Here is a 54200-nt window from a genome sequence, read left to right on the forward strand (position 1 = left end):
TACTCATATTAAACCACATGGAGCATTAAATAATATGGCGTGTGAGGATATTGAGCTGGCAACAACTTTAGCGAAAGCGATCAATGAAATAAGTAAGGATTTAATCTATTTAGTTCCTACTGGCTCTAAAATGGAGCAAGCAGCTAAAAAATTAGATATGAAAATTGCCTGTGAAATTTTTGCAGATAGAACCTATGAAGATGATGGAAATTTAGTTTCAAGAAAAAAACCACACGCATTAATTACTGATCCTGAAGAAGCTAAAAAACATGTATTGAGCATGGTAAAAAATCAGGCACTGAATTGTCACAGTGGAAAGCAAATACCTTGTGAAATCGACTCTGTGTGCATACATGGTGATAATGAAAGTTCACTTGCTACTGCAAGATCAATTAGAGAAAATTTAATTGAAAATGGACTACATTTAAAACCTTTAAGCCAAATGGAGAAATTTTTATAATGATTAATAAAATATTTATTACTTTGATATTTGTTTTGTTTGCTTCCAATGCAATTTCAGCAGGTTCAGACTCAACACCAAAAAAGGTAAAGTCAGATTACGACAAAGCAGTACAATCAATCAAATTTGCAAAAAAATACGAAAAAAAAGGTAAATTAGAAAAAGCTAAAAAAAGATATTCAAAAGCACAGAAGCTTCTTCTTAAATCAAATAAAGAAAAACCTCTTCAAGCAGATACTTTAAACTATCTTGGTTTTACAACTAGAAAGCTTGGTGATTATGAAAATGGAGAAAAATATTATCTTTTAGGTCTAGAAATTGATCCAAATCACAAAGGTATCAATGAATATCTAGGAGAACTTTATGTTGCTACAAATAGAATGGATTTAGCTAAAGAAAGACTTAAAGTATTAGAAACTTGTAACTGTGAAGAATATAACGAGTTAAAAGAAATAATTGAAGGAACTAAGAAATCTAAATACTAATTTAATGCTAGATATTCAAGATCCATTAGAAGCAAGAAAAGTTATCAGAAAAAATAATTATAAAGAACAAACTGCAGGCGCTGCTAACAAGTATGTTCAAGGAAATCTTTGTATCTTACCAAGTAAATATGCAATGGACTTTGCTTCTTTCTGTCAAAAAAATCCAAAACCTTGTCCATTAATTGGATTTGGTACTAAAGGAGATCCTTCATTAAAAGATCTTGGTGATATTGATATTAGAACTGATGTTCCTCAATATAGAGTATGGGAAAAAGGCAAATTAGTTGACGAGCCATATGATATTAAAAAATATTGGAATGAAGATTTAACAACTTTTGTTCTAGGATGTTCAATGTCTTTTGAGCTGCCTTTAATTGAGGCTGGTATTCCAATTCAACATATAGAAAACAATACTATTGTTCCGATGTATAAAACTTCAATAGATTGTGAACCTGCAGGACAGTTTTCAGGAAAACTAGTTGTGTCTATGAGACCATTAAGTTCAAAAGATACGATTAGATCAATTCAAATTAGTTCAAGATTTCCTGCCGTACATGGTGCACCTGTGCATGTTGGTAATCCTGATGAAATTGGAATTAAAGATATAATGAAACCTGAATATGGTGATCCACCTAGAACAATAAAGAACAATGAAATTCCTGTATTTTGGGCATGTGGTGTTACTCCTCAATCTGTTTTAGAAAATTCAAAACCTGATTTTTGCATCACTCACAGTCCGGGTAAAATGCTTATTACTGATAAACTAAATAACGATCTTGCTGCTTTTTAATTAATTTCCTAAAAAAACTTTAGTTACTTTCTCATTATCAATTAAATCTTCTGATTTACCATCGATAACTAATCTTCCACTTTCTAAAACATAGCCTCTGTCCGCCATACTCAGAGCTAATCTTACATTTTGCTCTACAAACAAAATTGAAATACCTTCTGCAACAATATTTTTAAATATCTTAATTAAGTCTTTCATAACCATTGGTGATAGACCTAAAAAAGGTTCATCTACCATCAAAAGTTTAGGTAAACCCATCATGCCTCTAGCTATAGCTAACATTTGTTGCTCACCACCAGACATTGTTTTTGCTAACTGATCTGATCTGGTTTCTAACTTTGGAAATATCTTATAAACCTTATTTAATGAATTTGTTAACTCTTCTTTTGCTTTTGGATGCCAAGCACCCAATAAAAGATTTTGTTTAACTGTAAGATGAGGAAAAACTCTTCTTCTTTCAAGTACATGTGAAATTCCTAACTCGGTTCTCTTATAAGTTGGAATATTTGAAATTAAAGTATTATCAAAAGTAATAGAACCTTTTTTATGTTCAACAAGATTACTTATAGTATTTAAAACAGTACTTTTACCAGACCCATTTGGTCCTAAAAGTGCAACCATTTCAGCTTTATTTACATTAATAGAAACATCCCAGATAACTTGGAAATCATCATATAAAACATCAATATTTTTTACATCAAGCAGCATCAAATGTTCCTAAGTAAGCATCAATTACTTGTTTATTAATTTGAATTTCTTTTGGTTCACCAAATGCAATTCGTTTTCCTTGATCTAATGCAAGAACATTGTCAGAAATTTCCATAATTATATTTATATTATGTTCGATTGTAATAATTGTTACACCAGTCTTTTTTAATTTTTTAACAAGTTCAACAAGTCCAGGAATAGTTTTTTGGTCCACACCTCCTGTTACTTCATCCATCAAAAGTAATTTAGGATCAATAGCCATAGCTCTAGCCATTTCTAATCTTTTTCTTTGTCCGGTTGATAACTCTTTTGCAAAATGATGTCTTTTCTCAATCAAATCTACAAAGTCAATAATCTCTAAGGCTCTATCTCTTGCTTTTTTAATATCTTTTTCTTTTACAAATGCTCCTATCATTACATTCTCAAGTAATGTTTGATCTGCAAATGGTTTTAATTTTTGGAAGGTTCTACCTACGCCAAGGTTACTAATTTTATCAGGACTAATTCCAAAAATATTTTTATCAAAAAATTTTACTTTTCCAGTATCTGGTTTTGTAAAACCAGTAATCAAATCAAATAATGTAGATTTACCAGCACCATTAGGTCCTATAACTCCTAAAATAGATCCTTCTTCGACATCAAAAGAAATATCTCTATTTGCATGGATTCCACCAAAAGATTTACTTAGATTTTCAACTGTTAATATTTTCATCTTTGTTTTTTTCTTTCTAAAATATCTTTAGGAATAAATGAGATCAGACCATTTGGTCTAAAAATGCAAATAATCATTAAAATCAAACCATAAAAAATTAAGTCAACAGCGCCACCTGTGCCTCCTAAATAAATTCTTGAATATTCTGAAATTGGTACAAGTATTGCAGCTCCTATAATTGGGCCCCAAACATTTCCAATTCCACCTAGGACTGTGATTAATAAAACTATAATTGATATTTCAATATTGAAAACTCTATCTGGATCAATAATCAAAATATATTGAGCAAACAAACTACCCATTGGAGCCATGATCATTGCTGAAATCACATAAGCTATAATTTTATAGTTTGAAACATTTATACATAAACTTAATGCTGCTTGTGGATCATCTCTAACTGCTCTTAATCTGTAACCTAGTTTTGATCTACTTAGTAACCAAACTAAAAAGAATGTGATTAAAAAGAATATTAAAAAAACATAATAATATGGAGCTTTACTGCTATGAAACTGCAATGCAGACCATGAGTCTTCTGGTGTCATTGTCACCCACAATCCTGATGCAGCCCCTACTAAATCCCATCTTTGAAAAACTACTTGGAAACTTATCCCAATTAATAAAGTGGCAATTGCAAAATAGTGACCACTTAATCTTAGCATTGGTATACCAATTAAGACAGCAAAAATTCCTGAAACAAACATACCAAAAAATATACTGATCCATGGTGTTATTCCGTACTCCATATAAAAAAATGAAGTTGCATAAGCTCCTATTCCAAAAAATGCTCCATGACCCAAACTAATTTGACCAGAAAAACCTGCAATTACATTCCAAGACTGAGCCATAACTGCATGCATAAAAATCATAATAAATAAATGCAGATAAAATGAATTCATTCCAAAAAGCGGCAGTGCAAACAAAAGTATAACTAAGCCAGCAATAATTGATATTACTCTATTATTCGTATTCCAAATCGGTTCTGATTTTGCAATTTCTAACTTACTATCCATTAATATCTACCAAAGAGACCTTGAGGTTTATAAATCACAACTAAAAGATAAATTGCAAATACATATAAAAGTTTAAATGATGGGTCGATCAATAATCCGCCAAGAGATTCTACCAATCCTATGATTATACCAGCATACAAACATCCAATGATGCTTCCAAAACCTCCTAATGCTACTGCAACGAAAGCAAATAATGCAAAATTGATACCAACGTCAGTAAAAATAAAAAAATAGTTTGCCATCATTCCACCTGCTACTCCTACACAACCAAGTCCAATTGCCCAACCAATTGCAAACATTTTATTTGATGGAATTCCTAAAATTTCTGCAGCGTGTCTATCTTGTGCTGTTGCTTGAAGAGCTAATCCAGTTTCTGTTTTTGTTACAAACCAATACAATCCAAAAAATGCAACTAGACAAACAAGACTTGCATATAATTGGGGCTGACCAATAAACACAGATCCAATTTCAATACGTCCTTCTAGTAAAGGTTTATCAACATTTCTAAAGTCTGGTGTCCATAATAGTTGAGCGATCGATCTAATAAAAATAGATAATCCAAATGTTGCACAAATTTGGATAAGCATTTTTGCTTTTAAGATATAGCGAATTAAAAAATAATGAGTAACAATTCCACAAAATGCCAATAAAAGTATAGTAATTGGAATTGAAAACAGTGGATCTAAACCAAATAAAGACCAAAGCCAAAATGATGAAAACATAGACAACATCAAATGCTCTCCATGAGCAAAATTTACAATTTCCATTAATCCAAAAATTAAACTTAAGCCTGCTGCAATTAATGCATAGATTAATCCCATCATTAATCCTGTGACTATAGCTTGAATTATAATTTCAGAGGTCATTTGGTTTATTATTAAAGTATATATAAAGAATGTATATATTAAACAAATACTTCTTAAGCATTAGTAAAATAAAAAAACTAAATCATTGAATTGATGAATTGAATAGTATTAAGTTAGACATTTAAAAATTAAACAAGAGGGAAAAAAATGAGAAAATTAATTCTTACAATATTTACTTTTTTTTCATTAGTATCTGCGCCAGTAATTAGTTACGCAGAAGATGTTAAAATTGGAGTACTTTATCCACTTACAGGACCTGTTGCTCAGGTTGGTAAAGACGCTGTTGCAGCAGTTAAGACAGCTTTAGATATCATCAATAACAGTCACAACATTCCAGGTATGCCACTTGCAAAAGATGCCGGATTAAAAGGATTAGGCGGCGGTAAAATATCTATCGTTGTTGGAGACCATGGTGGAAAACCAGATATCGGTGTTGGTGAGACTGAGAAAATGTTAAATTCTGATAAAGTTCATGCAATGTTTGGAGCTTACTACTCATCAGTAACTGGTGCTGCTAGTCAAGTATCTGAGAGAGCAGGAATACCTTGGGTAAACGGCGAGTCTACTTCTCCAAAATTAACAACAAGAGGATTTAAATACTTCTTCAGAGTTACTCCACACGATGGTGAGTTTACTCAGCTTATGTTTGAATTCATGAACGACTTTAATAAAAAAAATAGCAACAAATTAAAGACACTAGGTATTATTCATGAAGATACATTGTGGGGTGCTGACAGTGGTGGAACTCAAGACAAAATGGCTAAAGAACAAGGTTATGATGTTGTAGAGAAAATTAGCTACAAAGCTAAAACAACAACTTTAAGTTCTGAAGTACAAAGATTGAAAGCAAAAAACCCAGATGTTTTATTGCCTTCATCTTATACAGCTGATGCATATTTGTTTTTAAATACTGCAAAAGAACTTGATTATAATCCTAAACTTTTAGTTGCTCAAAACGCTGGTTATACAGATCCTAAATTCATAGACACAATGGGAAGCAAAGCAGAAGGTGTAATTACAAGATCACCTTTTAACACTGACTTAGCAAAAACTATTCCTATGATTGGAACTGTAAACGACTTGTTTAAAACACACTCTGGTGGAAGAGATTTATCAGATGTACCTGCAAGAGCATTTACAGGTTTTATGGCTTTAGCTAATGCAATTAATAATGCTGGATCAACAGATCCTGAGAAAATCAGACAAGCTCTAGTAAATCTAGATATGTCATCTGAGTCTTTAATTGTTCCTTACAGAGGAATTAAGTTTGGAGCAGATGGTCAAAACGAAAAAACTAGAGGTATTTTAATGCAAGTTCAAAATGGAAAATACTGTACAGTATATCCATTTGAATTAGCAGCTTGTGAGTTAAAATATCCTATGCCTACTTGGTCTGAAAGATAATTTAATAAAAATACAATTATTAAGGCGGTCAAATTTTTTGACCGCCTTTTTTTTATTCTTTTGATTGCAATCTTGTTAAATTGAAATAATAATTAAACATCTTGATCGAAGAGCTTATAATTCTAACCCAAATTATTTTTATTACTATTATCTTAACTGCAGATAATGCAGTGATCGTTGGTTCTATTGCATCAAATTTTGTACCCAAAAATAGAAAACAAATTATTTTATGGGGTGTAATTGGAGCGTTTGTTTTTAAAATCTTTTTTGCAATCTTTGCTACTTTTTTATTTGAATTTTATTTTATAAAAATTTTAGGTGGATTATTGCTGGTATGGATAGTTAATGACTTAAGAAAAGATCTTGTTGATATAAAAAATATAAAACCTTCAGTTAAAAAAACAAAACAACCATCATACATAAATAGTATAGGTAAAGTGTTATTTGCTGATCTGATGATTAGTTTTGACAATGTTATAGGTATTGTTGCTGCAGCTCAAGGATATTTTGGCTATATGATTTTTGGTCTTGTCCTATCGGTCGTTCTTACTGGTGCATTAGCTACTTATATGGCTAATTATATTCAAAAACATATTTGGATAGCTTACATTGGTTTAATATTTATTTTAGTTGTTGGTCTACAATTAATTATAGGTGGTTTGGTAGATCTCGAGATACTCAATATTAACGAAGAATTTAAAAAATATTTTTAGTTAAAAGAGTATTTTTTTGAGGGAAATTTTCTTTTTTTAACCTCAGTTGCATACTTAGAGACTGCTTTTGATATTTCTGTTTTTATATTTGTATATTTCTTAACAAATCTAAATTTGATTGGATTTAAACCTATTAAATCATCGAATACCAAAATCTGTCCATCACAATTATTAGATGCTCCTATCCCAATTGTTGGAATACTAATACTTTTAGTTACTTGTTTTGCTAATGATGTTTGAACACACTCTAAAACCATACAAAATGAACCAGCTTCTTCAAGTAACTTTGCGTCTCTAATAATGTTTTCTTTTTCGCTTTGTTTCTTACCTTTAAATTTAAATGTTTTATCTGACTGAGGTAAAACTCCTATATGACCCATTACAGGTATATTATTTTTAACTAAAATTTTAACTGTATTTATAATTTTCTTTCCTCCCTCTAATTTGACCCCGTCACATTTGGTTTTTTTCATAATTAATTTTGCATTTTTCAATGCCTCTTTAGGATTACGATAAGTATTGTGGGGCATATCAACAATCATTAAACTTTTTTTAATGCCCATACGAACACTCTTAGAGTGTTCAATCATAGTATTTAAAGTTACTTCTCTAGTAGACTTATAATTATATAAAACTGACCCAAGGGAATCCCCTACTAAAATTAGATCACAATAATTATCTAAAACTGAAGCAATATTTTTTGAATAAGCAGTTAGACTAACTATTTTTGATTTATTTTTTTTTCTTACAAAATTTTTAATTTTATTCATTTCTTAATTCTTGATTTATATAAGTATTTAAGAGCTTTTTAGATATAGATAGTTTTTTTGCAACTGCAGTTTTTTCATCAATAATTCTCCAAAAAGGAAGGTTGGGTTTTTTTAATTTTCTTTTACTTTGTTCCTCTAATGATGCTTCTATAGCAATTCTCAAAAATATTCCTGTAGAAACAGGACATGTTTTGTTTGCTTTAGCTTTTTTTGCCAATGCATTTCTCATTTCAACAACTGTCTTTTTTTTTCCTTTAGGAATTTTTTTTATGAAATTAGCTATCGATGATGGTGACGACACTAGCATTGTTTCACCTTTTTTAATATCTGCAAAGTTAAAATTTAATTTTTTAATTTTTTCTTTATATGGTTTGTTAAACTTCTCAATCCACATTGAAAAATGTTACCAGGTACCTGTGTTCTCCATAGAAGACCAAGGTTCTTTTGGTTCTAAATTTCCTTCTTGTAGGATTTCTATTGAAATTTTGTCTGGTGATCTAACAAATGCCATATGACCATCTCTTGGTGGTCTATTTATAGTATAACCCATGTCCATTAATCTTTGACATGTCTCGTAAATATTATCTACTCTATATGCAAGATGACCAAAATTTCTAGAACCTTCGCCTAGCTCATCTCCATCCCAATTATAGGTTAACTCAATTTCTGCCTTTTCATCGTTAGGAGCTGCAAGAAAAATTAAAGTGAATCTTCCTTTTTCATTTTCCATTCTTCTTGTTTCTTTTAAACCTAGACCTTCGCAGAAAAATCTTAAAGATTCATCTACATCCTTTATTCTAATCATTGTATGTAAATATTTCATAATCTGTTTTTATAATTAAAATTACTCTAATTCAATAGTACTTGGAGGCTTAGAAGTAATATCATACACAACTCTATTAATTCCTCTTATGCTATTAACAATCTTATTGGAAATAGTTTGCATAAAAGATTTTTTAAATTCATAAAAATCTGCAGTCATTCCATCTTCAGAGGTAATTGCTCTTAGTAAACATAAATATTCATATGTTCGATTATCACCCATAACTCCAACTGTTTTTACCGGAAGTAGTGCTGCATATGCTTGCCAAATTTTGTGGTATAGCCCATGATCTCTTAAAGCCTGAATAAAATAATGATCAGCTTCTTTTAGAATTTTTATCTTTTCATTAGTAATAATACCTGGCATCCTGATTGCTAAACCAGGACCAGGAAATGGATGTCTTGAAATTATTTCATGACTTAAATTTAGCTCTAATCCTAATTTTCTTACTTCATCTTTAAATAAAAATTTTAAAGGCTCAACTAATTTTAAATTCATCTTTTTAGGTAATCCGCCCACATTGTGATGCGATTTTATTTTAGAAGTTTGACTTCCAGTAACAGACTTACTTTCAATTAAATCTGGATACAAAGTTCCTTGTGCCAAAAATTTTACATTTTTTATTTTCTTTGCATATCTCTCAAATATTTTAATGAATAGATTTCCTATAATTTTTCTTTTTTTTTCTGGATCAAATACATTTTTTAATTTACCTAAAAATTCCTTTTCAGCATTCACGTAGATTAAATTCATTTTTAATCTTTTTTTAAAAGTTTTAACAACCTGAACTTCTTCGTTTTTTCTAAGCAATCCAGTGTTTACAAAAATACAATATAGTTTTTTACCTATTGCTTTATTCAATAATTGAGCAACTACACTACTATCTACACCACCTGATAATGCACAAATTACTTTATTATCTCCTACTTGAGCTCTGACATCTTTAATTAATTGTCTCTTTTGATCTTTTGATGACCAATTTTTCTTAATTTTACAAATAAGAAAAATAAAATTACTAATCAGTTTTTTTCCGTTTTCCGTGTGAGTTACCTCTGGATGAAACTGAACACCATAATAATTTTTGATTTTATTTTCTACAATTGCAAATTTTGAATTTGAGCTTGAAGCAATTACTTTAAAATTTTTGGGTAATTTAGAAACTTGATCAGCATGACTCATCCAGACTACTTTAGATTTTTTTGTACCAAAAAAATTATTAGTTAAGAGACTATTATTTTTTTTAATTACATTTGCTAAACCAAATTCACGATGCTTTGATTTTTTAACTCTACCCCCATTAAGTTTAGATAATATTTGATGTCCAAAACAGATGCCAAGAATAGGAATATTTAATTCCAAAATTTTTTTATCAAATGAGTACTTATTAATTTGATAAACATTGAGAGGACCTCCTGATAAAATTATACCTTTTACACTTTGATTAATTTGATTAAGTTTAATTTTTTTATGACTTACAATGTCAGAGAAAACTCCAAGTTCTCTAATTCTTCTTGCAATTAATTGTGTAAATTGTGAACCAAAATCTACAATTAAGATTTTGTTAAGGCTATTATCAAGACTCATTACTTGGTTCTAGATTTTTTAAAGACTCTAAAATTTCATTATTTTCATCACATAATGATTTACAAACTTGTACAAATGTTTCAGATAATTCTTTAACTTTATCGTAATTAGATTTTTCAAGTGCAATTTTCATTAGCATTAAAATAGCTTCTTCATTTTGAGGATCAATTAATAAAGTGGTTTCTAAGTTGTATTCTTCTTTTCTTTGATCTTCCTCGTGATTATAAATTTTTGCTAAATACAAATATGAATTTGCATCCTTTGGATTAAATACAATATTTCTCTCAAATAAGAATCTCGCATCCTCATATTTTTCTTTTTCATATAATTTAATTGCTTCATTAAAAAAATTTTCCTTTGAAAAAGAATTAGATTGAAACGAAACAATTAAAACAACCAGTGAAATAAATTTCAAAATTTTATTCATTAATATTTACTATCATTTTTGATTACGTCTACATTATGAACCATACTTTCGTAAAATCCAGCTTTAGTGATTTTAACAAATTGTGGTTTATTTCTCAATTTGACAATTTCTTTTGAACCAAGATAACCCATAGATGATTTAAGGCCACCAATTAATTTAAATATAATGCTGCCAACATCTCCTTTGTATTTTACAAAACCTTCTACTCCTTCTGGAACATATTTTGATGTATCTTTTTGCTTAGTTTGAAAATATCTATCTGCTGAACCTTTGTTCATTGCACCTACTGATCCCATCCCTCTAAAACTTTTAAATAATTTTCCATTTTTTTTAATTAGTTTGCCTGGTGTTTCATCTGTTCCTGCAAATAAAGAACCTATCATTACAGCATCTGCACCTGCTGCAAAAGCTTTTGCCAAATCACCAGAATATTTTATTCCACCATCAGAAATTATTTTTACATTTTTGTTTTTAAGTCCATTTCTTACAGATAAAATTGCACTTAGTTGAGGAACACCAATTCCTGCTACTAACCTAGTTGTACAAATTGATCCTGGTCCGATCCCAACTTTAATAATATCTACCCCTAATTTAATCAAAAATTTTGCAGCTTCTGGTGTTGCAATATTTCCAGCGCATAAAGCAATATTCTTACCTTTAATTTTTTTTATATATTTAACTATTTCTCCTACTTTTTTGGTATGGCCATGAGCAGTATCCACTACTATTAAATCAACGCCCTCTTTAAGAATGGCTTTTGCTCTATCAAATTCAGCAATTGATGCTCCAACGGCTGCACCAACTAATAATTTTTGTTTTTTTACTTTTTTAATTTCAATTATTTGTTTTTGGATATCTAAATTTCTGTGAATAACTCCTATTCCTCCTGCCTTGCCAATTGCGATAGCCATATTACTTTCTGTAACAGTATCCATTGCAGAAGATAAAAGTGGGATTTTAAGTTTTAAGTTTTTTGTTAGATTTACTGAAGTATTGACTTCAGAAGGTAATATTTCTGAATACTTCGGAGCTAATGTAACATCATCAAAGGTAAGTGCTTCTTTTATAGGGACCATGATATTTTATATACGATTCCTTTTAAATTAAAAGTCTCTATCTAAGTTTTTTGCAAATTATAAAACTTTCCTTTGAATCTTTTCTACTAGATTTTGGTTTAAATACTTTCACCTCTTTAAAATATTTTTTACCTTCTGCGACTATTTCGTTAAATGTTCTTCCCATAAAAATCTTTGATATAAAATAACCATTTTCACTTAATAAGTCTTTTGCAAAAATCATTGCCTCTTTGCAAAGTTCACCTGTTTGAATAGAGTCAATATTCTTTATACCAGTAGTGTTTACTGCCATATCCGACATCACAACATCAACTTTGGAGTCAGTATTTTTTTTAATTTCTTGTTGAACACTTTCTTCAGTAAAGTCTCCTTGAATTTGAAGACTATTCCCAATTGGTTCCATTTTTTTTAAATCAATCGAGATTAATTTTCCATTTTTAGATACCTTTTCAGCATATTGCGACCAACTGCCAGGAGCTGCACCAATATCAATGACTGTTAATCCACCCTTAAATATTTTAAATTTTTCATTTATTTCAATAAGTTTATATGCAGATCTAGCTCTAAATCCGTCTACTTTTGATTGTCTTACGTAAATATCTCTACGCTGTTTATTTACCCAATTTTTTGATATTTTATTTTTTTTCAATTTATTAGTTTGTTTTTTTAAATTAAATTTAAATATTTAAAACACGCATTACATCATCTTCTGTAATTTTAGTTATATCATCTGATTGATAAAGATTTTTACTATCTAAAATTTCAATATTTTTTAATTTGGGAGAAAATTTTTTTGAATTTGTTGGTCCAAACAAAATAATCATAGGAATTTCAGCTAAAGACATCATGTGCATTACACCATTATCTATTGAAATGGCTTTCTCTAACCTTGATGAAAGAGCTGAAACCAATGGTGGTCCTGAAAATGTGCTTTCCATTTCAGGAAATAAAGCATTATTAATATTGCTTTTAATTTTATTAATTAATTCTTTATTACTTTTTTCAACAAAAAAAACTGGCTTTTTATTTTTTTTAGAAACGTGTTCTGCTATGTTTAAGAATTTATTTATTGGCCAACTTTTTTTCCTATAAACGTTTCCTTGTGTCATTGAAAACCCAATATAATTATTGTCAGGTAATAATCTTTTGGCTTCTTGAAAATACTTTAAATCAATTGTATTTAATTTAAATTTAGTTTGTGGAATTTCATCATTTATTAATAATTCAATATTTCTTAAAATATTAATGTTTTTAAATTTTGTAGATTTATAATCTTTTTTTTCAGAGCAAAATTTAAAATTAAATGTTGAGGAATAAAATTTATTAGACGGAAATTGTTTTAAAATTATAGTGTTTCTGAGTTTTGATTGTATATCAATAATTAAATCAAATTTTTGTAGAGAGTTCTCCCTTAAGATTTTTTTCTTTGATACTAATAAATGCCACCATCTAAAACCAAAATAAATTATGTTAGTTTTTAACTCCTTTGGCCTTAAATTGTAGTCTGATAAAGCATAATTAAAGTGATTTTTATGTGCTGATAAATAGTAAATATTATCTGATCCAAATTTTGTAATTAAACTATTGATTAAATCAAATATTTGGATGCTATCACCCAAACCCCCACCTGAATTATAAACTAAAATTTTCATTTATTAATTTAGAAAAAAAAGATTGAAAAAATACTAAAGTATATCTTCTAAATTTTCGTTTTCATCTTCGTTTTCAATAGTGTCATTTTTATCTTTTTTAATTTTTTGATAATTAAAAAAACTTATTGGAATCAACAAAAGATAAATAAAACTACTAACTGCTAATATTTCAAAAGTATAAATTAATAGTAATCCAAAAAATAAAACTATACCAAATAATAAAAATATAGTGGTGCTTCTTTTTATAACAATTTTTTTAAATGAGTATGTTGGAATTTTACTAATTAAAAGCAATGATGTTAAAATAAAAATACATGGAACTAATATAGTATAATTTATAGGAATTATATTAATCTCACTCATACTGAATATTAATGGAGATAATACTAATATTCCTCCTGCTGGAGATGGCACACCCTGAAAAAAATTATCTTTCCAAGATGGTTCTAGGGATGAATTAACATTAAATCTTGCTAATCTTAAGGCTACACAAATTACATAAACTAAACACAACAACCATCCAAATTTTCCTAATGTATTTAAATTCCAGAAATACATTATAAAAGCTGGAGCAACACCAAAGCTAATCATGTCAGTTAAAGAGTCTAATTCTTTCCCTACTTTTGATGTTCCTTTTATTAATCTTGCAATTCTACCATCTAGGCCATCAATGATTGCAGCAATTATGATTGCAACAATAGCTAATTCAAATCTTCCATCTAATGCAAACCTTATTGAAGTAAGTCCTATGCAAACACCAATTAATGTGAGCATGTTTGGCAATATAACTCTCGCATTACTTTTTTCAGGAACGATTTTGAAATGGTTTTTTGGTTGTTGCATATCTACCTTTTGGCTAATAGAGTTTCCCCTGAAATAACTGTTTGACCAATTTTTACTAATGGTTCATAATTTTCATAGTAAACATCAGCTCTACTTCCAAATCTTATCATTCCAATTCGATCACCTTGGTTTAAAGTTTGATCTTTATTGGTCTCACAAACAATTCTTCTTGCAACCAAACCTGCTATTTGAACTATGACAATATCATTTCCATGATTATCTTTTAACTTATAGTAATTCCTCTCGTTATCTTCGCTCGCCTTATCAAGTGAAGCATTTAAAAATTTTCCTGGCTTGTATAAAATATCTTCAACTTTCCCCGAACAAGGAGTTCTATTTACATGACAATCAAATACGTTCATGAAGATACTAATCTTTTTAAATTTCTTGTTTTCTAAATTTAATTCTTTTGGTCCATCTACCTCTTCAACTTTAATTATTTCTCCATCCGCTGGGCTTACTAGATAATTATCATCTCCTATAATTACTCTTTCAGGATCTCTAAAGAAATAATAAACCCATATAGTTAAAAGCAATCCAATTAATCCTAAAAATCCATTTACTAATAATAAGATGATTGTGATGAAGCCTGCGATTACAATAAACTTGTAACCCTCTGTGTGTATCTTTGGAAATATCTTGGTAAACATATTCTTCTATTTGCTAATTTTCGATTAATATGTATATAAACCAATCAAATTCAATTAATAAGATAAATTTAATTTAATGAGCAAAATCAAGGTAAATAACCCAGTTGTCGAGTTAGATGGCGATGAAATGACTCGAATTATTTGGGAGTTTATTAAAAACAAATTAATCCTTCCATATATCGATCTTGGAATTGAGTATTACGATCTGGGAATGAAAAGCAGAGATAATACAGATGACCAGATCACAATCGACTCAGCAAATGCTATCAAAAAAATAGGTGTTGGAATTAAATGTGCAACCATTACACCAGACGAAGCAAGAGTTGAGGAATTTGATTTAAAAAAAATGTGGAGATCTCCAAATGGAACAATAAGAAACATTATTGGAGGAACGGTATTCAGAGAGCCAATTATTTGTAAAAATATTCCAAAGTTGGTTCCTTCATGGACAGATCCTGTGATCATTGGCAGACATGCTTTCGGAGATCAATATAGAGCTACAGATTTTAAAGTGCCTGGTAAAGGTAAAATGGAAGTTAAATGGACATCAGAAGATGGAAAAGAAGAAATTAAATATGAGGTATTTAATTTCACTGGTCCTGGTGTAGCGCTATCAATGTATAATTTAGACAAATCAATACAAGATTTTGCAAGATCATGCTTTAGCTACGGTCTAATTAAAAAATGGCCTGTGTACATGTCTACAAAAAATACAATTTTAAAACAATACGATGGAAGATTTAAAGATATTTTTCAAGAAGTATTTGATAATGAATACAAAGAAGAATTTGAAAAACATAAATTAACTTACGAGCACAGATTAATTGACGACATGGTTGCATGTGCAATGAAATGGAGTGGAAAATATATCTGGGCTTGCAAAAATTATGATGGCGATGTTCAATCTGATACTATGGCTCAAGGTTATGGGTCATTAGGTTTAATGACAAGTACTCTGTTAACTCCTGATGGAAAAGTGATGGAAGCAGAAGCTGCTCACGGAACTGTTACAAGACATTATAGAATGCACCAACAAGGAAAAGAAACTTCTACAAATCCTATTGCATCTATATTTGCATGGACAAGAGGATTAGCTCACAGAGGAAAATTAGATAACAACCAAGAATTAATTAAATTTGCTCAAACATTAGAGGCTGTATGTATTGAGTGTGTTGAAAATGGATCTATGACAAAAGATTTAGCAATTCTTGTTGGACCAAACAGTAAGTTTTTAACTACTAATCAATTTTTAGACGAAATTGATGGTAATCTTAAAAAGAAATTAAATTAAAGATTTTATTTTTTCAAAAGCATCATTGATTTTGGATTGGTCTTGACCACCAGCTTGAGCAAAGTCTTTTCTTCCACCACCTCCTTTGCCTCCGATTACTTCTGAACCTGCTTTTACAAATTGTACTGCATCAAATTTTTCAGTTAGTTTTTCTGTGACACCTACAGCTATACCAACTTTGTCATCTTTGCTTGCAAAAACTATTACAATACCTTCACCTAATTCTTTTTTACCTTTGTCTACAAGTTTTCTTAATTCTTTAGGCGGAAGATCATCAACATTTTGAAATCTTACTTTCACCCCATTAACATCTTGATCATTAACTATATTTTTGGATTGATCTTGTAATATTGAATTAACAGATAATGTTTCTAACTGTTTGTTTAAATTTTTGATTAAAACTTTTTTATCACTTTCATCTAAATTAGGTTTTCCACCAAGATCTGAGATTTGCTTACTCAATTCATTGATTTGTTCATCATCTTTTTCAGATGATAAATTTAACATTTTCTCTTTATTTTTAAGGTAATCTTCCAGCTGCTTATCTCTTAAAGCCTCTACTCTTCTAACACCTGCAGCAATTGAAGATTGGCTGATAATTTTAAATTTACCTATATCACCAGTGTTTTTTACATGAGTTCCACCACATAATTCAGTTGAAAAGTATTTTTCTCCTTCATCACCCATTGATAACACTCTCACTTCATCTCCATATTTTTCACCGAATAGTGCTAAAGCTCCATTATCAACAGCTTCTTTAGGCGTCATTATTCTTGTAGTTACATCTGATTGTTTAGAAATCATATCATTTACATGACTTTCGATTTTAACCATCTCTTCCTCTGAAATTGGTTTCATATGACTAAAATCAAATCTTAATCTTTCTGGCTCAACAAGAGAACCTTTTTGTGTAACGTGTGGACCTAAAACTCGTCTTAAAGACTCGTGCAATAAATGAGTTGCTGAATGATATGCCCTTGTGTCATTTCTTTTTTCAATATTGATTTTCATTTCAACATCTTGCTCTAATTTTATTGAGCCTTTTTTCACTTTTCCATAATGAACAAATAGATCTCCCAATTTTTTTTGAACATCTGTTACTTCAAATTCAAATTCATCCTTAGAGATCAACCCTGTATCTCCTACTTGACCACCAGATTCAGCGTAAAATGGTGTTTGGTTAACAACAATGATACCTTCGTCTCCAGCATTTAAAGTATCAACTTCTTTATGATTTTTAAGGAGTGATTTTATAACTCCTTGTGCTTGATCATTTTCATATCCTAAAAATTCTGTTGCTCCATGTTTTTCTTTAACTCCATACCAAACTTGCTCAACTGCACTATCTCCAGATCCTTTCCAATTTTTTCTTGCAAGCTCAATACTTTCTCTCATCAGCTCACCAAATCTTTCTTTATCAAACTCTAAAGATTTTGATTTTAAAATATCTTCTGTAAGATCAATTGGAAATCCATAAGTTTCATAAAGTTTAAAAGCAATGTCACCTGGTAAAACTTTATCTATCTTTGAAATTTCATCATTTAAAATTTTAATTCCTCTATCGAGTAGAACTAAAAATTTCTCTTCTTCCATCTTTAAAGTTTCTTTAATTAAAGATTCAGCTCTTTTTAGTTCAGGATAATTTCCTGACATTTCATTTAACAATGTATCAAACAATTTTGAAAAAACTGGATCCTTAGCACCTAATAAATGGGAGTGTCTCATCCCTCTTCTCATAATTCTTCGAAGCACATACCCTCTTCCTTCATTAGATGGCAATACTCCTTCAGCAATTAAAAATGAGCTAGCTCTTAAGTGATCAGCTATAACTCTAAAGCTAGATAGATTTGATTTATCAGAATTTATTTTAATTATATCTGAGGCAGAATTAATTATTTTTTTAAAATGATCTGTTTCATAATTATCATGAGTGCCTTGAAGCAATGCAGCAATTCTTTCTAAACCCATTCCTGTGTCAACAGATGGCTTTGGAAGATTTATTCTTTTATCCTTTGTAACTTGTTCAAATTGCATAAAGACCAAGTTCCAAATTTCAATAAATCTGTCACCATCTTCATCTTTGGTACCAGGTAATCCACCATGTAAATGATCACCATGATCAAAAAAGATTTCTGAACAAGGTCCGCATGGACCTGTTTCTCCCATTGACCAAAAGTTATCTGATGTTGCTATTCTAATTATTCTATCATCACTAAAACCTGCTATTTTCTTCCAAAAATTGAAGGCTTCATCGTCTTCATGATAGACAGTTACATAAAGTCTATTCTTATCTATTCCAAAATCTTTGGTAATTAAATTCCAAGCATAATCAATTGCTTGTTCTTTAAAATAATCTCCAAATGAAAAGTTTCCTAACATCTCAAAGAAAGTATGGTGTCTAGGTGTGTAACCTACATTCTCTAAATCATTATGCTTTCCACCAGCTCTTACACATTTTTGTGAAGTAGTAGCTCTCACATAATCTCTTTTCTCTAAACCTGTGAACACGTTCTTAAATTGAACCATTCCAGAGTTTGCAAACATCAATGTTGGATCATTATTTGGAACCAAATTACTAGATTCCACAATCTGATGATCGTTTTTTTCAAAATACTTTAGAAAAGTATTTCTTATTTCATTGAGAGTTTTGTCTGCCATATTTTTAAAATACAGCTTTTTTATTTTATGTCTAGATGCAGTACGGGAAAAAAGGCGCTTAAATTAAGCGCCTTTTATTAATAAAGATGACCTATTAATTCTTTTTAGATGGAGGAGTAACTTCAGCTTTTGCTTCTTCTTCTTTTTCAGCTACTTTCTTTTCTTTCTCCAATTTTTCAGGATCTATCGGGTTTCCTTCTATTTTTTTAGAAATAACACCAGCTTTTTCCCTAATTGCCATTTCTATTTCTGCAGCAACTTTAGGATTTTGAGCTAGATAAGTCTTAGCATTCTCTCTACCTTGACCAATCTTCTCTCCTTTATAAGCATACCATGCTCCTGATTTTTCAATAATATCTGCTTTGGAACCAAGATCGACTAATTCACCCATCTTACTAATTCCTCTTCCGTACATCAAATCAAATTCAACTACTTTAAATGGTGGAGCTACTTTATTTTTTACTACCTTCACTCTTGTAGAGTTACCAATAATTTCATCTTTATCTTTGATGGCACCAATTCTTCTAATATCCATTCTAACTGATGAATAAAACTTAAGCGCATTTCCACCTGATGTAGTTTCAGGACTTCCAAACATAACTCCAATTTTCATTCTGATTTGGTTAATGAAAATCATCATTGTGTTTGTATTTGAAATTGAGCTTGTTAATTTTCTTAAAGCCTGACTCATTAATCTTGATTGAAGACCTACATGATGATCTCCCATCTCACCTTCGATCTCAGCTTTTGGTGTTAAAGCTGCAACAGAGTCGATTACGATAACTGAAATAGAGCCTGATTTTACTAGCGTATCAGCGATTTCTAATGCTTGCTCACCAGCATCCGGCTGTGAAATTAAAAGTTCTTCAGTATTTACACCTAATTTTTTTGCATAAACTGGATCTAAAGCGTGCTCTGCATCAACAAATGCACAAATTCCACCAGCTTTTTGAGCTTCAGCAACAACTTGTAATGCTAACGTTGTTTTTCCAGACGACTCTGGTCCATAAACTTCAATAATTCTTCCTTTTGGCAATCCGCCTATACCTAAAGCTAAATCAAGACTTAAAGAACCTGTTGAAACAGACTCAATATCCATAGCTCTCTTTTGGCCAAGCTTCATTACAGAGCCTTTTCCAAAATTATCTGTAATTTGAGCTATTGCAGCATCTAATGCTTTGTTCTTTTCTTTAATATCCATTTCTTGATCTTTAGTAGATTTAACTACTTTTAGGTTACTTTTCGTCATTTTTTGCCTCTTTTTTTTACGTTTTTTAACAGTCGAATCATGAATTAAATGTACACATTTTGTTCTCATTGGCAAGATCTTTGTTTTTAATGAGTAAAAAAGACTGAATTACTTAAGATTTAAATAGTCGCTATTTAAAAGTCCTACTGATTTTAAAACTCTGTATTGAGCTAACAAGTAGCTTCTTTCAGCTTCAGCAAGATTAATTTTTGCATTTATTAAATTTGATCTAGATTGAAGAACGTCAAAAGTAGATCTTCCAGATCCACTTTCATATTCAAAGCTAATTCCTTCAGTTGCAACTTCTGAAGCTTTAACTTGTGATTGCACAGCTTGCAAAAAACTTCTTGAAGACTGCAAAGTTGACCAAGATGAAGTCACAGATTGTGTATTATTTTTTTGTGCATTCTCTAATAACAATCTTTTCATTCCCTTAGCTTGAAGATTTTTACTTACATTAGATTTATTCTTTCCACCAAATTGGAAAGGCCATGAAACAGTTGCCTGTAAGACATCTTTTTCTCTTTCATCATAAGTTGCACTTAAATCATCAGTATAAGTTCTCTCTAATGAAATTTTTGCTGTTGGTGAAAGATCAGATCTTGCAATTTTTACATCTAGTTCTGATTGTCCATATTCTATTTCAGCAATAATTAATTCAGGACTTTTCTCTAAAGATATCTTTTTAGCTTCACTTAAATTTTTAGGGATTGTAACTTGTGCGTTATATATTTTTTTCAACTTAGCTTCTTCAGCAATAGCACCAATTACATTTTCATAATTTAATCTGCTAGTTACTATGTTGTTTTGAGCTTCAATATATCCTGCTTGTGCTCCAGCAAGAGAAGATTGTGATTGTGCTAAATCAGATGCTGTTATTTGTCCTCGACTTAATCTTGCATTATCTAATTCAAATTGTCTTTGAAGTAAGTTTACGTTTTCTTCATTAATATTTAATTTTTCATAAGCTAAAATTAATCCTGTGTATGCCTCAATTGCTCTTAAGAATATTTCTTGTTCTTTTTTAATTAATTTTGCTTCTGTTAAATTTAATCCCAACTTACTTTTTTCATATTCTGTTTTTCTTCCACTGCCATCAAGTAATGTTTGCTCAAGTTTAATTGAAGAAGTCATTGTATCAGTATCAGTAATTGATGCATCTCCACCACTTTGATTTGTAAGTTTATTAGTATCTTCAAAATTTTTTGTACCAGAAAGAGTTAATCTAGGTAACAAATCACTTCTAGACATGTTGATTACTTCTTGTTGAATTTCTAAATTTTTTCTTTCTGCTTGAAGCTCAAGATTATTATCAAATGTTTGTTTTAGCGCTTCCTTTAAAGTTGCTGAAAACGCACTTAACGGAAAAACTAGTGCACAAAAGATAATTATTAGAAACTTTTTCATTTATTATATTTTATTGTCTTAATTTGATGGTTGCTATTTAAATTTAAAATTATTGTAGAATATTTTGGAGCAAATTTAAACATGTTCTGTGTAATTCTTTGGTAAGTTTGCATAAAGTTTATAACATCTCCTTTGCTCATTATTTTGTGACTAGATTTATTTTTAGTATTTAACCACAACTTGTGTTCTTGTTTAAGTCTCCATTTCTGTAGCAAACTGAAGTTTTTTGCTTTTAAATAAATTAGACAATTCAATTGAGAATATAATTTTTTGTATTTTGTCTTTAGTTGCTCATTAACATATTTTCTCCAAATAAGTTTTTGATCTTTAGTTCTTTCAAGAGAATTAATTGACTTTTTAAGTGTTTTATTAACTTCAGCTCTTGCACCAACACACCAACCCTCAAATATAATTACATCTGGCCGCTCTTTAATATTATACCAACTTTTTTTAGGCGACCTATCGTCTACTGCCTTATTAAAACTTGGTAACTTTATTGATTTAAAGTTTTTACTTTTTGATTTTTTAAAGAAATCTAACATAATTTTTACGTCATGTGTTCCAGGCACTCCTCTTGTCATTAACATTGAATGAACTTTATTAGATAAAATAGATCTTTCTTTTCTAGTTTTATAAAAATCATCAATAGAAATTTTAAATACTTTTAATTTAAAATATTTTTCTAATATTATTTTTATGATTGAACTTATTGTTGTCTTACCAGTCCCCTGTCCTCCAGCTAAACCAACAAAGTAAGGTTTTTTATTATTAGCTTTTTTTGCAATCCAAAAACACACTGGAATTAGAAAAGATTTTAACATCTTATCTTTGTTGCTAAATTTTTCTTTTGAGGTTTCTTGTGATTTAATAAATTTTAGACAATCACTTTTAACTTTTTTAAAACACTCAGCAGTAGATTGCATTGAACTTTTATTTTTCTTGATCCATTGGATGGTTGAGACCATCAAATTGAGCTATCTCTTTTATATCTTCAACTTTAACTTCATCGACACAACCTAAATTAAATCCAGTCATAGCTGGTGCGCTTCTTGGATTGTGATGAGTGTAAATTCCACACTCAGTGCAAAAATAATGCTTAGCAACTTTTGTATGATATTGATAAAGTTTTATTTTATCCTCACCTTTGGTAAGTTTAAAATCTTCATTTTTAACCATACCCATTGTTGCATTTTTTCTTTTGCAAATTGAACAATTACATCTAACTATTTTTGCTAATTCATTAACTGTAGAGTTAATTTCAGCTTCTACAGAACCACAATGACAACTTAATTTCATATATCTCCTTAATTTAAGTTAAAATACTTTTTGCTGCAATCTTATTTCCATCTAAATCACGAACGTATGCATAATAATTTCCATCTTTTCTAACACCTGGTCTACCTTCATCTGTTGCTCCTTTTGACATTGCAACTTCGTAAAATTTATCCACTGCTTCTTTAGTGTCAGCTAGTAAAGTAGTTTGTGAACCATTTCCAAAAGTTGCGGGCTCACCATTTACAGGATGCGTTACATAAAATTGAACTTTGTCTGGATCACTTGAATGAGCATAACCCAAATACTTTTCTGTTTTTAAAATTCTTTTTAATTTTAAAGGTTCAAAAACAGCATCATAAAAGTCACCTGACTTTTGGTGATCATTAGAACCAACCATTACAAAATCTAAAACATTCATAATCAAAATCAGAATTTATATATTTAAATAACCAACTTAAACTAACTATGGTTGAAGTTATCCACAAGTCCACAATATGTGGATTGGATGTTCACGTTTTGATTCACTTTTGATTCAGTTACAGACTCAAAATACAACCTATTGAGTGTATTCCATAAATAGTCTATAAAGTAGAACAAAACAAGAACATGAAACTAACAATCCCATATTATCTACATAAAGCAGGCGCTGGTTTTCCTTCTCCTGCAACAGATTATATCGAAGAAGATATCGATCTGAACATGCATTTAATAAGAAATGTTCCAGCTACTTTCATCATCAGAGTTCAAGGTAAATCGATGGTTGATGTTGGAATTAATGATGGAGATTTATTGGTCGTTGATAAAAGTTTAAAACCAAAAAACTTTTCAACTGTGATTGCAAACGTTCATGATGAACTTGTTGTTAAAACTTTAGTTCAAGAAAGAGATAAAAAATTTTTAACCTCTGGTTCTAAAGAGTTTTCTGACAGAATTTTAATTAATGAAGAACAAGATGTTTTTATTTGGGGAGTAGTTACTTATGTCATCCACTCAGTATACTAAAAAAATAGCACTCGTTGATTGTAATTCTTTTTATGTTTCTTGTGAAAGATTATTCAATCCTAAAATAAGAAAAAAACCTGTTGTTGTTTTATCTAATAATGATGGCTGTATTATTTCAAGATCGAATGAAGCAAAAGCTTTAGGAATTAAAATGGGTGAACCTTATTTTAAAGCAAAAGATATTATTGTTAAAAATAATGTAAATGTTTTTTCATCAAACTATTCTTTGTATGGAGATTTATCAAGAAGAGTAATGCGTACCCTTAAAAGATTTAATTCTGAAATAGAAGTTTATTCAATTGATGAAGCCTTTTTAGATTTATCAAATTTTAAAGATCAGGATGTAGAAAAAGTTGGGAAAGAAATTAGAGAAACAGTTTTACAATGGACTGGTATTCCAACAAGTATTGGGATCGCAAAAACAAAAACATTAAGTAAAGTTGCAAATCATATTGCAAAGAAAAAACAATCAGGTGTTACGAGTTTAATTGGAATAGATAATTTAGACCCTATTTTAGAAAAAGTTGAAATTAATGATGTCTGGGGTGTTGGGCGACAGCTTACTAAATTTTATCAAAAGCATGGAATTTATAATGCGAAGCAACTTAAAAATAAATCTAACACATGGATAAAAAAATCATCAAACGTTTTAAGTTCAAGAACTGCAATGGAGCTTAGAGGAATTCCTTGTATTGATTTAGAAACAACTACTACCAAAAGAAAGAGTTGTGTGGTTTCAAGATCATTTGGAAAAAGAATTGAAACTTTTCAGGAATTAAAAGAAGCAGTTGCAAACTATTGTTTAAATGCATCTGAAAAAATTAGATCAGAGTCTTTGGTTGCAAAAGCAATTACTGTGTTTGTTAGAACGAGCCCTTTTCACAGAAACTTTGGTTATTATTCAAATGCAAAGACGGTTGATTTTCCTATTGCAACAAACAATAGTATTGAAACAGTTAAAACTGCAGTTTCAATATTAGAGAGTATTTTTAAAAATGGTTATCGTTATCAAAAAGCAGGTGTCATGCTAACAGGATTGTCGAATGCTAGTGACAAAACAAATTTATTTACTTCTGAAAAAGATGAAAAAATAAATAGCTTGATGAGATCCATTGATAATACTAATCATCGATATGGAAGATCTACTTTAAGTGTTGCAAGCGCTGGAGTTCATAAAAAATGGAATATGCGAAGGCAGTATTCTTCTAAAATAGATACCGCTGATTTTTATTGTTTACCAACGATTAGAGCTTAATTTATAAAAATTTATTTTAATAAGGAACTTTCCAATTGGCTAAAATATTAAAATCTTTGTCGGAAACAACTATTTCTCCTGAGCTAATAGATAGTAAGCTTTTTTCAAACAATGGGTTGATAACATTAAAATGACTTACAATTACAAGATTTTTATTACTATCCCACTTTTCAATATATTTTCTTAATTTTTTTAATTGTTTTTTCTTTTTACTGACATTTCCTCTACCTATTGAAATAATCATTTTTGAAATTTCATAATCATTTGAAATCTCTTCAGCAGTCTTAAAACATCTACAATATATACTGGTTAATACTCTATCTATTTCTATATTGTTATCTTTAAATACAGCTCCGATTACTTTTGCTTGAGCTAAGCCTCTATCATCTAAATCTCTTTGAACAGAACAATCTTTTTTCTTTAAAGATCCACTGTAAAAATCATCAGGCTCAAACTTATTATTAACTCTTGGGGCATAAGCATGTCTAATAAAAACTATGTTCCCACCTTTTTTTAATTCTGCTACTACTTCTTCCTCACTGCCAACTTTTAAAGCTAAAGCATTACTACAAAGTAGTAATCCACATAATATTAAAATTATTTTTTTCATTTTGAGTATTTTATATTAATATAAATATTAAATCTATTTTACAAAAGTATCATTAAATTGATTAGATACTCTTACAAATGTTGTACATTTACTTAATTGTTTAAGTGATGGTGCGCCCACATAAGTGCAGCTACTTCTAACACCACCAAGAATATTTAAAACTGTATCGTTAATTTTGCCTCTATATTTAACTCTAACTTTTCTTCCTTCACTACTTCTATAATCTGCTAATCCACCATAATGTTTTTTGTTAGCAACTTCAGAACTTGATCCATAAAATTCAATATACTTTGATCCATTTACTTTTACTATTTTTCCTTTTCCTTCATCATGACCTGCCAACATTCCACCTAACATCACAAAATCTGCACCACCTCCAAAACCTTTTGCAACATCACCAGGGCACGTGCATCCTCCATCAGCAATTACATGTGCACCAAGACCATGGGCTGCATCAGCACATTCAATGACAGCACTTAATTGTGGATACCCTACTCCTGTTTGAATTCTTGTTGTACAAACACTTCCAGGTCCTATTCCAACTTTTACTATGTCAGCACCACTTAAAACTAATTCTTGTGTCATATCAGCAGTGACCACATTTCCTGCAATAATAGTTTTTGTTGGATATTTTTCTCTTACTGATTTAATAAAATTTGTGAAATGCTCTGAATAACCATTTGCAACATCAATACAAATAAATTTAAAAAAACTAAATTCCTTTAAAACCTTATCTAGGTTTTGAAAGTCCTCTTTTTTAATACCTACACTAAGTGCAATGTTTGGGTAGATTTTTTTAATATTTTTATTTTGTTTTATTTTTTTTACATCATGTTGTTTTGTTAAACATGTAATCATTTGATGGTCATTTAATTTTTCAGCTATACTTAATTCACCAACACCATCCATATTTGCCGCCATAATAGGAATTCCTGACCATTCATTTTTACTATATTTAAATCTGTAGGTTCTAAGAAGATTGACGTCTTTTCTACTTTTTAATGTGCTTCTCTTAGGTCTAAATAAGACATCAGAGTAATCTAGCTTAAGCTCTTCTTCTATTCTCATTAATGAAAAGGCTATAATTTCTAAATTACTATTTCAATTCAAATTGTAGGCTGTGGATAAGTTTTTGATTAAGCCTTAAAAAGCTTATCAGACATGTTTTGCAATTTGTCTCCAAAGAAAACTTCTTTTTCAATTCGGTTAAAATCAAGATCAAATACTGTAGACATAGCTGATGCATATACTGATCTTGCATCAATAGTGGCATTTAAATCTCTACCTTGATAAAGCTCTTTTCTCTTTAACCCAGGCCAATCAGAATAAACTTGGCTTTTCTTTAATAATCCACCGGCCATAAACAAAGCTGTACCATACCCATGTTCTGTTCCATTTCCTCCATTCTGAGCAATCGTTCTTCCAAACTCAGTAACTGTTAGGATTAATGTGTCTTTATAAGAATCTTTTAAATTAACTTTGAGATTTTCAATTATTTCATCCATTTCAAGTAAGCATTTAGTATGAGTACCATTAATTCCTCCTTGTGCAGCATGAGTATCAAATCCATTTACTTCGAATACAGCTACTCTAGGACCATCTGGTTTTTTTAAATACTCAGCGGCCTGCTTTGATAGGTTGCCATTCTTTCTTTTACCACTACCAAAACCCATTCCCATCATCTCTTCATTTTTTCTCTTTTTAATAAAATTCATCATATCCAATAGTTCCTCTTCAGAACTATCTGCATAAATTGATTTTAACAATTCAAGTGTATCTTCTCTAGGTAGGCGATCATCCGAAGGATAGTAATTATTGTTTTTAGGAACTCCCCTCAATAACAATGGCATAGGCAAAGATAATGCTAAACCATCTCCTTTATAATTTGCTATTTTCATTGCTCTTCCAAGCCAGCCAGTTTTTTCTTGATAAGGCACTTTTCCACCTGACTCCATTAAGTTTTGGCCCTCAAAATGAGATCGAGCTGTATACGGAATACTGGTTGCATGAACAATGGAGCCGGTATTGTCTTTCCAACAATTATAAAAAGCATTTAATTTAGGATGAAGAGCAAAATCAGAGTCCAGTTTAATAGGATTTTCAATTAAAATTTTTTTTCTTCTCTTCTCAAAATTTTTATCACCTATTACTGGTACGGCAGTCAATCCATCCATACCACCTCTCAACATAATAACTACCAGATTTTTTTTTCTTGATCCTGCAGCTAACACTGGAAAATTAAATCCAGCTAAAAATAATGTAGTTGCAGTACCTTTTAAAAAATTTCTTCTTGATATTTTCATGCTTTTAATACCTCTGGTAAGTTAAATAATAAAATATGTTTTTCCTCGTTAGTTTTTGCCTTAGATAAAATTTTTAATATTTTGTCAGGGTTATCAAAATTGTTCCTAACTATTTTTTCATGAATATCATCGCTTATCTGATCATTTACATTATATTTATGGAAAGCTTTTTTAGCATACATAATTCTTCTTATAATCATTTCAGTTGACATCCAGTCCTTTTCAAAATCTGAGAATCCATTTGGTTGTTTTTGTCTATAGGGATGACAACCTAAATCCTCTAAAAACCAACCTTGCCACCTTATATCTCCAAATGGTTTTAATCCTAATTTATGACTGTCAATCATTTTTTCTTTTGTTGGATAAGAATACGTTGATCCTGACATGTTTATTGTTGTAAGCCACCAGTTTTCAGGATTTTGAAATTTTCTGTATTTGTCATTATATTCAAATGCAACTTTAATTGCGGCTTTATGTACTTCAGGAAGAAATCCATCCGATTGTTCCCATGCTTTAACAACAGGTGCTATCATTTCAGGTGTCGGGCTGTCAGTAATTAAATATCTACAAAGTTTTGTAGCGATAAATTCTCTGCATGAGGGATGTTTAACTAAATCTTTAATTGCAAGCTCTATTCCTTTTCTCCCACGTTTATATTCTTTTCCTAGAACAATTTTTTTTCCTGGTTCGTGATATTTAGATATGAAACCAACATCATTTCCATTATCTTTTTTCTTTGTCCATTTTGGCCTCCAACCAGTCATTATTTTAGCTAACTCTATAACATCTTCTTGAGTGTAGCCCCCATCTGGAGAAATGGTGTGAAGCTCCATTAATTCTCTCGCGTGGTTTTCATTTATAGTTGCTGGTTTCTTTTCTTTTCTTCTCCATTCCTGTCGACCACTTTCTGACTTTGGTCCTATGTTATCTTTATTATCTAAATGCATTATCATTGGCCAAGCAAGTGTTGCTTGGATAGCCATAGTTTCAAATGTTTTGTCCATGTTGGCTCTTAAAAATTCTCTTTGATAAGCTCCAGTAGAAAAAGAAGCCAATGTTTGAGTATCACTAATCGTAAAATGATTGCCCCAAAAATACCAAAGTTTAGCAAGTACAGGATTATTGCTTCTTATCCCCTCAGAATGTCTTATACAAATTTCATTAGCTCGCCAAAATTCTTTTCCAGTATCATATCTTAGTTGACGTTCTGCTAGCCTAAGTCCTTCTGGATCATTTTTATATTTTTTTCTTAAAGTTGTATTTTCCTCAACTCTTTGAGTGATCCAATACTTTCTCATTTCCTTTTCTGAATAGATATGTTTTCCAGTCCAGTTGAATTCAGGAATTTTTTCAACTTGTTTTTGAGCCCAAACTAGTGGATCTGATGGCTCTTTTTCATCAGGCTTTAAACCAAATGCAACTTTTCTAAAGAAGTTTTTCATATTATTTTATTTTATCAATATCATGGATATTTGTTAAGGAATTATTAAATTCTTCGATATTTTCTCTTAAAGCTAAACTAGAAATTGAATAAATCATTATTAACAACAATACTAAAGGTAGTGAGGTAACAATTGACGCATTACTTTTGATTAACAAAATATAAAAAACAATAAATAAAGCTGAACGAATTAAAACTGTTTTTCTAAATACGCTTATTATTGAAAGAGAGTGTTTTAATAATTTAAAAAAACTCATCTGAGATGGGCCAAAATATCTTTTTCCTCTAATTGATGGAGTAGAAATTAAATCTTTTTCAATTTTTTTTAATGATCCAGAAAAACTATTCCAAGTAGATTTTTCATCTAACATTTTTTTAACAGTTACTTTTGAAAGACATGTGAAATTACCAAATTTAATAGATTGCCCTGTAAATGCTAAAGTTAAAAACTTATGAAATTGGTAACATAATTTAAAGAACATACTTTCTGATCTTTTAACCCTTTCACCTATTATAGATTTGTCTCCAGCTTCCTTTGATAATTCGATAAAGTTTTTAATTTCTTCAGGTCTATCCTCGCCATCGCCGTCCATAGGAATTACATAATCAAATTCCTTTTTTTCATAGATATATTTCAAACCTGAAGCAATACATCTTGCATGACCCCTGTTTTCTTTCATGTTAATGATTTCAATTGAGTGAATGTTTTCAATATTTGAGTAATCATCGATGATTTGCTGTGAAGAAGCATCATTAATTACCACTAATGATATTTCAGAATCTAAATCTTTTATCTCAAGATTAATATTTTCAATTAACAACTTCAAAGACTCGCGATCATTATAAACAGGTACTAAAATGAAATATTTCATAGATTATCTTGATCCAACACAGATACTATCAAGACACATATAATCTTTCAATTGATCAAGTTTCTCTTTTTCAACTATGCCTTCCCAAACAGGTCTTGATTTTAGATGATAAGACAAATTACCTGCATTCCACTCATCTCCAAGAACAACATTGATCTTAGAGCTAAATTGTTGATCCCAAGCATATTGGGTTTTCATCGCAATTTCTTTACCTAGATAATCTGTTCTCTTATCGTCTTTTGAGACCGAAACATAAGCGTAAAGAACAGGTGATAAAAAGAAGAAGAATAAAAACCCAACCATAAAAGATTTTAATTTTTTTAAATTTATTTGAGATTGAAATAAATAAACAATTAACGTTCCAAAGAATAAATAAAATGGTGTCATCCACATTGTTCGAATTTTTGAACCTGTTATCAATGAAGTTAAAAACACCAGTGTGATTGGCAACATATTAATTGCTAACAAAAATAATAAATATTTATCTTTAAAATTTATTTTGAATTTAAGTTTTTTGACCAATAACAAAGTTAAAATTATAAATGGTATTAATATACCGATTTGTTTCCCTAAAAATATTAATGGATATTTTATGTGATCAATGAAGCTTGATTGTTCTAAACCTGTTCTTGCAAGTCCATAGGTAATTGTAATGAATTCATTATTATTAAGCCAAATTAAATGAGGAACTAAAGCAACTATAAAGACTTCTATTGTAATCAAATATTTAAAATCAAACTTCCTCTCTTTTTTAAAAATTAAAAAAATAAATAAAAGTGCGATAGATACTAGTAAGTAAATGAACAAATATTTTGATAAAAATCCTAATGCACCAAATAAACCTATTAAAAAACAATCCCAAAACTTAATATTTTTTTCATTATAAATTTTCCAAGAATAATAAGCAGTTAAAGACCAAAAAGGTAACTGGGATACATTTACGTTAAACTCAGGTGTGGTAAAATTATAAAAATAAATTGTCTCAATTAATAAAACTGAAATTAAACCAAAAAATTTGTTTTTAAGTATTTCGTTCGAAAGTTTGAAAACATAATAAAAAGATATTATTACAAAAATTTGGCTTAATAAATAATAAGCCCAATCCTGTGAACCAAAAATTTGAAAAAAAACTTCTGGAAAAAAAGCACTCATAGGAGGATGCTTATTAAAACCCCAATCTAAATTGCTTCCCCAAGCTAAAGCTTCAATTGTATCTAAGGGTAAATTGTGATTTGTGAGAGTTGGAATCAAAGTCCAAAAAATTAGATGGGATGTAACAAAAATATAAAAAAGATTATCTATATTTTTGTTATTAATGGTCATTAAGTAAATATTTATAACAATTCAGCTTGCTTGACACCCCTATTTTGCTGAATATACTCCGGCCATTCAAAATTAAGCGATGCCTAAAACTACTAAAGTAAAGAAAAAAGTATCTAAAACAAAAACTAAAGTTGCAAGTAAGCCAAAGAAAACTACAGCTTCTCCAGCTAAAAAAGTTCCTATAAAAATTTCAAAAACTTATGTTCCAAAAGAAACTGAAAAATATATGTGCGAAAAACACAAAGTCTATTTCAGAATAAGATTAAACGAATGGAAGAAAGAATTAATTAAATCAAACAATGAAGCTCTTTACAATGGAAGTATGGATGACAATAATATTTCAGCAGATCTAGTAGATCAGGCAAGTTCATATATCGATAAAAATGTAGAGATGAAAGCAATTAATAGACAAATAAAATTAATTTCTGAAATCGACAAAGCTTTAAGAAGAATTATGGATGATACTTATGGATATTGTCTAGATACAGCTGAACCAATTGGTTTAAAAAGATTAATGGCAAGACCTGTTGCTAAATACACTATCGCTGCACAAGAAAAGCATGAAAAAGAAGAAAAAGTTCATGTCGATGATTAATTAAGGTCTTGGTATTTTTGCCTCTTTATCCATAAAGGCATATCCTTTTATAACAGCCTCACGTTCAGAAATTTCTTGATACCATCTAGATAAATTTTGATAATTTTTTAATCCAATATCATGCCATTCATGTCTTGCTAACCAGGGCCAAGTTGCAATATCAGCAATGGTATAATCATCTCCAGCTAAAAATTTAGAATCTTTTAATCTTGTATCTAATTCTCCATAAATTCTTTTAGCAATTTTAAAATATCTTTGTTCACCAAATTCACTTTTTCCAGGATTATAATGATGAAACTGGTGATGCTGACCAATCATTGGACCAATAGTTCCCATTTGAGCCATTAACCATTGATTAATCACCAACCGATCTTTTTCGTTATAAAACTTTCCACTTTTTTCACCTAAGTACATCAATATTGCACCAGATTCGAAAATACTTTTATTATTTTCATGATCAGTAATTACAGGAATTTTGCCAAATGGACTTATCTTTAAAAAATCTGGATTAAATTGTTCATCGTTTCCTATATCAATTTTAGTTACTTTATACTTATAGGCAATTTCTTCTAGCATAATACCTATCTTCCAACCATTTGGAGTATTAGCAGAAAATAATTCTATCATTTTTTTACACCAAGTCTCTCTTGAGCAGCTTTTGATGTAGTAGTGAATTCAAATCTTAATTTTTCGTCTGGTCTTGCGTACTTAAAACAACCTCTTGCAGCAAGAGCTCCTTCGTGAAAACCTGAAAGAATTAATTTTAATTTACCTGGGTAAGAACAAATATCGCCTATAGCAAATATACCATCAACATTAGTCTCAAAGTTTTCAGTATTTACTTCAACTGTTTTTTTATTGATATTTAATCCCCAATTTAAAATAGGACCTAGCTGCATAATCAAACCAAAAAAACCAAGAACATAATCAGATTGTAATTCTTTAATTTCTCCTTCATCATGTTTTATTTTCACAGTACTAATTTGATTATCTCCGCTAACAGAGTCCATTTGATATTTTGTGTACAAATTTAATTTTCCTTGGTCATTTAACTCTTTTACTTTTTGAACACTAGATTCAGCTCCACTAAATCCATCACGTCTGTGAATTAAATTTACTTTTGAAGTGTTTGACAATTCTATAGCCCAATCTAAAGCTGAATCTCCTCCTCCAAATATTGAGATAGTTTTGTCTTTAAAAATTGTTTTATCTTTAATTGAATAAAATAATGAGGATCCTTCAAATTTTTCACATTCTTTTACTGGAAATTTTCTAGGCTCAAAAGATCCAACTCCTCCAGCAATAATTATTGCAGCTACATCAAACTCTTGGTTTCCACTTGTTTTGACATGCCAACGATTTTCAACTTTTTTTAATTCCTCAACTCTTTCGTTTAAATGAAATTTTACATTAAAAGGTTTTATTTGTTGGAGGAGATTATTTGTTAATTCTTCTCCAGTGCATTCTGGTACAGCCGGAATATCATAAATAGGTTTGTCAGGATAAAGTTCGATACACTGTCCACCTGCTTTATCAAGATTATCAACTATTTCACATTGAAGTCCTATAATTCCAAGTTGATGAGCACAAAATAAACCTGTTGGTCCTGCTCCAATAATTAACACATCTGTTTTATTCATCTAAGCTTGCTTTTCTGGAATAGTAACTTCTAATCCATCTAATTCATCTGAAACAATCAATTGGCAACTTAATCTACTATTTTGTTTTGGTTCATATGCCATATCCAACATATCCTCTTCACCATCTTCTTTTGCTGGAAGTTTGTCTAACCAGTCTTCTTTAACATAAACATGACATGTAGCACACGCCATTCCACCTCCACAATCTGCATCAATTCCAGGAATATCGTTTTGAACTGCACCTTCCATAACTGTTAATCCATTTTGAATATCTATAGTGTGAGTTTTACTGTCGTGTGTGTGATAAGTAATTTTTGCCATGCATTATATATAGGTTTTTATCTAAAATGAGCAAGTAAGTAAAAACATACTTAGCAATATTTATACGTTCTGAGGTTCTGGTACTTCCTTTTTAAAAAAGTAGCTAGTGTCTTCAGTTTGTCTCATTATAGCTGGTAAAATTTCTTTGTAGGCATCAATTAAACCATCATTTGTTCTTGGTAACTGATCTTTAATATGATGATGAAGTTTATCTAAATTATAAGATGGAACTGTTGGAAACATATGATGTGTTACATGATATTCCATTTTCCAATATAAAAAGCTTAAAATAGGATTTAGATACATTTCTCTTGTTGTGTATCTATGATCTTTTATATTTCTTGCTAGACCCGCATGTTGAGTAAAAGAAACCAATTTGTGTAAAGTTCTTCCATAAAATTTTGGTAATAAAAAAAACAATACAGGTAACCAAGATGATGCAATTAAAGACCACAATATAATTGCAATCCAAATTGCAACAAAAATTCTAGAATTAAAAATAACTTTTGATTGAGCGTTTTCAGGAATGCAATCTTGCATTACTTTTGTTTTTACACCAAATGCATGTTGAATAATTTCATATGCAATACTTTTTTTAAAATAAATAAGTTCCATAAAAGGAATTAAATTCATGAGTAAATTTTTTGGTGTGTCTTTTAAATTATTTCCATATTCAATTTCATGATCAAATGGGTTTTCTGTTGAATATGTATTTCCATGATGAACAAAATGTGTGTATCTCCATCTTAATGGTTCAAAATTAGAAAGATAAGAAGAGATGTAGTAAAAAAATTCATTTAAAGCTTTTGATTTAAAAGCAGTTTTGTGACCTGTCTCATGCCATAATGGATTTGAAAAACCATAAATGTTTCCATAAACCAAAAACCAAAAAGCAGACCACCAAGTACCCCAAGTTATATAGGCCATAATTCCTGTTACTAATAACAATCCAAAAAAAACTGAAACATGTTGAAGTCCTTTGATGTCAGATTTTTTTGAAAGTTCTTTAAGAACCTCTATATCAACTTGGCATTTGTGCCATTTTTCTAATTTTACATCCATAATAAAAAGTATGTATAATAACTATACATAATTTTACCTAAGGCAAAAAAAAAGGGCAAGTACAAAATTGTACCTGCCCTTTTTTAAATTTTAAGTAAAACTACTACTTAGCTCTACCAGGTTGTTGCATAGCTGCTGCCCAAATGATCAGACCAAAAGCGATCTTGTTCAAGAAGTCAGCTGCGTTGTAAATCACGTTTAGTGAGTTAGCATCTACTCCACCTGTTAGGTAACCAAAAATGTAACCTAATGGGTAGATCGCCCAACCTACAGTAACGATCATTCTCATTGCACCAAAAGCAGTTACAAGTGCTTTGTTGCCACTTTTAGCTGCTCTCTTACCTGCTTCACCAGAGAATACTTCATATAAGATGTATACCCAACCAGCCATACCGATTATGAAACCAAGTGTAGCGTTGATGTATCCAGCTTCTCCTAAGTATCCACCTACTAGCATTACTAATGTACCAATCATTAGTCTCCAGAAAATTCCAGAGTCTGATTTGTTTACTGCTGATAGAACAAAATAGAATTCTAACATCAATAATGGCACTGTAATTAACCAGTCAATGTATCTGTATACAGTTGGTGAGTCACCAGTAGCGATCCATACATCTCTCATGTACATGTAGTGTACGAATGCAATACCAGTTACTAGACCAGCAACTGTCATTGAAACTCTCCATCCAGCTGGAACTGAACTTCTTTCTAAGAAAAAGAATACAGTAGCAGCTAAACAAGCCATAGATACTAACCAAAACGAAATACCTACGAAATCGTCTTGAGCCAGCATAGCTGTTTCAGCGTTTGCAACACCAGTTACACCCATAAGAGCAACAACTGTAAGAGCAAACAATTTAAGTTTTTTCATAAAAAACTCCCTCTTCGTTAGTTTTTATTTATTAGTTTATATAAACTAGACTTAAGTAACCCTAAGCCAAAGTTGGGGTTAAATAGCAAATTAAATTAGTTTTATGAAGACTTAATTGTCATTAATTTGCATTGATTTTACTGAATTTTTAAAATTAAATACAATTTATAAGTTAAAAACCAAAAAAATAACGAAAATCGAATCAAATTAGAATGACAGAAAAATTTCATAGTATTTACGAAAATTCCATAAAAAATCCTGAAGAATTTTGGCAACAAGCAAGTGAAGATAGCTTTTGGTTTAAAAAACCTACAAAAATTTTAAATAAATCTAATCCCCCTTTCTATAAATGGTTCGAAGATGGTGTTACTAACACTTGTTATAATGCTTTAGACATCCACATTGACCAAGGAAGAGGTCAAAAAACTGCTTTAATCTACGATAGTCCTATTACAGGCAACAAAGCTAAGTTCACTTATGAGGAACTTAGAGCAAAAGTATCAAGATTTGCAGGAGCCTTAAAACAACAAGGTATAAGTAAAGGAAACAGAGTAATCATTTACATGCCAATGATCCCTGAAGCGGTAATTGCTATGCTTGCTTGTGCAAGAATTGGAGCCATACACTCTGTTGTCTTTGGTGGATTTGCCTCAAATGAACTTGCAAGTAGAATTGATGACAGTAAAGCAAAGTTGTTAGTAACGGCTTCATGTGGTTTTGAACCTGGAAGAACAGTAGAATACAAGCCTCTAGTAGATGAGGCTATAAAAATAGCTAATCATAAAATTGAAAAGATGATTTTGTTTCAAAGACCAGGAAATGAAGTCAAACTAAATGCTCGAACAGAGATTAGTTGGGAAGAAGCAGTCTCAAGTGCAGAAGATGCTGATTGTGTTGAAATGAATTCAAATGAGTTTGCTTACATCCTCTATACATCTGGAACAACTGGAACACCAAAAGGTATTGTAAGAGATACTGGTGGCCATATCGTTGCTCTTAAATGGACTATGAAAAATATCTACAATATTGATACTGACGACATATGGTGGTCGGCTAGTGATATTGGTTGGATTGTTGGGCACTCATACATAGTTTATGCTCCTTTGTTCAAAGGATGCACTACAGTTTTATTTGAAGGAAAACCTGTTGGAACTCCAGATGCTGGTGCTTTCTGGAAAATCATTTCAGATTATAAAGTAAAATCATTATTTACTGCACCAACTGCATTCAGAGCTATTAAAAAAGAAGATCCAGAGGGTAAATTTTTCTCAAAATATGATTTATCTAGTTTTGAGAGCTTGTTCCTTGCTGGAGAAAGAGCAGATCCAGATACTATCAAGTGGGCAGAGAATTTATTAAAGGTTCCAGTAATTGACCACTGGTGGCAAACTGAGACTAGCTGGGCGATCAGCTCAAATTGCACAGGGATTGAAATGATGGAGACCAAATACGGTTCAGCTTGTAAAGCAGTTCCTGGATATGATGTAAAAATCGTTAAACCAGACCAATCTTTGGCTAAACCAAATGAAATGGGAGATATTGTTGTAAAATTACCTTTGCCTCCTGGAACGTTCCCAACACTTTGGAATGCAGATCAAAGATATAAAGAAAATTATATGACTAATTATGAAGGTTATTATCAAACTTATGATGCAGGTCACATTGATGATGATGGTTACATTTGGATTATGTCTAGAACTGATGACATTATAAATGTTGCAGGTCACAGATTATCTACTGGTGCAATAGAAGAAGTTTTATCCGAACATCAATCAGTAGCTGAATGCGCAGTACTTGGAATTGCAGACAAATTAAAAGGCCAATTACCAATTGGTTTAGTAGTTTTAAAATCAGGTGTTGAGAAAGATAATGAAACTATATCAAAAGAATGTGTACAAAAAGTAAGAGATAAAATTGGCCCTGTTGCTGCGTTTAAGACTGTTATTGTTATTAAAAGATTACCAAAAACTAGATCAGGAAAAATTTTAAGAGGAACAATAAGAAAAATTGCTGATGGTGTTGAATATAAAATTCCACCAACAATAGATGATCCAGTAATACTAAATGAAATAAAAGAAGATTTAGTAAAACATAAAATTTTAAATAATGGTTAAAACTTATATATTTTTAATTGCTGCAATTTTTTGTGAAGTTGCTGGAACAATGCTGCTACCAGTTTCTCAAAACTTTACTAAAGTTATACCTACTGTTGCTTTATCAATTTTTTATCTTTGTGCATTTTACTTATTAACTTTTGTTGTAAACAAACTTCCAATTGCAATTGTTTATGCTACATGGAGTGGTTTAGGAATTTTTACAATTGCTATACTGGGATATATATTTTTTAAACAAACTTTAGCTTGGCAAGCAATCTTAGGATTATTTTTAATTGTATTAGGTGTAATTTTAGTAAATAGTTTTACAGTTAAGCTTAACTAAATTGTAAAGGAGTTCCTTCTGGATCTCCTAAAATTTTACCTTCTTGCATTTTAACTTTTCCTGCAATGATAGTGTGAGTAGGTGTACCTTTAAATTTAAATCCATTAAATGGAGACCATTTACATTTACTTTCAATATTTTCATTTTTAATCTCAATCGTTTTGTTCATATCCACAATTGTAAAGTCAGCATCATATCCTTCTTTTATAAAACCTTTATTTTTTATACCAAAAATTTGAACAGGATTTTCACAAACAAAGTTCATCAATTGATTTAAACTTAGCTTTCCATCATTAATGTGATTTAACATTACTGGCATTAAAGTTTGAACACCTGGCATCCCTGAAGGAGTATTTGGATAAACTTTATCTTTATTCTCTTTTAAATGAGGTGCATGATCTGATCCAATAGTATCATTAAAGTTATTTCTGACCCCATACCATAATCTATCATAATGAGATTTGTCTCTTAATGGTGGGTTCATCTGAGCATATGTTCCAAGTTTTTCATAACAATCTGGAGCATAAAGAGTTAAATGCTGAGGAGTTATCTCAAAAGTAATGTTACCCTTGTGCTGAGAAAGAAAATCAATTTCTTCTTTAGTTGTTATATGGAGAACGTGAGCTTTTTTCTTATGTTTTTCTGCAATTCTAACAATTCTTCTAGTTGAAGCTATTGCACACTCTGCACTTCTCCAAACTGGATGAGTATGAACATCTCCCTCTTTAATTAATTTTTTATTAATTTTTAATATCGCCTCATCTTCAGAATGAACTGCAACAACTTTTGAAGCGTTTTGAAAAACTTTATCTATATCGTCTTCTTCGGCAACCAATAAATTTCCTGTGGAAGATCCTGCAAATAACTTAATTCCACAACAACCCTCCAAATCTTTTAAGCTAGCTAAATCATCTGCATTATCGGCAGTTGCACCAAAGTAAAAAGCGTAATTGCAATACATTCTATTTTTAGCGAGATCTAGTTTTCTTTGAAACTCTTTCATGTTTGAAGTTGGAGGATTAGTATTAGGCATTTCAAATACACTAGTAATGCCACCTGCTATTGCCGCCCTACTCCCTGAATGAAGATCTTCAGTATCAGTTGATCCAGGTTCTCTAAAATGTGTTTGGGTATCTATACAACCAGGTAGAACCATTTGATCTTCAGCATTAATTGTCTCTTTTGCATCATCTGAAATTTGACCAATCTTTTGAATTTTTCCATCTTTTATTGCAACATCGATATCTTTTAATTCACCATCGATGTAACATTGTCCATTTTTGATTATAAGATCTAACATTTGAAGAAAAAGTTATTATATTAAAATGATAACTTAATCAAATATGAATATCAGAAACGTTTACATTTTAGAGGATAGGTCAATTCTTTATATAAATGGAGAAGACTCAAAAGATTTTCTACAAAATCTTATTAGTAATGACATAAATAAAGTAAGTGAAGATAATAGTTGTTTTGCATCTTTGTTAACTCCCCAGGGAAAATTTTTATATGAATTTATAATTGTAAAACATAAATCAGGGTATCTTTTAGATTGTGAAAAGCGTCAAGCAGATGGGATGTTTAAACAGTTATCTCTTTATAAACTAAGATCCAAAGTTGAAATTCTTAATCTAAGTAATGAATTCGTTGTAGCAGCTTTTTCTTATGAAAAATTTTTGAAATTTGATGAAGCAAAAGATCAATCGGGATTTACTATTAAATATAGAGAGGATCCTGTTTTTTTAGATCCAAGAAATAAACAATTAGGAGCAAGATTAATCATTAATTTAGAAAAACTTTACTTATCATTAAAAAAATTAGATCTCCACGATACAGATGTAAACGAATACTATTCTTTAAGTCATAAACTAGGAATAGTTCCAAAAGATTTAAACAAATTGCAAGACAAATTATTTGGTATTGAGTGTAATTTTGAAGAACTAAATGGAATTGATTTTAAAAAAGGTTGTTACGTAGGCCAAGAAAACACGGCTAGAATTAAATTAAAAAATAAACTTTCAAAAAGATTAATGCCTATAAACATAATTCATGGAAAATTAAACGAAGGAGAAAGTATTTTTAATAATGAAAATGAAATAGGTAAAGTGTTAATAGATAATAATTACCCCTTTGCTTTAATCAAATTTTTAGATGAAAACTTTGATGAAAAACTTGAATTTAAAACTAAAGAAGCTTCAATAAGTATAAAAAAACCTGAATGGATTAGTTAAAATTGAAATTTGGTGCGGTCGGAGAGACTCGAACTCTCATGGACTTAGTCCACACGGCCCTCAACCGTGCCTGTCTACCAATTTCAGCACGACCGCGATATGTCTCATAATAAATGAATGACAAGTATGTTTCAAATTGGTAAAAAACTTCATGGAATTTACACAAGAAGTTCGTAAAGCAACAGATCCAATTTACCAAAAAATTTCAAAGGTTATGCCTGAAATAGAATGGTCAGTGCACGCACCTTATATACATAAAATTAATAAACTTAAAAAAGAAAAGAACGCAGTTATTTTAGCTCACAACTATCAAACACCAGAAATTTATCATGGTGTTGCTGATTTCTCCGCAGACTCACTTGCGCTAGCTATAGAAGCCTCAAAAACTTCAGCAGATATAATTCTAATGGCAGGAGTACACTTTATGGCTGAAACTGCAAAGTTAATGAGCCCAAATAAAAAAGTAATTTTACCCGATATGGATGCAGGTTGTTCTTTATCGTCCTCAATTACTGGTAAAGATGTAAGGTTACTTAAAGAAAAATATCCAGGAGTACCTGTAGTCTCATATGTAAATACTTCTGCTGAAGTAAAAGCTGAAACAGATGTTTGTTGTACATCAGCAAATGCAGTTAAAATTGTTAAATCTCTCGGAGTAAAAAAAGTTATATTTTTACCTGATGATTATCTTGCAAAATATGTTGCATCTCAAACTGATGTAGAAATTATATCCTGGAAAGGAATTTGTATAGTACACGACCAATTTAATAAAAAAGAAATTGAAGATATTAGAAAAAACAATCCTGGGATAAAAATTATTGCTCACCCAGAGTGTCCACCAGATGTAATCGAAGCCAGTGATTTTGCAGGATCCACTTCTGGAATGATTAAATATGTAAAAGATAATCAACCAAAAAAAGTAATGATGGTTACTGAATGTTCAATGAGTGACAACATTCAAATAGAAAATCCAAATGTAGATTTTGTTAAACCATGCAATATGTGTCCGCATATGAAAAAAATTACTTTACCTAAAATTTTAGATTGTTTGGAAAATGAAACTGGTGAAATTATTATGGACAAAGAAACTATTGATAAAGCTAGAATATCTGTAGAGAGAATGGCAGCTATTGGCAGATAATATAAGTGTCAAAAATTAAATTAAGTAAAGAATTTATTAAAAGTACTGTTAAGTTGGCTCTAAACGAAGATTTGTATCCTTCAGGAGATATCACTTCAGCATTAATTAATAACGATAAGGTTGTAACCGTTAAATTAATATCAAATCAAAATGCAGTTATTGCTGGATTATTATTTGTTAAACAAACTTTTTCCTTAATTGATAATAAAATAAAATTTATTGTTAAAAAAAAAGATGGTTCGAGAATTAAAAAAGGTTCCTTAGTTGCTTTGATTAGAGGTAAAGCAAAAAATATTTTAATTGCAGAAAGAGTAGCTTTAAATTTTTTGTCACATATTTCTGGTATAGCAACAAAGACCAATGAATTTGTTAAATTAGCTGGAAAAAAAACTAAAATTTGCTGTACAAGAAAAACAATTCCAAACCTTAGGGTAATTCAAAAATATGCTGTTAAGTTAGGAGGGGGTATAAACCATAGATTCAATTTAAGTGATGAATATTTAATAAAAGACAACCATATCGCAAGTTCAGATTTAAATACTTTGGTTACTCAGGCAATTAAAAACAAAAAAGGAAAAAAAATTACGGTAGAAGTTGATACAATTGATCAACTTAAATCAATTTTAGGATTAAAGTTTAATACCGTTCTACTAGATAATATGAACATTAAAAATTTAAGGAATGCAGTTAAAATTGCTAAAAAGTATTACGAAACTGAAGCTTCGGGCAATGTTAATTTAAAAACTGTTAAAGCGATTGCTTCAACTGGAGTAGATAGAATTTCCGTAGGAAGCATTACTCATAGTGCTACTGCAGTTGACTTTAAGCTAGAAATTTAACTTACAAACTTAGATAGATCTGGTTTAAAATAATTAGGGCCTTTCATAACTTTTCCAGCTTCATTGTAAATTGGCTTACCATTTTCATCTAATTTGCTCATATTTGAGTTTTGAACTTCATCAAAACATTTATCTAAATCTATTCCAAAGGCGTGTCCTGCTCCATACGTTACATACAAAATATCTGTAAGTGCATCAGCAACTTCTAATAAATCTTTATTATTCATAGCTTCTGTGAGCTCATCTAATTCTTCTTTAATTAAGTCTATTCTTAATTTATTTATTTTATCGGTGCTAAAAGATGGCTTAGTTTTAACATCTTGACCAAAAGTTTTCATAAAAGTTCCGACTTTACTAAAATTTGACATATTGCTCCTGTAAGTTTTTTAAAATTTATTGTATGAATATAATTATTTGTACTTAAAAAGTAATCAATGAAATTAAGAAAAGAATTTGACAGTATTGGAAGTATAAATGTCCCCAATGACAAATACTGGGGTGCCTCAACACAAAGATCAAATAAATTTTTTAACATCGGAAAAATTTTAGTTAATATTTCTATAATAAAATCTATTGCTATTATTAAAAGATCAGCAGCTATAGTTCATGCTAAAGATAAATTAATTAGTAGTAAGATATCAAAAGCAATTATCAAAGCTTCAGACGAAGTGATTAAAGGAAAATTAGATGAGAATTTTCCTTTAAAAGTTTGGCAAACTGGCTCAGGTACTCAAACAAACATGAATGTAAATGAAGTAATTGCTAATAGAGCCATTGAAATTTTAGGAGGAAAGAAAGGAACTAAAAAGCCTGTTCACCCAAATGATCATGTAAATAAATCTCAATCTACCAATGATGTTTTTCCAACTGCAATACATATTTCTGTTGCAACACAAACTTTATCTAAAATGTTGCCAAGTTTAAAAATCTTAGAAAAAGAATTGAAGAAAAAATCTATAGAATTTAAAAAAATAGTTAAAATTGGAAGAACTCATCTTCAAGATGCAACTCCTTTATCCCTTGGGCAAGAATTTTCTGGATATCATGCTCAATTAAAAAAATGTATTGAAAGAATCGAATATGCATTGAAAGAAATCCTATTTTTAGCTCAAGGTGGAACAGCTGTTGGAACAGGAATAAACTCAAAAAAAAACTTTGATAAAAAAATTGTTAAAGAAATCTCAAAATTTACTAAAATAACTTTTAAACCTGCACCAAACAAGTTTGCTGAACTTGCTGCACACGATGCAATAGTAAATTTTTCTGGAACATTAAATACATGTGCTGTTGCATTGATGAAAATTTCAAATGATATCAGATTTTTAGGATCTGGACCTCGAGCAGGATATGGAGAATTAATATTACCTGAAAATGAACCTGGCTCATCTATAATGCCTGGAAAAGTAAATCCAACCCAGTGTGAGGCAGTTACAATGGTGTGTGCAAACGTAATTGGAAATCACAATGGAATTACAATGGCGGGAACACATGGTCATTTTGAATTAAATGTATTTAAGCCATTAATTGCCCATAACATTTTACAATCTATTGACTTATTGGCAGACAGTACAAAAAATTTTGCCCTTTATTGTGTTAAAGGAATTAAAGCTAACAAAAAGAGAATAAAAGAGCATTTAGATAATTCTTTAATGTTAGTAACAGCTTTAGCTCCACATATTGGTTATGATAACGCTGCAAAAATCGCGAAGACAGCTTTGAAGAACAATACAACACTTAAACATGAAACATTAAAAAGAGGATTAATTAGTGAAAAAGACTATGAGAGAATTGTTGATCCTAAGAAGATGATTTATCCTACATAATTTTTTATTAGTTCATTCAATAAATTTTTGAGATAAATTTTATTTTGCAAGTTGTTTTCTTTTAGTAAAATATCATCAAAAGAATACTTAGATTTTTCAAGTGATTTTCCATCAATCTTGATATTCTTAACTTTAATATTTTTTTCATCAAAAAAATAAGTGAAATTAACATTAACTTTACTTATTTTTTTTCTCAAATTTTTTGGAGTAAGTAAGAATTTGTAGAGCTCATCAGTATTATTTATATTAATTTCAACGTTAGAATCTAAAATTAATTTTCCTTCTTTCACAAATACTAAGCTATCTAAAAATTCAAAATCAATATTATTTTTCCATGTCATTTTAGATTGATCAATATCCACTAAACCTTCTTGAATTTTTGATTTTATTAAAACATTTTTAAAATCATTAAATTGTTTAATGCTGTTTCCAGAAATAATTAAATAAAAATCAATATTTTTATTGTTTAAAATTTCAGTCTTTAAAAGCTCTTTAATTATTGTATTTGATGAAAACAAAGACGAGAAATTTAGTTTATTTGTATTACCCGTTATGTTTGAGTAAAATGGTTTAAAATTAAATTTACCAATGTAAGAAAACTCTGGATTTTGTAATTTATCAAACAATTTAAACTCAAACAAATTATCTTTTAATTGGTACTCAAATAAACTTTTTGCGTTTATTAAATTTATTTCTGAAAAACCTAAATAATTTGAGTCATCATATGAAGTTTGATTTTCTATTTCTAGTCTTAAACTTTCTATATTTATTTTAGAATGTATTGTTTTGTCAATTTTATCATCAAAAACTTTGATTGAATAAGGTAAATTAAATATCTCATTATTTGCATAAAGCATATTTTTAATTTCTTTAGGATCGAAAAAATATTCTGCGTTTTTGATGTTGTTAATAAATAAAACTTCATTTTCTAAACTTCTATAAAAAACATTACTTTTAAATATTTCAAATTTAAAATCATTAAAATTACTATCTAATAAATTATAAAAAAAATTATAATTTTCTTTGTTTAGATTAAAATTTGCTTCTTCTAAGATAACTTGATTTAATTTAATATTTTTTAAAGAAAAAAGATTTTCCAACGAGACATAAACTGTAAGTTTTTTTATTTCTGTAATTTTATCTTCTTGAGAATTAATTGAAGAATTATTTGTAGTAAAATGAGGTCTTGGTAAAAATTTATAATCTAAATCTTCTTGAAAATTAAACTCTAGGTTTAATTTGTTTTTTAAATTTTTTTTAATTTCTAAAGCTATATCTTCTTTATTGTGAATGTTTGGGAATGAAAGATATGATAAAAATAAAATAATTAGTGCGACAATAGATAAAAATATTTTATTGTTAATTAATAAATTTTTAAAGTTATCAACATTTAACTTGTTTAAATTTTTCTCTAATAGATTATTAATAAATTTACTGAATTTTTTATATAAATTAGCAATAAATTTAGGATTATTCATTTTAAGTAGTAATCTTATAAAACATTATTTCGAATGATAAATAGAGAATATTTAAATGATTTAAATGAAGCACAAAAGGAGGCTGTAATGCATCTAGATGGTCCTCTTTTAATAGTAGCTGGTGCTGGTTCAGGAAAAACTAAAGTTCTAACATCAAGAATAGCGAATATAATTAGGGAAAAAAAAGCTTTTCCTAATCAAATTCTTGCAGTCACATTTACAAATAAAGCTGCTAAAGAAATGCAAAATAGAGTTAGTAAAATTTTAGGATCTGATGCTATTGGTCTTTCTTGGCTGGGAACATTTCATTCAATTTGTGCAAAATTATTAAGAAAACATGCTTCAGCTGCACAATTAAACTCGAATTTCACTATTATAGATACTGACGATCAGATTAGATTAATTAAAAATATATGCAAAGCAGAAAATATCGATATCAAACAATTATCTCCAAGATTTATACTTGCAATAATTGATAGGTGGAAAAATAAAGGTTTTTATCCTGGCGAAGTAATTATAAATAAAAAAGATATATATGAAAAAACTGTTCTTCCATTATACAAAATATATCAACAAAAATTAACTGATTTAAATTCCTGTGATTTTGGTGATTTAATTTTACATACAGTAAAAATATTAGAATATAATCCTGATATTAGAGAAATATATTCTAAAAATTTTAAATATATTTTGGTAGATGAGTATCAGGATACAAATTTTATTCAAAGTAAGTGGCTTAATCTTCTCTCTGAAAAAAATAAAAATATTTGCTGCGTTGGTGATGATGATCAATCAATTTATAGCTGGAGAGGAGCTGAGATAAAAAACTTTTTAGAGTTTGATCAAGTCTATGAAAATACAAAAGTAATAAGATTAGAGCAAAATTACAGATCTTCACAAAATATTTTATCAGTTGCCTCGAATCTAATTTCCAATAATCAAAATAGAGTTGGAAAAACCTTGATTACTACCATGGAGGAAGGAGATTTAGTTAAATTAAACTGCTTTAAAAATGGTAAAGACGAAGCAATTGGTGTTTCTGATGAAATAGAAAAAAATATAAAAAAAAAATTTTCATATAATAATATTGCAATTTTGGTGAGAGCTATCTTTCAGACACGTGAATTTGAGGAAAGATTTCTCAAAATTGGTATGCCTTACAGGATATTGGGTGGTACAAAATTTTATGAAAGAGCTGAAATTAAAGACTGTGTTGCGTATTTAAGACTAATTCATCAAGAAAAAGATGACTTAGCTTTTGAAAGAATAGTAAATAACCCCAAGAGATCAATAGGTGATAGTACTTTAAAAAATATTCATGAGTTTGCTAAGGAAAATAATTTAAATTTAGAAAGAGCATCAATTATGATGCTTGAGCAAAATTTAATTAAGCCAAAAGCTAAAATTGGACTTAGTTTATTTATTAATTCTCTATTTAAATGGAGAAATGATTTAACTATAAAGAAATCAAATCACATTAAGTTATTACAAATTGTTTTGGATGAGTCTGGCTATTCAGCAATGCTTAAAAATAAAAAAGATTTAGATAATGAAAATAGACTAGAAAATATTAAAGAATTGTTAAGTGCTATGAAAGAATTTGATAATTTAGAAAATTTTTTAGAACATGTATCTTTGGCAACCTCTGTCGATCAAGAATGGGATGGTGAAAAAATTAATATGATGACCATGCATGCAGCAAAAGGTTTAGAATTTGATGTTATTTTTCTACCTGGATGGGAAGAAGGACTGTTTCCACATCAAAAATCAATAGAAGAAAAAGGTCAAAATGGTTTAGAGGAAGAGAGGCGTTTAGCATATGTTGGAATTACACGGGCAAAGAAAAAAGCTATTATTTCCTTTTCAATGAATAGATTTTATCAAGGAGATTGGATAGATAGTATGGCTTCAAGATTTATTGATGAATTACCAGAAAAATATTTAGAAAAAAATTCTTTCTTTGAAGAAGAAATTAACAATGATGATGATTTTGAGTTTAATCAGGATTTTGAAATTGAGGAAGAAACAAGAAGTCCTGGATGGATAAGATATCAAAAGAGAATTAAATGAGAAATCGAATAAAATTATTAAGGAGTAAATTTAAAAAATATGGAATTGATGGCTACATAATTCCAAAAAATGATGATTTTTTTACAGAATACTCAAAATTAAATCGATTAGAAGTTATTTCAAATTTTAGTGGATCTGCTGGCCTAGCTATAATTCTTAAAGACAAAAATTATTTGTTTACTGATGGAAGATACACAATTCAAAGTAAAATTGAGAGCGGAAAAAATTTTAAAATTTATGGATTTGAAAAATTAATAAACTGTAGTTTATTTAAAAATCTTACGCTTGGTATAGATCCAAAATTATTTACCAATACTCAAATAAAAAACTACTTTTTAAAAAACAATAAAATTGAATATATCGAAAATAATTTAATTGATGAAATTAAAAAACAGAAAAAAAATACTTCAATTCCTTTTTTTTCTTTAGATAAAAGTATTGTTGGTGAGAGTATTAATTCAAAATTAAATAAAATAACTAAATACTTAAAAAAAAATAAATCTGATTATATTTTTATTAGTGCACCAGAAAATGTTGCGTGGACTTTAAATATAAGAGGTGGAGATGGCCCCAATAGTCCAGTTCCCAATTCGAGATTGATAGTGAGTAAATCAAAAAAAATACTTCTTATAAGTAATCTTAAAAAGTGTAAGCAATTATTAAAAAATAAAATTATTAAGAAAGATGAATTTTTAGATGAAAATAATTTACCAAGTAGACTACTACATCTTAACGGAAAAAACTTTATAGTTGATGATAAATCTTGTTCAATATTTTATGAAAATTTAATTAAGTCTAAATTTAAAATAATAAAAAAAGAAGATCCAATTTATCTTTTAAAAGCAATTAAAAATAAAACTGAAATTAAAAATATGATCAATGCTCACATCTTAGATGGTGTTGCATTAACAAAATTTTTATACTGGATAAAAAAAATTAATAAAAAAAAAATTAATGAAGTTGAAGCTACTAAGAAATTAGAAAATTTTAGAAGATTAAATAAAAACTTTCTCTATCCTAGTTTTGATACAATAGCAGGCTCAGGTAAAAATGGAGCTATCGTACACTACCGTGCAAAAAAAGGAAATTGTAGAACAATTAATAAGAATGATATTTTTTTATGTGACTCAGGTGGGCAATATAAATATGGTACAACTGATGTTACAAGAACAATATGTTTTTCAAAACAAAAACAAAACATAAAAAATATTTTTACAAAAGTATTAAAGGGTCATATTGCAGTAGCTACAACTGATATTAATAAAAATGATACAGGTAAAAAAATTGATAAAAGAGCAAGAAAATTTTTAAACAAAAGTAACCTAGATTATGCACATGGTACAGGACACGGTGTTGGTTTTTTTCTTAATGTCCATGAAGGACCTCAATCAATTACAAAAATAAATTCGGTAAAAATTAGAGAGGGCATGATTTTGAGTAATGAACCTGGGTATTATAAAACCAATGAATATGGAATTAGGATTGAAAATTTAGTTTACGTTAAAAAAATAAATAAAAGTTTGTTATTTCAAAATTTAACAATGGCACCAATCGAGAAAGATTTAATAAATTTTAATTTATTAACATTTGATGAGAAAAATTATCTGTTTAAATATCACCTAGAAGTTTACTCAAGGATATCTAAATATTTAAATACAAACGAGAGAAGATGGTTAGCTAGTTTTATTTAGCATTTTCAAGAATTCAGTTTGGTCAATGACTTTTATTTTTAGCTGTTTGGCATAATCTACTTTTTTTTTAGTTGGTTTTTCTCCAATAATTAAAAAATTTAGTTTTTTTGATACATTGCTAATTGTTTTTCCAGAGTTTTCCTCAATTAAAGATTTAACTTCGGCTCTACTAATTCCATTTAATTTCCCAGTAACTAAAAAAGTCTTGTTATTTAATAAACCATTATCTGAACTTTGAATAGCATCTTTAATTAATAAAACTTTTTCTAATTCATTTAAAACTTTTTTATTATCCTCATTTGAAAAAAAACTCTTAATTGAACTTACTTGCGTATCACCAATACCATCAATATTTAGCATTTCTTCATAATCAATTTGTTTAGATAAATTTTTAAATTTTGTAAATGAAACAAAATGTTTAGACAATAATTTTGCATTTTCTAAACCTATATGTCTTATACCTAGAGAATATATAAATTTTTCTAATGAAATATTTTTTTTTTGTTCAATTGAATACTTTAAATTTTGAACTGAAAGTTTACCCCAACCATCTAAATTTTCAATTTTCGTAAAATCTAAATTAAAAATATCTTGAGGAAATTTAATAAAATTTAATTTATAAAAATTTTCAACTATTTTTTTTCCAAAACCTTCAATGTTAAGTGCTTCTTTTGAAACAAAATGTTTCAGTTTTTCAATTGATATTTTTTCACAATAATAACCCTCACTAGAACATCTCCTAACAGCATCAATTTTTTTTGTTACTTTGTTGAATTCTTTAATTGTTTCAGATCCACATGATGGGCAATTCTTTGGGGGAATGAATTTTTTTGAATTTCTCGATCTTTTTTGTTTATCTATTGAAAGTATATGAGGTATTACATCACCTGCTCTCTCTATAACAGCAGTATCACCTACTCTTATGTCCTTTCGGTTAATTTCATCCTCATTATGCAATGTTGCATTTGAAACTACAACACCACCAATATTTATTGGTTTAATTTTTGCAACTGGAGTTAAAGCGCCAGTTCTACCTATCTGAATTTCTATATCTAAAATTTTAGAAACTGCTTTACTAGATGAAAATTTATGTGCAATAGCCCACCTAGGAGCATTCGCAACATAACCTAATCTTTTTTGCAAATCAAAATTGTTAACTTTGTAAACTATTCCATCTATGTCAAAATCTAGATTAGCTCTATTTTTTTCAATTTCTTTATAATTTTCCATTAAATTTTCAACACCTGAAATTAACTTGTTCAACGGATTTGTTTTAAATCCCCACTCTGTTAATTTTTTAAGAAAATCATATTGATTATTAACCATTAATCCTTTTTCATATCCAAATGTGTAAGCTATAAATTTTAATGGTATTTTTTTTGTTTCTTCTGGATTTTTTTGTCTTAAAGAACCAGAAGCTGCATTTCTAGGATTGGCAAATTTGTCTGCTAAATTTTTAAAATCTTTGTTTTTAATAAATACCTCTCCTCTAATATCAATTTCTTCTGGGCAATTTTCTAATGGGATATTTTTTGGTATGTCATTAATAGTAGCAAGATTTTGAGTAATATCCTCACCTTCTTTGCCATCACCTCTTGAAAGACCTTTGTAAAATTTTCCGTTTTTATATGTTAGTGAAGCAGATATGCCATCAATTTTTGGCTCTGCAATATAACTAATTTTTTCTTTTTTAGATAAAGACAGAAAATTATATAATTTTTTTTCAAAATTTACTAAATCTTCCTCAGAAAATACGTTGCCCAAAGATAACATGGGAACTCTATGTGGTGATTTTTTAAAGTGTTTGGAAGGTTTATGTCCTACTGCTACAGATGGTGAGCTTTTTGATTTTAAAAACTCAAATTTGTTTTCTAAATCTAATATTTCATTTTTTAAGTCATCATAATTTTTATCATCAATAATAGGTTTGCTATTTACATAATAATTTTTGTTATAATTATTTAAAATTTTAACTTTCTCTAAATATTTTTTTTTTAATTCTTTTTTATTCATCTCATTCAAATAGAGATTTAAATTTTTCTAAAATGTAACTATTTTTTTCTTTTTGTTTTTTGCCAATTTTATTTGATATTTCGTAATCTTTATTAAAAATACTATATGAATTTTCATACCACTCAGAAGATTTATAATTATATCCTAGAAGCATTGCATACTTTTCTGCTTCTACACTTAAACCTAAAATATAATATACTTCTACCAATCTATGCAAAGCTTCCTCTGTATAAATCGTTGTTTCATAATCATCTATTACTGTCTTAAATCTATTTATTGCACCTATCCATTTTTTTTTATTTAAATAGTAACGACCTATATACATTTCTTTTGCTGCTAGAATATCATTAATATAATCAACTTTAAATTTAGCATCTATTGTGTAATCACTTTCAGGATATTCATTAATGACGATTTTAAAATATTTTTTAGAACTTATTAAAGATTGTAAATCTTTCTCTTCATCAACAATTTGTTCGTAATAACATATTGCAAGCATATAATTTACATAATCAAGTTGTTTATAAAAAGGGTAAACTTTTTTAAATCTTATTAATTCAGCTATTGCATCTCCGTAATAGTCTTGAGTATAATAGGAATATGCAGCCATTAATGCTGCTCTAGGAGCCCAGTCAGATTGAGGGAATAAAGATTCTGCTTCGTTAAATTTCTTCGCCGCATACAGAACATCTCCACCATCTAATGCTTCAAGACCTTCAGTATAAGCTTCATTAAATTGAAGATTTAAACTTTTTTCTTTAATTATATCTACTTGTTTTACATCCTTAGTGCATGAGCTAGTTATTAAAAGGAATAACAAAAAAGTTAATAAGTAATAAAATCTCACAGATAATATTTAATATATTTTAGATAGTTTATATAGGAAAAAAATTTTTTGCGGAACTTAGTTTGTTTTAAGCTATCGATTTAAGATAGCTTCTATTTATTAAAGTATGAGGTAAACTTTTTTCTTTAATTTCTAATATTGAAAAATTTTCTTTATTTGAAAATACTTTTCTGAGTAATTGATTAGTCAAATAATGACCACCCTGTGAACAAGTTATGTTTGCAATAATTCTATAACCAGAGGTAAATAAATCTCCAATACAATCTAAAATTTTATGATTAACAAATTCTTTTTCATTTCTAAGCCCTTCAGGGTTTAGTATTTCTTTATTTTTAACAACAATAGCATTTTCTAAACTTCCACCTTTAGCTAATCCATTTTTTTTAATCATTTCAATATCCTCAAACAGACAAAATGTTCTTGAATTGTAAACATCAGATAAATCATCTTCATACACTTTAAGTTTATTTCGTTGATTTCCAATAACAGGATTTTTATATTTGAGTTCGAAGTCAATATCTAAACTTAAAGTTGATGGTTTTATATTTATATAACGGTCACCTTCAGAATAACTTATTTCTTTATTTATCTTAATTATTTTTATTGGTGAGTCTGAAATTTCTATTCCAGCTGAAATAATTTTTTCTATAAATATTTTTGCAGATCCATCTAGTATTGGAACTTCCTCATTATCAATTTCAATTAAGGCATTATCTATTCCTAATCCAAATAATGCACACATTAAATGTTCAATAGTTGAAACCTTAGCACCAAACTCATTTTCAACTGTAGTGTTTAAAGATGTGTTGGTAACGTTCATAAAATTTGGATATACCAAATTGTTACTTTTTAAATCAACTCTTTTAAAAACTATACCGTGGTTGGGTAATGCAGGTTTTATACTTACATTCACATCCAGACCACTATGTAGGGATATTCCACTAAATGAAATATTATGTTTAATAGTTTTTTGAGTTAAATAAGACACCTTCAATTCTTAGTTTGAAAATTCAATTAATTAAAAACAACTATTGTTACAAGAAAAAACAAAATTAACTGAATAATTGAAAAAATTTTTCAAAAAAACCCTGCTTTTGGGAAGATTTTGAAGTTATACGAACCTCATTAATATTTGAACCATTTAACAATTTTTGTGCCTTCTGTGAAATATCTATTTCTTCATCTCTATAAAAATTTTTAATATATGCTTTGTCCAAATAATTATTAACTCGAATTTGGTATTTTTTTAAAATATTTTCTATTTCATAAACAATCAAATTTGAAATTGAAATTAATTTAATTTCTAAAAATATTTCGTCACTATTAATTTTATCTCTCAGAGATGAATAGCTTTCACCATCGATTATATATTTATTTATTAACATATGCATAAGTTTGTATTGATTATAATTTTCTTGAAATAAATCCTTTATATCTGAGAGAATTATTTCTAAAAATGTATTTGTAATATTTCCAGAAT

General features: G+C 29.2%; 55 protein-coding genes and 1 tRNA gene (1 of these 56 only partly in view). 17 read left to right on the forward strand and 39 right to left on the reverse strand.

Going from position 1 to position 54200, the window contains the following annotated elements; all coding sequences use genetic code 11:
- The 3 genes in view from ACTTBM_RS06970 to ACTTBM_RS06980 are tightly spaced (at most 4 nt apart) and all read left to right on the forward strand, a layout consistent with a single transcriptional unit that may run on beyond the window.
- Positions 1-460, forward strand: partial view of a 5-oxoprolinase subunit PxpA gene (locus ACTTBM_RS06970; protein WP_440635348.1) — the 3' portion only. The gene continues 314 nt to the left of window position 1, outside the view; the window shows 460 of its 774 coding nt (coding positions 315-774); the start codon falls outside the window, past its left edge; the stop codon is at positions 458-460.
- Positions 460-945, forward strand: a complete 486-nt coding sequence (locus tag ACTTBM_RS06975; RefSeq protein ID WP_440635300.1) for a tetratricopeptide repeat protein — start codon at positions 460-462, stop codon at positions 943-945. Before ACTTBM_RS06970 ends, ACTTBM_RS06975 begins: the two co-directional genes overlap by 1 nt.
- A 4-nt stretch (positions 946-949) precedes the next feature.
- Complete coding sequence (locus tag ACTTBM_RS06980) at positions 950-1735, forward strand: putative hydro-lyase (protein WP_440635349.1); 786 nt, start codon at positions 950-952, stop codon at positions 1733-1735.
- On the opposite strand, the gene ACTTBM_RS06985 is transcribed toward ACTTBM_RS06980, so the two are convergent.
- Genes ACTTBM_RS06985 through ACTTBM_RS07000 form a run of 4 tightly spaced genes read right to left on the reverse strand, consistent with a single transcriptional unit; the run spans position 1736 to position 5031 of the window.
- On the reverse strand, positions 1736-2443 hold the full coding sequence (locus ACTTBM_RS06985; protein ID WP_440618726.1) for an ABC transporter ATP-binding protein: 708 nt from the start codon (positions 2441-2443) through the stop codon (positions 1736-1738).
- Entirely contained in the window at positions 2433-3155 is a 723-nt protein-coding gene (locus ACTTBM_RS06990; RefSeq protein ID WP_440635301.1) for an ABC transporter ATP-binding protein, read from the reverse strand. Before ACTTBM_RS06990 ends, ACTTBM_RS06985 begins: the two co-directional genes overlap by 11 nt.
- The gene (locus ACTTBM_RS06995) at positions 3152-4165 is read right to left on the reverse strand and encodes a branched-chain amino acid ABC transporter permease (RefSeq protein ID WP_262589617.1); all 1014 of its coding nucleotides are present in this window, start codon (positions 4163-4165) and stop codon (positions 3152-3154) included. Before ACTTBM_RS06995 ends, ACTTBM_RS06990 begins: the two co-directional genes overlap by 4 nt.
- On the reverse strand, positions 4165-5031 hold the full coding sequence (locus tag ACTTBM_RS07000; RefSeq protein WP_440635302.1) for a branched-chain amino acid ABC transporter permease: 867 nt from the start codon (positions 5029-5031) through the stop codon (positions 4165-4167). Before ACTTBM_RS07000 ends, ACTTBM_RS06995 begins: the two co-directional genes overlap by 1 nt.
- Before the next feature lie 147 nt (positions 5032-5178).
- On the opposite strand from ACTTBM_RS07000, the gene ACTTBM_RS07005 reads away from it, so the two are divergent.
- Complete coding sequence (locus ACTTBM_RS07005) at positions 5179-6435, forward strand: ABC transporter substrate-binding protein (protein WP_440635303.1); 1257 nt, start codon at positions 5179-5181, stop codon at positions 6433-6435.
- A gap of 101 nt (positions 6436-6536) precedes the next feature.
- Positions 6537-7148 carry a YjbE family putative metal transport protein gene (locus ACTTBM_RS07010; protein WP_440635304.1) on the forward strand — a complete coding sequence of 204 codons (612 nt, stop codon included), beginning with the start codon at positions 6537-6539 and terminating at the stop codon, positions 7146-7148.
- On the opposite strand, the gene panB is transcribed toward ACTTBM_RS07010, so the two are convergent.
- The 10 genes from panB to ACTTBM_RS07060 are packed head-to-tail and all read right to left on the reverse strand — an operon-like array spanning position 7145 to position 14973.
- Positions 7145-7918, reverse strand: a complete 774-nt coding sequence (panB, locus tag ACTTBM_RS07015) for a 3-methyl-2-oxobutanoate hydroxymethyltransferase (RefSeq protein ID WP_440635305.1) — start codon at positions 7916-7918, stop codon at positions 7145-7147. The genes ACTTBM_RS07010 and panB overlap by 4 nt on opposite strands.
- Positions 7911-8312 carry a hypothetical protein gene (locus ACTTBM_RS07020; RefSeq protein WP_440635306.1) on the reverse strand — a complete coding sequence of 134 codons (402 nt, stop codon included), beginning with the start codon at positions 8310-8312 and terminating at the stop codon, positions 7911-7913. Before ACTTBM_RS07020 ends, panB begins: the two co-directional genes overlap by 8 nt.
- A 9-nt stretch (positions 8313-8321) precedes the next feature.
- On the reverse strand, positions 8322-8741 hold the full coding sequence (locus ACTTBM_RS07025) for a VOC family protein (protein WP_440635307.1): 420 nt from the start codon (positions 8739-8741) through the stop codon (positions 8322-8324).
- A gap of 21 nt (positions 8742-8762) precedes the next feature.
- Complete coding sequence (guaA, locus tag ACTTBM_RS07030; RefSeq protein WP_440635308.1) at positions 8763-10325, reverse strand: glutamine-hydrolyzing GMP synthase; 1563 nt, start codon at positions 10323-10325, stop codon at positions 8763-8765.
- Positions 10315-10752, reverse strand: a complete 438-nt coding sequence (locus ACTTBM_RS07035) for a tetratricopeptide repeat protein (RefSeq protein WP_440635310.1) — start codon at positions 10750-10752, stop codon at positions 10315-10317. The genes guaA and ACTTBM_RS07035 overlap by 11 nt, the downstream gene beginning before the upstream one ends.
- On the reverse strand, positions 10752-11828 hold the full coding sequence (gene guaB / locus ACTTBM_RS07040) for an IMP dehydrogenase (RefSeq protein ID WP_440635311.1): 1077 nt from the start codon (positions 11826-11828) through the stop codon (positions 10752-10754). Before guaB ends, ACTTBM_RS07035 begins: the two co-directional genes overlap by 1 nt.
- A 37-nt stretch (positions 11829-11865) precedes the next feature.
- Positions 11866-12477 carry an RlmE family RNA methyltransferase gene (locus tag ACTTBM_RS07045; protein WP_440635312.1) on the reverse strand — a complete coding sequence of 204 codons (612 nt, stop codon included), beginning with the start codon at positions 12475-12477 and terminating at the stop codon, positions 11866-11868.
- Between the two features lie 28 nt (positions 12478-12505).
- A complete protein-coding gene (locus ACTTBM_RS07050; protein WP_440635313.1) occupies positions 12506-13480 on the reverse strand; it encodes a glycosyltransferase family 9 protein in 975 nt (324 codons plus the stop codon).
- 33 nt (positions 13481-13513) lie between these two features.
- The gene (pssA, locus tag ACTTBM_RS07055) at positions 13514-14323 is read right to left on the reverse strand and encodes a CDP-diacylglycerol--serine O-phosphatidyltransferase (RefSeq protein ID WP_440635314.1); all 810 of its coding nucleotides are present in this window, start codon (positions 14321-14323) and stop codon (positions 13514-13516) included.
- A 2-nt stretch (positions 14324-14325) separates the two neighbouring features.
- Complete coding sequence (locus ACTTBM_RS07060; protein ID WP_440635315.1) at positions 14326-14973, reverse strand: phosphatidylserine decarboxylase; 648 nt, start codon at positions 14971-14973, stop codon at positions 14326-14328.
- A 76-nt stretch (positions 14974-15049) separates the two neighbouring features.
- Here ACTTBM_RS07060 and ACTTBM_RS07065 point away from each other — a divergent pair, with 76 nt between their 5' ends.
- Positions 15050-16264, forward strand: coding sequence for an NADP-dependent isocitrate dehydrogenase (locus tag ACTTBM_RS07065; protein ID WP_440635316.1), 1215 nt, complete (start codon positions 15050-15052; stop codon positions 16262-16264).
- On the opposite strand, the gene alaS is transcribed toward ACTTBM_RS07065, so the two are convergent.
- From alaS to ACTTBM_RS07095, 6 genes are all read right to left on the reverse strand, one after another.
- Positions 16256-18922 carry an alanine--tRNA ligase gene (gene alaS / locus ACTTBM_RS07070; RefSeq protein WP_440635317.1) on the reverse strand — a complete coding sequence of 889 codons (2667 nt, stop codon included), beginning with the start codon at positions 18920-18922 and terminating at the stop codon, positions 16256-16258. The genes ACTTBM_RS07065 and alaS overlap by 9 nt on opposite strands.
- Positions 18923-19016: 94 nt before the next feature.
- The gene (gene recA, locus ACTTBM_RS07075; RefSeq protein WP_440635318.1) at positions 19017-20171 is read right to left on the reverse strand and encodes a recombinase RecA; all 1155 of its coding nucleotides are present in this window, start codon (positions 20169-20171) and stop codon (positions 19017-19019) included.
- Positions 20172-20279: 108 nt separating this feature from the next.
- Positions 20280-21578, reverse strand: a complete 1299-nt coding sequence (locus tag ACTTBM_RS07080) for a TolC family protein (protein ID WP_440635319.1) — start codon at positions 21576-21578, stop codon at positions 20280-20282.
- Complete coding sequence (locus ACTTBM_RS07085; protein WP_440635320.1) at positions 21575-22543, reverse strand: uridine kinase; 969 nt, start codon at positions 22541-22543, stop codon at positions 21575-21577. The genes ACTTBM_RS07080 and ACTTBM_RS07085 overlap by 4 nt, the downstream gene beginning before the upstream one ends.
- Positions 22509-22874 carry a GFA family protein gene (locus ACTTBM_RS07090; RefSeq protein ID WP_262589637.1) on the reverse strand — a complete coding sequence of 122 codons (366 nt, stop codon included), beginning with the start codon at positions 22872-22874 and terminating at the stop codon, positions 22509-22511. The genes ACTTBM_RS07085 and ACTTBM_RS07090 overlap by 35 nt, the downstream gene beginning before the upstream one ends.
- Before the next feature lie 13 nt (positions 22875-22887).
- Positions 22888-23271 carry a VOC family protein gene (locus ACTTBM_RS07095; protein ID WP_440635321.1) on the reverse strand — a complete coding sequence of 128 codons (384 nt, stop codon included), beginning with the start codon at positions 23269-23271 and terminating at the stop codon, positions 22888-22890.
- Positions 23272-23459: 188 nt separating this feature from the next.
- Between ACTTBM_RS07095 and ACTTBM_RS07100 the strand changes: the two genes are divergently transcribed.
- Both ACTTBM_RS07100 and ACTTBM_RS07105 read left to right on the forward strand, forming a co-directional pair.
- Positions 23460-23855: a LexA family protein gene (locus tag ACTTBM_RS07100; protein ID WP_075506508.1), complete on the forward strand. Its 396-nt coding sequence runs from the start codon at positions 23460-23462 to the stop codon at positions 23853-23855.
- Positions 23833-25110, forward strand: coding sequence for a Y-family DNA polymerase (locus ACTTBM_RS07105; protein ID WP_440618756.1), 1278 nt, complete (start codon positions 23833-23835; stop codon positions 25108-25110). Before ACTTBM_RS07100 ends, ACTTBM_RS07105 begins: the two co-directional genes overlap by 23 nt.
- 16 nt (positions 25111-25126) lie before the next feature.
- On the opposite strand, the gene ACTTBM_RS07110 is transcribed toward ACTTBM_RS07105, so the two are convergent.
- From ACTTBM_RS07110 to ACTTBM_RS07135, 6 genes are all read right to left on the reverse strand, one after another.
- Positions 25127-25720 carry a histidine phosphatase family protein gene (locus ACTTBM_RS07110; protein ID WP_440635322.1) on the reverse strand — a complete coding sequence of 198 codons (594 nt, stop codon included), beginning with the start codon at positions 25718-25720 and terminating at the stop codon, positions 25127-25129.
- Positions 25721-25753: 33 nt separating this feature from the next.
- Complete coding sequence (locus tag ACTTBM_RS07115) at positions 25754-26788, reverse strand: GMP reductase (protein WP_440613904.1); 1035 nt, start codon at positions 26786-26788, stop codon at positions 25754-25756.
- A 68-nt stretch (positions 26789-26856) separates the two neighbouring features.
- Positions 26857-28023: a DUF1501 domain-containing protein gene (locus ACTTBM_RS07120; protein WP_440635323.1), complete on the reverse strand. Its 1167-nt coding sequence runs from the start codon at positions 28021-28023 to the stop codon at positions 26857-26859.
- On the reverse strand, positions 28020-29465 hold the full coding sequence (locus ACTTBM_RS07125; protein ID WP_440635324.1) for a DUF1800 family protein: 1446 nt from the start codon (positions 29463-29465) through the stop codon (positions 28020-28022). Before ACTTBM_RS07125 ends, ACTTBM_RS07120 begins: the two co-directional genes overlap by 4 nt.
- Position 29466: 1 nt before the next feature.
- On the reverse strand, positions 29467-30336 hold the full coding sequence (locus ACTTBM_RS07130) for a glycosyltransferase family 2 protein (RefSeq protein WP_440635325.1): 870 nt from the start codon (positions 30334-30336) through the stop codon (positions 29467-29469).
- 3 nt (positions 30337-30339) lie between these two features.
- Positions 30340-31659 (reverse strand): glycosyltransferase family 39 protein, encoded by a 1320-nt coding sequence (locus ACTTBM_RS07135; protein WP_440635326.1) that lies wholly within the window; start codon positions 31657-31659, stop codon positions 30340-30342.
- A 79-nt stretch (positions 31660-31738) separates the two neighbouring features.
- Here ACTTBM_RS07135 and ACTTBM_RS07140 point away from each other — a divergent pair, with 79 nt between their 5' ends.
- Positions 31739-32254: a TraR/DksA family transcriptional regulator gene (locus ACTTBM_RS07140; protein WP_440635327.1), complete on the forward strand. Its 516-nt coding sequence runs from the start codon at positions 31739-31741 to the stop codon at positions 32252-32254.
- Here ACTTBM_RS07140 and ACTTBM_RS07145 read toward each other — a convergent pair whose 3' ends face one another.
- The 5 genes from ACTTBM_RS07145 to ACTTBM_RS07165 all read right to left on the reverse strand — a co-directional run bounded on the left by ACTTBM_RS07145 (position 32255) and on the right by ACTTBM_RS07165 (position 36148).
- Positions 32255-32881: a glutathione S-transferase family protein gene (locus tag ACTTBM_RS07145; RefSeq protein ID WP_440635328.1), complete on the reverse strand. Its 627-nt coding sequence runs from the start codon at positions 32879-32881 to the stop codon at positions 32255-32257.
- Complete coding sequence (locus tag ACTTBM_RS07150) at positions 32878-33894, reverse strand: NAD(P)/FAD-dependent oxidoreductase (protein WP_440635329.1); 1017 nt, start codon at positions 33892-33894, stop codon at positions 32878-32880. The genes ACTTBM_RS07145 and ACTTBM_RS07150 overlap by 4 nt, the downstream gene beginning before the upstream one ends.
- Entirely contained in the window at positions 33895-34215 is a 321-nt protein-coding gene (locus ACTTBM_RS07155; RefSeq protein WP_440635330.1) for a 2Fe-2S iron-sulfur cluster-binding protein, read from the reverse strand.
- Positions 34216-34275: 60 nt separating this feature from the next.
- On the reverse strand, positions 34276-35277 hold the full coding sequence (locus ACTTBM_RS07160) for a fatty acid desaturase (RefSeq protein ID WP_440635331.1): 1002 nt from the start codon (positions 35275-35277) through the stop codon (positions 34276-34278).
- A 103-nt stretch (positions 35278-35380) separates the two neighbouring features.
- Entirely contained in the window at positions 35381-36148 is a 768-nt protein-coding gene (locus tag ACTTBM_RS07165) for a bacteriorhodopsin-like (RefSeq protein WP_440613895.1), read from the reverse strand.
- 212 nt (positions 36149-36360) lie between these two features.
- Here ACTTBM_RS07165 and ACTTBM_RS07170 point away from each other — a divergent pair, with 212 nt between their 5' ends.
- Both ACTTBM_RS07170 and ACTTBM_RS07175 read left to right on the forward strand, forming a co-directional pair.
- Positions 36361-38262, forward strand: coding sequence for a propionyl-CoA synthetase (locus tag ACTTBM_RS07170; protein ID WP_440635332.1), 1902 nt, complete (start codon positions 36361-36363; stop codon positions 38260-38262).
- A complete protein-coding gene (locus ACTTBM_RS07175; protein WP_440635333.1) occupies positions 38255-38587 on the forward strand; it encodes a DMT family transporter in 333 nt (110 codons plus the stop codon). The genes ACTTBM_RS07170 and ACTTBM_RS07175 overlap by 8 nt, the downstream gene beginning before the upstream one ends.
- On the opposite strand, the gene ACTTBM_RS07180 is transcribed toward ACTTBM_RS07175, so the two are convergent.
- Complete coding sequence (locus tag ACTTBM_RS07180) at positions 38580-39887, reverse strand: dihydroorotase (RefSeq protein ID WP_440635334.1); 1308 nt, start codon at positions 39885-39887, stop codon at positions 38580-38582. The two genes, ACTTBM_RS07175 and ACTTBM_RS07180, sit on opposite strands and share 8 nt — an antisense overlap.
- A 43-nt stretch (positions 39888-39930) precedes the next feature.
- Between ACTTBM_RS07180 and ygfZ the strand changes: the two genes are divergently transcribed.
- The gene (ygfZ, locus tag ACTTBM_RS07185; RefSeq protein WP_440635335.1) at positions 39931-40818 is read left to right on the forward strand and encodes a CAF17-like 4Fe-4S cluster assembly/insertion protein YgfZ; all 888 of its coding nucleotides are present in this window, start codon (positions 39931-39933) and stop codon (positions 40816-40818) included.
- Positions 40819-40828: 10 nt separating this feature from the next.
- On the opposite strand, the gene ACTTBM_RS07190 is transcribed toward ygfZ, so the two are convergent.
- Positions 40829-40914 (reverse strand) — tRNA-Leu (locus ACTTBM_RS07190).
- 55 nt (positions 40915-40969) lie between these two features.
- On the opposite strand from ACTTBM_RS07190, the gene nadA reads away from it, so the two are divergent.
- Both nadA and nadC read left to right on the forward strand, forming a co-directional pair.
- The gene (nadA, locus tag ACTTBM_RS07195) at positions 40970-41959 is read left to right on the forward strand and encodes a quinolinate synthase NadA (protein WP_440635336.1); all 990 of its coding nucleotides are present in this window, start codon (positions 40970-40972) and stop codon (positions 41957-41959) included.
- 5 nt (positions 41960-41964) lie between these two features.
- On the forward strand, positions 41965-42798 hold the full coding sequence (gene nadC / locus ACTTBM_RS07200) for a carboxylating nicotinate-nucleotide diphosphorylase (RefSeq protein WP_440635337.1): 834 nt from the start codon (positions 41965-41967) through the stop codon (positions 42796-42798).
- Here the strand turns inward: nadC and ACTTBM_RS07205 are convergent.
- Positions 42795-43166, reverse strand: coding sequence for a phosphoribosyl-ATP diphosphatase (locus ACTTBM_RS07205; RefSeq protein WP_440635338.1), 372 nt, complete (start codon positions 43164-43166; stop codon positions 42795-42797). The genes nadC and ACTTBM_RS07205 overlap by 4 nt on opposite strands.
- A gap of 66 nt (positions 43167-43232) precedes the next feature.
- On the opposite strand from ACTTBM_RS07205, the gene fumC reads away from it, so the two are divergent.
- Entirely contained in the window at positions 43233-44621 is a 1389-nt protein-coding gene (gene fumC, locus ACTTBM_RS07210) for a class II fumarate hydratase (protein WP_440635339.1), read from the forward strand.
- On the opposite strand, the gene ACTTBM_RS07215 is transcribed toward fumC, so the two are convergent.
- The gene (locus tag ACTTBM_RS07215) at positions 44609-46099 is read right to left on the reverse strand and encodes an AsmA family protein (protein ID WP_440635340.1); all 1491 of its coding nucleotides are present in this window, start codon (positions 46097-46099) and stop codon (positions 44609-44611) included. The two genes, fumC and ACTTBM_RS07215, sit on opposite strands and share 13 nt — an antisense overlap.
- A gap of 33 nt (positions 46100-46132) precedes the next feature.
- Between ACTTBM_RS07215 and ACTTBM_RS07220 the strand changes: the two genes are divergently transcribed.
- Together ACTTBM_RS07220 and ACTTBM_RS07225 are read left to right on the forward strand one after the other, a co-directional pair.
- Complete coding sequence (locus ACTTBM_RS07220) at positions 46133-48169, forward strand: ATP-dependent helicase (RefSeq protein WP_440635341.1); 2037 nt, start codon at positions 46133-46135, stop codon at positions 48167-48169.
- Positions 48166-49860, forward strand: coding sequence for a M24 family metallopeptidase (locus ACTTBM_RS07225; RefSeq protein WP_440635342.1), 1695 nt, complete (start codon positions 48166-48168; stop codon positions 49858-49860). Before ACTTBM_RS07220 ends, ACTTBM_RS07225 begins: the two co-directional genes overlap by 4 nt.
- Here the strand turns inward: ACTTBM_RS07225 and ligA are convergent.
- The 4 genes from ligA to ACTTBM_RS07245 form a co-directional block, all read right to left on the reverse strand.
- Positions 49843-51873 (reverse strand): NAD-dependent DNA ligase LigA, encoded by a 2031-nt coding sequence (gene ligA, locus ACTTBM_RS07230; protein WP_440635343.1) that lies wholly within the window; start codon positions 51871-51873, stop codon positions 49843-49845. The two genes, ACTTBM_RS07225 and ligA, sit on opposite strands and share 18 nt — an antisense overlap.
- Position 51874: 1 nt before the next feature.
- Positions 51875-52720, reverse strand: a complete 846-nt coding sequence (locus ACTTBM_RS07235; RefSeq protein ID WP_440635344.1) for an outer membrane protein assembly factor BamD — start codon at positions 52718-52720, stop codon at positions 51875-51877.
- Between the two features lie 67 nt (positions 52721-52787).
- Positions 52788-53708, reverse strand: coding sequence for a UDP-3-O-acyl-N-acetylglucosamine deacetylase (lpxC, locus tag ACTTBM_RS07240; protein ID WP_440635345.1), 921 nt, complete (start codon positions 53706-53708; stop codon positions 52788-52790).
- Positions 53709-53772: 64 nt separating this feature from the next.
- The coding region (locus tag ACTTBM_RS07245; protein ID WP_440635347.1) for a hypothetical protein at positions 53773-54200 on the reverse strand (428 nt) is incomplete at its 5' end.

The organism is Candidatus Pelagibacter sp. HIMB1746 (assembly GCF_052047555.1).
Classification (GTDB): domain Bacteria; phylum Pseudomonadota; class Alphaproteobacteria; order Pelagibacterales; family Pelagibacteraceae; genus Pelagibacter.

What these genes read in the sequence shown, in the direction of transcription:
- ACTTBM_RS06975 (WP_440635300.1), top strand. Translation starts at nt 460, where the DNA reads ATGATTAATAAAATATTTATTACTTTGATATTTGTTTTGTTTGCTTCC.
- ACTTBM_RS06980 (WP_440635349.1), top strand. Translation starts at nt 950, where the DNA reads ATGCTAGATATTCAAGATCCATTAGAAGCAAGAAAAGTTATCAGAAAA.
- ACTTBM_RS06985 (WP_440618726.1), bottom strand. Translation starts at nt 2,443, where the DNA reads ATGCTGCTTGATGTAAAAAATATTGATGTTTTATATGATGATTTCCAA.
- ACTTBM_RS06990 (WP_440635301.1), bottom strand. Translation starts at nt 3,155, where the DNA reads ATGAAAATATTAACAGTTGAAAATCTAAGTAAATCTTTTGGTGGAATC.
- ACTTBM_RS06995 (WP_262589617.1), bottom strand. Translation starts at nt 4,165, where the DNA reads ATGGATAGTAAGTTAGAAATTGCAAAATCAGAACCGATTTGGAATACG.
- ACTTBM_RS07000 (WP_440635302.1), bottom strand. Translation starts at nt 5,031, where the DNA reads ATGACCTCTGAAATTATAATTCAAGCTATAGTCACAGGATTAATGATG.
- ACTTBM_RS07005 (WP_440635303.1), top strand. Translation starts at nt 5,179, where the DNA reads ATGAGAAAATTAATTCTTACAATATTTACTTTTTTTTCATTAGTATCT.
- panB (WP_440635305.1), bottom strand. Translation starts at nt 7,918, where the DNA reads ATGAATAAAATTAAAAATTTTGTAAGAAAAAAAAATAAATCAAAAATA.
- ACTTBM_RS07020 (WP_440635306.1), bottom strand. Translation starts at nt 8,312, where the DNA reads ATGTGGATTGAGAAGTTTAACAAACCATATAAAGAAAAAATTAAAAAA.
- ACTTBM_RS07025 (WP_440635307.1), bottom strand. Translation starts at nt 8,741, where the DNA reads ATGAAATATTTACATACAATGATTAGAATAAAGGATGTAGATGAATCT.
- guaA (WP_440635308.1), bottom strand. Translation starts at nt 10,325, where the DNA reads ATGAGTCTTGATAATAGCCTTAACAAAATCTTAATTGTAGATTTTGGT.
- ACTTBM_RS07035 (WP_440635310.1), bottom strand. Translation starts at nt 10,752, where the DNA reads ATGAATAAAATTTTGAAATTTATTTCACTGGTTGTTTTAATTGTTTCG.
- guaB (WP_440635311.1), bottom strand. Translation starts at nt 11,828, where the DNA reads ATGGTCCCTATAAAAGAAGCACTTACCTTTGATGATGTTACATTAGCT.
- ACTTBM_RS07050 (WP_440635313.1), bottom strand. Translation starts at nt 13,480, where the DNA reads ATGAAAATTTTAGTTTATAATTCAGGTGGGGGTTTGGGTGATAGCATC.
- pssA (WP_440635314.1), bottom strand. Translation starts at nt 14,323, where the DNA reads ATGCAACAACCAAAAAACCATTTCAAAATCGTTCCTGAAAAAAGTAAT.
- ACTTBM_RS07060 (WP_440635315.1), bottom strand. Translation starts at nt 14,973, where the DNA reads ATGTTTACCAAGATATTTCCAAAGATACACACAGAGGGTTACAAGTTT.
- ACTTBM_RS07065 (WP_440635316.1), top strand. Translation starts at nt 15,050, where the DNA reads ATGAGCAAAATCAAGGTAAATAACCCAGTTGTCGAGTTAGATGGCGAT.
- alaS (WP_440635317.1), bottom strand. Translation starts at nt 18,922, where the DNA reads ATGGCAGACAAAACTCTCAATGAAATAAGAAATACTTTTCTAAAGTAT.
- recA (WP_440635318.1), bottom strand. Translation starts at nt 20,171, where the DNA reads ATGACGAAAAGTAACCTAAAAGTAGTTAAATCTACTAAAGATCAAGAA.
- ACTTBM_RS07080 (WP_440635319.1), bottom strand. Translation starts at nt 21,578, where the DNA reads ATGAAAAAGTTTCTAATAATTATCTTTTGTGCACTAGTTTTTCCGTTA.
- ACTTBM_RS07085 (WP_440635320.1), bottom strand. Translation starts at nt 22,543, where the DNA reads ATGGTCTCAACCATCCAATGGATCAAGAAAAATAAAAGTTCAATGCAA.
- ACTTBM_RS07090 (WP_262589637.1), bottom strand. Translation starts at nt 22,874, where the DNA reads ATGAAATTAAGTTGTCATTGTGGTTCTGTAGAAGCTGAAATTAACTCT.
- ACTTBM_RS07095 (WP_440635321.1), bottom strand. Translation starts at nt 23,271, where the DNA reads ATGAATGTTTTAGATTTTGTAATGGTTGGTTCTAATGATCACCAAAAG.
- ACTTBM_RS07100 (WP_075506508.1), top strand. Translation starts at nt 23,460, where the DNA reads ATGAAACTAACAATCCCATATTATCTACATAAAGCAGGCGCTGGTTTT.
- ACTTBM_RS07105 (WP_440618756.1), top strand. Translation starts at nt 23,833, where the DNA reads ATGTCATCCACTCAGTATACTAAAAAAATAGCACTCGTTGATTGTAAT.
- ACTTBM_RS07110 (WP_440635322.1), bottom strand. Translation starts at nt 25,720, where the DNA reads ATGAAAAAAATAATTTTAATATTATGTGGATTACTACTTTGTAGTAAT.
- ACTTBM_RS07115 (WP_440613904.1), bottom strand. Translation starts at nt 26,788, where the DNA reads ATGAGAATAGAAGAAGAGCTTAAGCTAGATTACTCTGATGTCTTATTT.
- ACTTBM_RS07120 (WP_440635323.1), bottom strand. Translation starts at nt 28,023, where the DNA reads ATGAAAATATCAAGAAGAAATTTTTTAAAAGGTACTGCAACTACATTA.
- ACTTBM_RS07125 (WP_440635324.1), bottom strand. Translation starts at nt 29,465, where the DNA reads ATGAAAAACTTCTTTAGAAAAGTTGCATTTGGTTTAAAGCCTGATGAA.
- ACTTBM_RS07130 (WP_440635325.1), bottom strand. Translation starts at nt 30,336, where the DNA reads ATGAAATATTTCATTTTAGTACCTGTTTATAATGATCGCGAGTCTTTG.
- ACTTBM_RS07135 (WP_440635326.1), bottom strand. Translation starts at nt 31,659, where the DNA reads ATGACCATTAATAACAAAAATATAGATAATCTTTTTTATATTTTTGTT.
- ACTTBM_RS07140 (WP_440635327.1), top strand. Translation starts at nt 31,739, where the DNA reads ATGCCTAAAACTACTAAAGTAAAGAAAAAAGTATCTAAAACAAAAACT.
- ACTTBM_RS07145 (WP_440635328.1), bottom strand. Translation starts at nt 32,881, where the DNA reads ATGATAGAATTATTTTCTGCTAATACTCCAAATGGTTGGAAGATAGGT.
- ACTTBM_RS07150 (WP_440635329.1), bottom strand. Translation starts at nt 33,894, where the DNA reads ATGAATAAAACAGATGTGTTAATTATTGGAGCAGGACCAACAGGTTTA.
- ACTTBM_RS07155 (WP_440635330.1), bottom strand. Translation starts at nt 34,215, where the DNA reads ATGGCAAAAATTACTTATCACACACACGACAGTAAAACTCACACTATA.
- ACTTBM_RS07160 (WP_440635331.1), bottom strand. Translation starts at nt 35,277, where the DNA reads ATGGATGTAAAATTAGAAAAATGGCACAAATGCCAAGTTGATATAGAG.
- ACTTBM_RS07165 (WP_440613895.1), bottom strand. Translation starts at nt 36,148, where the DNA reads ATGAAAAAACTTAAATTGTTTGCTCTTACAGTTGTTGCTCTTATGGGT.
- ACTTBM_RS07170 (WP_440635332.1), top strand. Translation starts at nt 36,361, where the DNA reads ATGACAGAAAAATTTCATAGTATTTACGAAAATTCCATAAAAAATCCT.
- ACTTBM_RS07175 (WP_440635333.1), top strand. Translation starts at nt 38,255, where the DNA reads ATGGTTAAAACTTATATATTTTTAATTGCTGCAATTTTTTGTGAAGTT.
- ACTTBM_RS07180 (WP_440635334.1), bottom strand. Translation starts at nt 39,887, where the DNA reads ATGTTAGATCTTATAATCAAAAATGGACAATGTTACATCGATGGTGAA.
- ygfZ (WP_440635335.1), top strand. Translation starts at nt 39,931, where the DNA reads ATGAATATCAGAAACGTTTACATTTTAGAGGATAGGTCAATTCTTTAT.
- nadA (WP_440635336.1), top strand. Translation starts at nt 40,970, where the DNA reads ATGGAATTTACACAAGAAGTTCGTAAAGCAACAGATCCAATTTACCAA.
- ACTTBM_RS07205 (WP_440635338.1), bottom strand. Translation starts at nt 43,166, where the DNA reads ATGTCAAATTTTAGTAAAGTCGGAACTTTTATGAAAACTTTTGGTCAA.
- fumC (WP_440635339.1), top strand. Translation starts at nt 43,233, where the DNA reads ATGAAATTAAGAAAAGAATTTGACAGTATTGGAAGTATAAATGTCCCC.
- ACTTBM_RS07215 (WP_440635340.1), bottom strand. Translation starts at nt 46,099, where the DNA reads ATGAATAATCCTAAATTTATTGCTAATTTATATAAAAAATTCAGTAAA.
- ACTTBM_RS07220 (WP_440635341.1), top strand. Translation starts at nt 46,133, where the DNA reads ATGATAAATAGAGAATATTTAAATGATTTAAATGAAGCACAAAAGGAG.
- ACTTBM_RS07225 (WP_440635342.1), top strand. Translation starts at nt 48,166, where the DNA reads ATGAGAAATCGAATAAAATTATTAAGGAGTAAATTTAAAAAATATGGA.
- ligA (WP_440635343.1), bottom strand. Translation starts at nt 51,873, where the DNA reads ATGAATAAAAAAGAATTAAAAAAAAAATATTTAGAGAAAGTTAAAATT.